This is a genomic window from Bacillus sp. HMSC036E02 (assembly GCF_001836235.1).
Lineage (GTDB): Bacteria > Bacillota > Bacilli > Bacillales > Bacillaceae_G > Bacillus_A > Bacillus_A cereus.
This window is the reverse complement of sequence record NZ_KV827869.1, coordinates 1-57,671: the sequence shown is the minus strand read 5'-3', so window position 1 is coordinate 57,671 and position 57,671 is coordinate 1. Positions and strand designations below refer to the sequence as shown.

The following is a 57,671-nucleotide window of genomic DNA, read 5'->3' as shown; positions in this document are numbered from 1 at the left end:
TGCAGAAATATTAACAGGATCAACACGTTTAAAAGCTGGTACAGCACAAAAATTAGTGTTGAATATGATTTCAACAGCTTCGATGATTGGTGTAGGAAAAGTATATAAAAACTTAATGGTAGATGTTCAATCCACAAATGAAAAGTTAGTAGAACGGTCAAAACGAATTATTGTGGAAGCAACAGGCGCTAGTTATGAAGTAGCGGCAGAGTATTATGAAAAGGCAGAACGTAACGTAAAAGCTGCCATTGTTATGGTGTTGTTGCAGTGCGAATATGGGGAAGCACTGGAGAAACTAAAATGCGCAAAAGGGTTTGTGAAGAAAGCACTATAAAATAATAGGGAGGGGGATTCTATTATGAAGAAAGAAGAGAGAATGGCCAAGGAAATTTCGGAGCAACTTGGAGGAATAAAAAATATTCGTAGTATTGCTCATTGTATGACGAGACTACGATTAACGCTTCATGATGAAAGTAAAGTAAACATGGACCTTTTGAAAAAGGTTGAAGGTGTTATGGGTGTTATAGAAGATGAGACGCTTCAAGTTGTCGTTGGTCCAGGAACAGTAAATAAAGTAGCAGCTGAAATGGAAGGCTTAACAGGACTACGAATTGGTGAGGTAGCAGATCATCACCTTGAAGATATTGGGCAAGAGATGAAATCAGAGATTAAGAAGAAAAATAATACACCGGTGAAAAACTTTTTACGAAAAATAGGAAGTATTTTCATTCCGTTAATTCCAGGACTTGTTGCGTCAGGAATTATAAACGGGGTTGCTAACTTTGCGAAAAATGCTGGTGCTGATCCAAATGCAACGTGGTTACAAATGTTACTACTCATTGGCGGCGGTATCTTTACATTCTTAGGAATTTTAGTTGGTTGGAATACAGCGAAAGAGTTCGGTGGGACACCGGTTCTTGGGGCAATTGCTGGTATTTTAATTTTCAACCCGGCGATGGCAAACGTAAAATTGTTTGGTGAAGCATTAGTGCCTGGACGGGGCGGATTATTCGCAGTTATTTTTGCAGCATGGCTTATGGTTGTAGTGGAAAGACAAGTTCGAAAAGCAGTGCCAAATGCAGTTGATATTATTGTGACACCACTCATTACTGTATTAGTTGTAAGTATCGTAACGATGTTAGCCATTCAGCCATTAGCAGGTTTCTTATCAGATGGTATTACGAGCGGAATTAATGCGATTTTAAATATTGGCGGAGCATTTGCTGGCGCAGTACTTGCGGGAACATTTTTACCTCTCGTTATGGTCGGATTGCATCACGGTTTAACACCAATTCATATGGAATTTATTAATCAAACACACGTAACACCTTTATTACCAGTACTTGCAATGGCTGGTGCTGGCCAAGTGGGCGCAGCAATTGCGATTTATGTGAAAACAAAAAACAAACGACTTCGAAATGTAATTAAAGGTGGATTGCCAGTTGGCTTTTTAGGAATTGGTGAGCCGCTATTATACGGGGTTACATTACCACTTGGGAAACCGTTTATTACTGCTTGTTTAGGAGCGGCTGTCGGTGGTGCATTCCAAGCAGTTATGCAAACGGCTTCACTTGGAATTGGCGTATCAGGGCTATCTTTAATTCCGTTAATTGCTGACAATAAATATTTACTATATTTCTTAGGTTTAGTAATTGCATATGCTTTCGGATTTATCTTTACGTACTTCTTCGGATTTAAAGAAGAAATGGCAGAAAACATATAGAGAAAGGGATTCCTTTCTCTTTTTCTATTAATAGAAAGGGAGATTTATATGATCGGAGTTTCCATTTATCTTTCAAAAGAACGAGTAGAGAAACAAGAAGAGTGGTTAAAAGTAGCGAAGGAAAATGGGTTTACATCTATTTTTACATCACTGCACATTCCAGAAGATGATCCAAATACGTATAAAGAGTTAATTCAAATATTAGGGAGACAAGCTCTTGCACGTGAAATGGAGCTAATGGTTGATGTTTCTCCAAAATCGTTACACCATTTAGGGCTAACATATGAAAATGTGGAAGAGTTATTGAACTGGGGCATTACCGGTTTAAGAATGGATTACGGCATTGCGCCAAAAGAAATTGCAAGCGTATCTCATAAGATGAAAGTAGCTTTAAATGCGAGTACGATTACAAAATCATTTTGGAAAGAATTACTTGCAGAACATATAAGAGTAGAGAATGTAGAAGCATGGCATAATTTTTACCCGCGCCCAGAGACAGGACTAGCAAAGTCTTTCTTACAAAAACAAAATCAATATTTACAGAAGTGCGGAATAAAGACAATGGCATTTATTCCAGGAGATGCGGAAAAACGAGGGCCGTTATATGAAGGGTTACCAACGTTAGAAAAACATCGCAATATGCGCCCACTTGAAGCGTACTTAGAACTTGTTCAAGATTGTGGTGTTGATAAAGTATTGATTGGAGATATAAGCGCAAGTTTAAAAAGTATGCAAGAAGTAGCTAGTGCAAGTAGAGGGATTATTCCATTGCGTTACAAATCATTTATAACTGATAAAGAAGTATTAAAAGTGGTAGAGCAAGTGCATACAAATAGACTAGATCCGGCTCGTGATGTTATTCGATCTGTAGAATCAAGGGAAGGAAATAGAGTGGTGATAAAGCCGATGCATACAATTGTAAGAAAGAAAGGGAGTATTACAATTGATAATGAATTGTATGGTAGATATGCAGGGGAGATGCAAGTTGCCATAAATGATTTATCTGTAGATGAGAAAGTGAATGTTGTTGGAATGGTTGTGGAAGAGGACATTTTTTTGCTGCCTTATATTGGCGCTGGAAAAATGTTTCAACTTTTTCTATCCGATAGAATAAAAGCTTGAATTAGCGCTATTTCGTATGAAAACATTATCCGTAAAACGGATAATGTTTTTGTTTTCTTTAAAAAAGTATTTGACGAATGAAATAAAATACCGTATTGTTTTGACTTGTAAATAAAAGTTCACCATAACAAAACAAAAAGGAGAGTTCAAAATGAATCAATATATTGGGAATTTAATTATTCGTATCGTGTTAGGAGTTACGTTCTTTGCACATGGTTTAGCAAAGTTTCAATCAGGTATCGATAATGTAGCAGGGTGGTTTACAAGCATCGGTTTACCAGGTGGCCTTGCATACGGCGTAGCAACTGTAGAATTAGTTGGTGGTATATTATTAATTATCGGTTTAGGTGTACGATATGTAGGATTGTTATTCGCTCTTATTTTAGCTGGAGCTATCGTAAAGGTAAATGGAGCAGCAGGTTTATTAGGAGATGGAAAGAATCCAGGATATGAATTAGATCTTGCATTATTATCAATGGGTGCGTATTTATTCGTAGTAAAAGCAGAAGGATATGTAGATCGTTTCTTAAAAGAGAAAGTAATGAAAACGAAGTAAATTTTATTTATAAATTGTTGACTTGAAGAATTAATGTAACTATAATGATTACAGCTAATAGATTAAGAGTAAAACAATTTAAATGTTTTTTTACACAAGATGTAACCGTGATGGTTACGTCTTGTGTAAAAATAAATAAACGGGAGGAAGTAATATGCCTAAATCAAATTTAGAAATTATTAAAAGCACGTATGAAGGATCAGCTTCTTCGAATGCAAAGCATTTAGCAGAAGCCCTCTCTGAAAAAGTGGAATGGACAGAGGCAGAAGGTTTTCCGTACGGCGGAACATATAAAGGCGTAGAAGCTATAATGGAAAATGTATTTAGCCGTTTAGGATCAGAATGGGATGATTATAAAGCAAGTGTAAATACATATCATGAAGTAAACGGAAAAGATGTAATTATTGCTGAAGGTATGTATTCTGGAGTTTATAAAGAAACAGGAAAATCATTTGAAGCAGAATTTGTTCATGTATGGCAACTTGAGAACGGAAAAATCGTGAAGTTTAAGCAATATGTAGATAGTCATATTGTTAGGGAAGCGATGAAGAGATAATGCTTTTTAAATGGATCGTAGGTATATGCATTACAATTATAGTAATTTTCTCGTCTATAGTTGGCGGAAAGAAATTGCTTGCATATGTGGAAAAAGAAAATAAAAATATTCAAACCGAGCGAGCGGCAAACGAAAAAGAGAAAAAAGCTGCAGAAGAAGCTCCGCAAATTAGTGAAGGTGAAATTATTTCTACTATGCATAAAATGGTGCACCAAAAGGTAAAATCCTCTGAAAAATGGGGATTTGTAGAGATGACAAAAAAGGAAATTTCTAATGTAAAAAGAGATATTGAAAATAGTACAGGTTTTCAATATAAAATGAAGTTATTTTCTATTATAAATAGGTGGGAAAAAGGAGATTTTTCTCAAACTGTTGAGGAGCATAACTTTTTATGGAGCCTTCAAGGTGGAGATACTGGCAAGGCGACGGAACGTTTATCGCCAGAAGAGGAAAAGCAGTATATAAGAGAAATGAAGAGTAAATAAAAACATCGCCAACCTAGATGACGATGTTTTTTCATTAAGAATGTTTTCGTATTAAAGGTCTAGTTGGCTGAACGGCAACAGTTTTGAAATGAGAAAATAAATAACATCCTGTTACAACGACAACTGTCCCTAAAATTTGTATCCACGTTAATTCTTCTCCGAGGAATATGAATGCTAAAATGGCTGTGAAAATTGGATTGAAGTTTAGAAAAATACCTGATGTAGTTGCGCCTAATTTTTGTACGCCAATATTCCAAAATACCATACAAAGAACTGTCGAAATAAGCCCAGTATATAAAAGTGATGTGATGAAAGAAGTATTTATATTTGAAACAGTGAAGCTACCTATGTTGAACGGTAGTAATAAAATAACGCCGAAAATACCAGAGTACAACGTTGCCATAAGTGGTGTAGTTGTTTTTGTTGCCCATTTACTACAAACAGAATAGATTCCCCAAATACAAACTGCTGCAATCATCCATAAATCACCGCTATTAAAATGTAGTGAAAATAAAAGCGAGAAATCACCTTTTAATAGGACGAGGATGACCCCGAAGAATGAAAGAATCATGGATAGGATTTGAAGTGTATTTATTTTTTCTTTTAGAAATAATACTGAAAATAATGCGATTGAAATTGCATTCAATGTAGAGATAAGACCTACATTCGTAGCGGATGTTTTTTCTAATGCTAAAAATTGAAAGATGTTAAAAAGAGCGACTCCTGAAATTCCCATGAATATTAACGGAAGTATCGCGGTACGTGGTGGAAGGATTTTCTTTTCTTTAAACCATACCATTGGTAATAAACAAACAATCGCAATCAGCCACCTTAAACTTGTCAGTGTCATCGGTGATGCATGATCGACGAGTGATTTTCCAACGACGAAATTTCCTCCCCATAATAAGCTCGTTAGTAATAGTAAAAAGACGTAAAAATAAGGCATGATAAAATCCCCTTTTTTGTAATCAATACTAATTGTAAATAATTTTAGCATTTTTCTTTATTATGTAATATATTCTTTTGTATAATGGTGAAAACTCGATAAAATATTTAGTTTAAAATGATATTTACAGAAAAATATTCAGTTTTATATAAATTATAAGTTGTTTTTTCGAATAATCATCGGTAAGAAAAAAGGAGGAATTGTAATGGAGTCGTCTGTTATTAAAGTGTTGGATGATTTGGATGTACAAATTTTAGATATATTGCAGAAGGATTCACAAGTAAGTAATGCAGAGCTGGCACGTCGCGTTAATTTATCACCGGCTGCGATGCATGCAAGAATAAAAAGGTTAGATGGGGAAGGTTTCATCGATAAGCAAGTTGCGATTTTAAATCAAGAAAAGCTTGGGTTTGATTTATTATGCTTTATTTTTATGAGTACGAATATTCATCAATTTGACAAGTTGGAAGTGTTGGAGAAAGAATTAGAATCAATGCCGGAAGTGTTAGAATGTCACTGTTTAACAGGAGAGTACGATTATTTATTAAAGGTTGCAAATCGTGATCGTAAAGAACTAGAGCAGTTTATTAGAAAGCTGAATAAGCTTGGTATTACACGTATACAGACGAGTTTGGCACTTCGTGAAATTAAATATTCAACAGTATTGCCGATACGAGATGAGGAACCGAGCATCGATTAGATTGCTTGGTTTTTTGTTTGTATAAAGTGATTGACGAGGAGAAAAGAGAGCTGTATTATTATATAAAATTATGAATTAAAATTCATTTAAAGTTATAAATATTAATATCGAGGGCAAGGGGATGTAATATGAAAATCTGTAATGCGGTGACGAGTGATGTGAAAGAAATTTATAGTCTTATTGAGGTTTATGCAAAAGAGGGAGTTGTTTTACCACGTTCTCTTTTGTCTCTTTATCAATATTTGCAATGTTTATATGTTATGAAAGAAGACGAGAGAATTGTTGGAGTTGCTGGATTGCATGTATTGGGGGAAGATCTTGCAGAAATACGATCGTTAGTAGTTTCGCATACATATGCAGGGAAAGGGATAGGGCGTATGCTCGTAAATCATGTAATGGAGGAAGCTACGAAAATAAATGTAAGAAGAGTAATTTCCTTAACATATGAAACAGTATTTTTTCAAAAGTGTGGATTTGATTTTGTAAATAAAGAAACGTTGCCAGAGAAAGTATGGATTGATTGTAGACATTGCCCAAAGGTGGATTATTGTGATGAAGTGGCGATGGTGCGGTATGTTGGATGAAAAATTTATAGGGAAAAAGTTCCCACTATTATTTACATATATAGTGGGAATATATATTTCCATAAGAAATGGACAGGTTATTAAGAATTTGAATTCTTTTGTCTTACGGCAAAATTATAAAGTGGATCTTTAAGTTCATAGTTATACGTTAAACCGTCAACAATTCCTACAACTTTATCATTATCATAAAGATCGAGCATAAATTGTGCCATTTGTTTTGCAGTGTGGAATTTCGGTACAACATTATCGTATTGGAATTCATCAATATCAAATGAACGCTTTGCAAATTCTGTTTCAGTTGCAGCAGGAGCTAAAACTTTTGCTTGCAGTTTTGCGCCTTGTTCTTTCAGTTCGTGAGACAACCCTTCTGTAAATGCACTTACATAGAATTTCGTAGCGCAATACGTAACAGCATCAGCAACAATTGTGTATCCGCCGCCCGATGAAACGTTAATAAGCTGTGTTCCATCAACCATTGAATAATCTCGAACGAAAAGAGAAGAGAGTATTGTTAGTGCTTCTATATTTACATGTAACATCGTTTCGATTTTATTTAAATTTTGTTCAGCAATTGAGGCGAAATTACCAAAACCTGCGTTGTTAATCCATGTTTCAATTTGAAAAGATTGTAGGCTTTCATAAAGTTTATAAACATCTGCAGTAACAGATAAATCAGTTTTTCGAATGACAACATCCAATTCTGGATGCATTTCGTTAATTTTCAATTTTAATTCGTTTAATTCTTCTTGTCTTCGAGCTACAAGTACTAAATTTTTTCCGCGAGATGCAAATGCTAAAGCTGCTTCATAACCAATTCCGGAACTTGCGCCAGTAATAACCGTGTATTTCATATAAAATCCCCCTAAATTCAAATTCATTTATGGTTAGATTGTATTTGTTAGAGTATACTCTAAGTCAAACGTTTTTTATAAATTTGATACGGTTATAAAATATATGAGGGTAAGCATGTGAAGGGAGTTTTAGTATGTACACAATTAGCGAGGTAGCAAAATTATTAGGCGTGAGCACACATACACTACGTTATTATGAAAAGGAAAATATATTAATTGCAAATCGTGATACAAATGGAAATCGACTTTACGAAGAGTCACATATAAAGTGGTTGCAGTTTGTAATGAAATTAAAACAAACGCAAATGCCAATAGCGAAAATAAGAGAATACGCTAGATTATATACAGAAGGGGAGCATACAACAGAAGCTCGTTTACAGCTCCTAGAAGATCATAGGAAATCTATTCAGATTCAAAGAGAAAACTTAGAAGTTACAGAGAAGATGCTTGAGAATAAAATTAGTGCATACAAAAACTCATTGGAAAATAAATAGATGGTTGTTATGTGATGAAAAATGGATTTGATCTATAAGTATTTCATCATAGTGTATGGATAAATAAAAAAGAGCAGCTAGCAAAAGCTAACTGCTCCATTCAAGGGATCTCTCCAAGGGGGAGTGGAGAAAATATTATGTTACTAGCATTATTGACAGATTATTAAAAAATATACAAATAGGATCAAAGAAATTTTAAATAAACTTTCGGCATTGACAATTTTTAAAATGTTCATGTACAATATATATGAATGACATTCAGTCATTTTTGTGTGACAGGATGCAGTTAGCTTAGAAATGGAACAAATACAATGGTAAATGAGGATGATAGTTGTTTTTATATAGTATTGATGAAAGAGTATATTTTTTTAAAATAAAAATGACTGATAGTCAGTCATAAGAGGTGAGAGGTATGAAAAATAGAGCTTGGTTATATGTCATATTAACATGTATCTTTGAAATTTTTTGGGTGTTTGGTTTTAATACGGCTAATACTTGGTGGCATTGGATTATTATTTTAGGAGTTATCGCTGTTGATTTTCACTTCCTTTCTAAAGCGTGTGAACATCTTGCAACAGGAACTGTATATGCTATTTTCGCTGGAGCTGGTACGGTAGGTACTTTCTTAATGGATGTATTTCTTTTCGGTGGAAGTTTCAGCGCAGGCAAACTATTCTTCATTCTTATGGTAGTAGCCGGCGTTATCGGTTTAAAGTTAGCTGACAATAAAGAAGAAACTGTGGAAGGAGTTGCTTAAAAATGGGTTGGTTTTTCGTATTTTGTGCTGCAATTAGTGAAATAGTCGGTGTGATAGGACTTAAAATGTATAGTAAAGATAAGACATTAGCCAATGGTGCGATTTATATAGGTGGGTTTGCTACATCCTTCGCATTTTTGTATACTTCCTTCTTATTTTTACAAGTAAGTGTCGCGTATGCGGTTTGGATTGGTATCGGAACAGCAGGTGCAGTTTTGTTAAACATGTTCTTGTTTGGTGAGTCGAAAAGTAAAGCGCGTATCATTAGTGTGTTTCTTATTGTATGTGGAGTGACAGGATTAAAGGCACTTTCTTAAAGATATATTGTATTTTTATCTCCTAATTGTTTATTAGGAGATTTTATTATAAAAAAATGATTTCCTCTTAGAGTTCACTATCATTGACAGTACAATCGATTATCTTATAAAATGAGTGACAGTCATTCAATATGCGTGTGAAAGGGTTTAGATGATGAATAAAAAAGAGAAAATTGTCTATGCAGCTATTGAAGTGTTTCAGGAAAAGGGCGTCGAAAAAACGAAGATTTCTGATATCGTGAAATTAGCTGGCATTGCGCAAGGAACTTTCTATTTATATTTTCCTTCTAAGTTATCTGTTATGCCTGCAATAGCAGAAGTGATGGTTGAAAAGATGATACTTGCAGTGAAAGAAGAAGTGCAAAACGATGCGCCTTTCTCAAGTAAAGTGACGCAAGTAATAGATGCGGTGTTTCACTTTATAGCTGAATATCGTGAAATACAAGCTTTAATGTATGCTGGTCTTGCATCTACAGAACATATAAAAGAATGGGAAGCTGTGTATGAGCCTCTTTATATGTGGCTAAGTGAATTTTTAAATGAGGCAAAAGAAGCCGGTGAAATTCGTGATTCGGTTCACGCAGAGCGAACAGCGAAGTTATTTATCGCTCTAGTTGAATCAGCAGCGGAACAAGTGTATTTATATGATCATAAAGATGATGAGCAAGTCGATTTGCAAAAGGCAGAAGTACTAGATTTTTTAACACATGCACTACATATAAAGAAATAGTGAGATGAACCTGTCTGAAAAGGTAGGTTCATTTTTGAGGAAAACTGAATGATAGTCATTCACCTGATGCGTATGTATGTGTGGAAGGATAGTGTGAAATTCTAACGAGTAGGGGGCATCTCTACTCATAAATAGAAGGATAAAGAAAAAGCCTCTTGGGCATTATTTTTTGAGAGGAACTTACGGGAAGAGGTGTTAAAAAGTGAAGAAACCGATAAAAGAACAAAAGATGGTATTGGTCATTCTTTTGAGTAATATATTTATCGCTTTTCTAGGGATTGGATTAATCATTCCGGTTATGCCGTCCTTTATGAATGATATGCATTTAACAGGGAAGACGATGGGATATCTCGTTGCAGTGTTTGCAATGGCACAGCTCATTACTTCACCTATTACAGGCCGGTGGGTTGATCTTTACGGTAGAAAGAAAATGATAATCATTGGATTATTTATTTTTGGTGTTTCAGAGCTTCTTTTTGGATTAGGAAAAGATGTATGGATGCTTTATGTAGCAAGGGTATTAGGCGGAATTAGTGCTGCTTTTATTATGCCTGGTGTTACGGCATATGTTGCGGATATTACATCTATTCAGGAACGTCCAAAGGCGATGGGATACTTATCTGCGGCTATTAGTACTGGATTCATTATAGGTCCTGGAATCGGCGGATTTATTGCAGAATACGGTATACGTGTGCCGTTTTTCGTTGCAGCAGTAATTGCTTTTATAGCATGTGTGATTTCGATCTTTATTTTAAAAGAACCGTTAACGAAAGAAGAACTTGCAGAGATTTCTTCTAATACGAAGGAATCAAGTTTTATTGGTGATTTAAAGAAATCATTACATCCAATGTATGCAATTGCATTTATTATCGTATTTGTACTCGCATTCGGATTATCAGCGTATGAAACAGTGTTTAGCTTGTTCTCTGATCATAAATTTGGCTTCTCGCCGAAAGATATCGCAGCAATTATTACAATTAGTTCAATCTTTGGGGTAGTTGTGCAAGTATTTATGTTTGGCAAATTGGTAGACATGTTCGGTGAGAAAGTATTAATTCAAATATGTTTAATTGTAGGTGCAGTATTAGCATTCGTCTCAACTGTAGTCTTTAATTATTGGATTGTACTTCTCGTTACTTGCTTCATTTTCTTAGCATTTGATTTACTTCGTCCAGCTTTAACGACATTTTTATCAAAAGCAGCCGGAAAAGAGCAAGGATTCGTCGCTGGTATGAACTCGACTTATACGAGTTTAGGAAATATCGCAGGACCAGCGATGGGCGGAATATTATTTGATATGAATATTCATTATCCATATGCATTTTCAGGCGTTGTTTTAATAGTTGGTCTCGCTATTACATTTATGTGGAGAGAGAAACAGTTGGCTGAAAGTTTTGCGAAGTAATAAAACCCCTTACGACGTGAGGTAAAGTGACCCCCGACAACGGGACACATATCAAAACACCTAAACCATCTGTTCCCTAAATTCTTTAGGGGATAGGTGGTTTGGTTTTTATTGAATTTTCACATAATTGTAGTGATGAATGTATTCTAGCGCAATCTTTCGAACAGTTTGGATACTTTTGTTATCTTTTGTGAATCGAAAGCTTCACTTTTTAAATGGCGAAAGAAGCTTTCCATGACGGCATTATCATGGCAATTTCTTTTACGGGACATGCTGGTGATGATGCCGTTTTGTTTGGCATACGCTTGAAATTCCTTCGCAGTATAAATACTTCCTTGATATGAGTGAAGGATGATATTTTTTACTTTTCACCCTCTCATTGCTTGTTTCAATGTCTTCGTCGCTAATGTCAGTGTTTGTAATTCGTTGATGACACAACTAATAATTTCGCGATTAAGGGCATCCATGATCGTTGATAAATATAAGGTACGCTCTCCTAATAAGAGATACGTCACATCCGTAAACCTGGATGTATTGAATTGACACTCCAATCGATCAGGGGCTACCATTGGTTCCGCACCATTGATATATTTCTTTTTTTCGACGTCCTTTACTTTCTCTTCTAAATGGGATACCACCCGCATTTTAACGAAAGTATACGCTAAGCAAATTTTGACATAAAAAAAGCCGATTTTTCTACTCTAAGAAATTTTCGATTCTAATTCGTTATAGGTTAGTTGTTACTTTGTGTGCTTCATATTCTTTCACTATTTTATAAAAGTATTTTTCTTCAGTTTTAATAGTTTCATAAACTTAACTCCTATTATTTTACTATTTTTCTACCTTGGATAAATTTCTTGTGTGAATATTTTACATATAAAATTATCTCTTTACATTTTCTACCATAATTATACCTCTACAAACTAATATTGATTTCCCAATAATCTGTTTTAATATTTAAATCTTAAAAGTAATTAATCTTTTATAGGAAGATATTTTTAAGCACATTTATTTTGCTTAAAGGTATCTTTAAATAGCATAAGTGAACAAGGCTTGCTGGAAGTAATGAAATAAGAGCAATATTTAAAATAAGATTGCAAAATGCAGAGAGTTTAAAAATTTAATGAAAATTTTATATTTGCCCTACATTTTATTTAATTAATTTTCTCTATCTTATACATGTTGGAATTCATATAATACCTTTCTGTTAAAGAAGGAATTGTACTGAGCTACGCATTAGATAAAAAAGTGATAATGAAAGGTAAATGTATAATGAAAAAAATAAAAAAGTTAATTGTTCCAATTAGCTTTAGTTTATTGCTAATTGGATGTAGCGGTAAAGAATTGAATGGGAATTGGAGATTAGCGGATAATGACACTACTTGTCCTGTTTCTTACCAGTTTGATAAGAAAATCGAAGTTAATCCAGAAAATAAAAAAAAGAAAACTATATGGTTAATAGAGATGCATACTCAAAAAATAGCAAATGAATATAAAAATGCAGGGACATACACTTGGCTTGATAATGAATGGATAAATATTGATTATGGAAACAATTTTACTCAAAAACAAAAAATGGTACAAGATAAAGACAAATTAACAATTTATTTTCCATGGGTAGAAAAAGTATGTACGTATAAAAAAACAAAGTAGGATGCCTTCAAAATTATAGAAGAAACTATGGATTGATAAAGGAACTTTAGATGTATGGCTAAAAAGCAATCTAGATATTATATATATTTGATATGTATGTAATGGAATACAAGCTGGTTTTGCTTGTTATCTAGTCAATGATACTTTATTCCAAACTTGGCTGTATGCGATAAGTTCTATTCATAATGGAGCTACATTTTTAATGAGGGAAAATATTAGAATGATGCTAGTAAGGTATTTAAAAATATGCTTTATTAGAGACATTCTGCACTTTCCTTCTGAAAATGATAAGATTTCAATGTAGAAACGTGGAATTTTATAGCCATTCAAAAAATACTAAAAGAATTTGTCTTTTTAAGGGAATGATAGGAATTCAAACTATTTTCAAAAAGAATGAATTACACATTAGTAATTTTGCAGATGAAATTAATAGAGTAATCAATTTTTTATTTGAATATAAGGAAGAAAAAGAAGAGGTAGGATAAAATGAAGCCGATTACAATTCTAATAGCTGATGATGACTTGAAGATTGCTGAATTAATTGAAATACATTTAAAAAAAGAAGGATACCAGGTTGTAAAAGCAACTGATGGAGAAGCCGCAATTGAAATTATTCAATCGCAGGCAATTGATTTAGTGGTTTTAGACATCATGATGCCAAAAATGGATGGTTATGAGGTGACGCGTCAAATCCGTACTAAACAAAATATGCCAATTATTTTCTTAAGTGCGAAAACATCTGATTTTGATAAAGTGACGGGTCTTGTACTAGGTGCAGATGATTATATGACGAAACCTTTTACACCAATTGAATTAGTTGCACGTGTGAATGCTCAACTTCGCCGATTTCTTACGTTAAATCAACCGAAAGTAGAAGAAACATCTGTTTTAGAGGCTGGAGGCGTTGTCATTGATTTTGAGAAAAGAACGGTACATGTATACGGAGAACGAATTGATTTGACACCAAAAGAGTTTGATATTTTATATTTATTGGCAAGTCATCCGAAAAAAGTATATAGCCTTGAAAATATTTTTCAGCAGATATGGACAAATGATTATTATGATGATAACAATAATACAGTTACGGTGCATATTCGTACTTTACGAAAGAAACTTGGAGAAGATAAAAGGAAGAACAAGTTAATAAAAACGATATGGGGAGTAGGTTATACTTTCAATGGCTAAAATAGTAAAAAGTTTTAGGTTTAAAATGATTGCCTTGTTTGCACTAAGTATGATGTTAGCAGCTTTCGGAACATATATAATTTATAAAACATTAGGGTTCTCTTTTAGAATGATGGTTAGTCATGAAGACTATGTAGCAAATAGAGTGGTTGGGGGAAGTATTTATTTCTCTTTCCTTTCCTTCACTTTGCTATCTATTTTATTCTTTTTCTTTTTAACGAAACCTTATTTAAGGTATTTTGATGAAATTTCTAATGGCATTCATCATCTCTCTAAAGGAGATTTCACACATAAAGTTTATATTTCATCAAATGATGAATTCAGCGATATTGCACGCGCAATTAATATTGCAAGTGAAAAATTAAAAGAGGCGGTTGAACGAGGAGACTTTGCAGAAAGTAGTAAAGATCAACTTGTTGTTAACTTAGCTCATGATTTAAGAACACCATTAACATCTGTCCTAGGTTATTTAGATTTAATTCTCAATGAGAAAAACTTAACTGCGGAACAAATTAAATATTATTCTACAATTGCATTCGCAAAATCACAACGACTTGAAAGTTTAATTGATGAGTTATTTGAAATTACACGAATGAACTATGGTGTACAACAAATAGATAAAAAAAACATTAATATAAGTGAATTGCTCGTGCAATTAGATTTGGAATTATATCCATTATTAGAGAAAAATCAATTAGAGGCTAGATTACATGTTGCACCAAATTTAACTATCAACGGTGACGGGAATTTGTTAGCACGAGTATTTGAAAATCTTCTAACAAATGCGGTTCGATATGGAAATAATGGGAAGTTTGTTGATATGAATGGATACATTGAAGATGGAGACGTTGTTGTACAGATTATTAATTATGGAGAAAGTATACCAGAAGAAGAGTTACCTTATCTTTTTGATATGTTTTATACAGGTGATAAAGCAAGAACAGTACAGAAAAATAGTACGGGTCTTGGATTATTTATTGCTAAAAATATTGTTGAGAAACATAATGGGAAGATTTCTGCAGAAAGTAATGTAGTGAGAACAATTTTTGAAGTGAGATTACCAAAAGAAGAGAATTGAAAAATTTAATAAATATTTAATTATTACCCCACTTTTTATTTAATTAATTTCTTCTATCCTATTTATAGGTTAGGCCAAAGAGAAATTACTAATAAAAGGTGGGGCTTTTTATATTGCGAAAAGTATACGCCTAGATTTTTATCACAATTTGATTTTAAAAGAGATATGTTAATACTTTGAAATCTAATTTATATATAATTTCTAAAAATGTTAACTAATTATACAAACGGAAATAATGGTCTCCAAAAATAAAGTACAAGAAATAGTGAGGATAATATGAAGACAGTAAATAAGGTAGTCATTGTTGGTGTATTAACAGTTGGTATAGGAGCTGGGGCTTATATGAATTTTGCCGGAAGTTCTGAACCAGTTATGACCTATAAAACATCTGAAGTACTAGAAAAACAAATCGAAAATAAGCAAAAGTTTGCTGGTGAAGTGATTCCAAATGGAATGGAGATCATTTCATTTGATCCAACAAAAGGTACGAATGAACTAGCTGTTAAAAAAGGCGATGAAGTAAAGAAAGGACAGCTTCTGTTTAAATACAATGATCCAACTGTTAAACAAGGTGTAACAGAAGTGGAAATGCAAAAGAAAATTGCACAAAAAGAAGTAACATTACAACAAAAACAAATTGATGCAGCAAAACAAAAGCTACAAAAAGATAAAAATGCTGGTCTTCCTGCAGAAGCAGTAAAAGCGTCAGAGATTGAAATTCAACAATTAGAATCGCAGCTTGAAATGAAGAAGTTTGAAGTAGAAAAAGCGGATGAAATGATTAAAGTAGCAAAAGAGAAAGTAAACACACTTTCTGTTATGAGTCCTGCTGACGGTGTAATTGATGATATTATTACAGCTTCTAATGAAAGAAACGGTATGAGCGGAATTACACTTCGCCATGCAGGTCCATTTAAAGTAGCAGGTCAAATGTCTGAATTTGAACTTGCTAATGTAAAAATTGGACAAGAAATAACAGTTTCATCAAAAACTGTAGCGGGTAAAACATGGACAGGAAAAGTAACAGAAATTGGTTCTACACCATTAAAAAGTATGGATGCAAACAAAACAGTTTCTAGTTATCCATTTACTGTGACGTTAGACAATAGTGAAGGCTTACAAAATGGTTTCCACGTATACGTAGAAACTAAATCAGGCGAAGCAAAGGGTACAGTCATTCCAAAGACCAGTATTTTAAAAAAAGGTGATAAAAACGTTGTCTTTGTTGTAAAAGACGGAAAAGCAAAAGAACAAGTTGTTACGGTTGAATTTGAAACAAGTAATGAAGCAAAAATTTCCGGAGTGAAAAAAGGAGAAAAAATTATCTCTAGACCTACTGTAAATCTAAAAGATGGTATGGAGGTTGCCGCGCAATGATTAATTTACAAGGCATTACAAAATCTTTTCAAAATGGTGAAGAATCCATTCAAATATTGCACGGAATTGATGTAACGCTAAATCAGGGAGATTTCACTTCTATCATGGGGCCTTCTGGTTCTGGTAAATCAACATTAATGAATATTATTGGGTGTTTAGATAAGCCTACGACAGGTTCCTATGAATTAGCTGGACAAAATATTTCAAACATGTCTGAAACCGAGCTTGCGCATGTTCGTAATAAAGAGATTGGATTCGTATTTCAAAACTTCATGTTACTGCCACGACTTACAGCGTTGCAAAACATTGAATTACCACTTATTTATGCGGGAGTCGATAAAAAGGAAAGACAAGAGCGTTCATTAGCAGCCTTAACAAAAGTTGGTTTAGCTGATCGCGCTACCCACTTTCCAAATGAATTGTCAGGTGGACAAAAACAACGCGTTGCAGTTGCACGCGCAATTGTAAATAACCCGAAATTTATTTTGGCAGATGAACCAACAGGTGCACTAGATACGAAAACAAGTGAACAAATTGTAAATCTATTTTATGAATTAAACAAGCAAGGTTCAACGATTATTATGATTACTCACGATCGTGAAATCGGGGAAGCCGCAGCACGTCAAATCGTTATTCGTGACGGAAATATTGTTCAGGATTGGAGAGAATAAAATTGAATATACATGAAAATATACGTATGGCTATCTCTTCTATCTTTGCCCATAAAATGAGATCTATTTTAACGATGCTGGGAATTATTATTGGAATCAGTGCGATTATTACAATTCTCGCAACGGGGGATGGAAATACTGCAAAGATGCAAAAAGAGATTGAAGAGAGCCGCCATATGGATGAAATTAATATAGAGTATATCAACCCAGATTTTCCGCTGGAAATAGCGAAGATTACACCAGATATGGTAAAGCAATTAGAAGTAATACCAGGTGTAAAGGATGTGTACCCACATGTGAATATGGACGTAAAAGCATATGTAGGTTCAAAAGAAGCTTCTCTTAATTTAAATGTGGGAACAGGTAATTTTATGCAGGATCACAAACTACGAATGATACATGGGCGTGAGTTAACAGAGACTGAGCTGGAAAAACCAATTCCTGTTTTGATTATCAGTGAAGCTCTATTTAAAAAACTATATGATACATGGGAAGATGATTTATATATAGATATAAAAGGAAAACCATATAATATTGTCGGGGTGTACAAATATGATAATATATGGCAATCAAATGTGTATGCAGGATATACCTCGGTTGACAATGCACCGTTGATCTCAGGTGTTGAGGAATATAATGCAGTGACCATTAAGTTATCTTCTTCTAGCGAGCGAGAAATTGTAGGGAAACAAGCTGTATCTGTATTAAATGGATTGAAACCACCAGAATTTGAGCATCTATTTACAGTAGAGGATGAGACAAAAAACGATTTGGTCGTAGAAGAATCATTAGATACGATGAAAATGGTATTCACTGGTGTTGCTGGAATCTCTTTAATCGTAGGTGGTATTGGTGTGATGAATATCATGCTTGTATCTGTTACAGAGCGTACACGTGAAATAGGTGTTCGAAAAGCACTTGGTGCAACGAGAAGGGAAATATTAATGCAATTTCTTATTGAAGCTTGTATTTTAACAGCATTAGGTGGAGTAATTGGTTTTGTGTTAGGTATTTTCTTTGCTTGGGTATCGGCAATCGTAGGTGGATGGCCACTTGTTATTTCAGTAAATCTAGGTCTACTATCTGTTGGAATATCTATATTGATTGGCATTGTCTCTGGTATACTTCCAGCAAATAAAGCAGCTAAACTAGACCCAATTGATTGTCTACGATATGAATAATAGTTGTAGGTGAAAGATAAGATATTCTAGAAAAGAGTAAATACCCATATGGGTATTTACTCTTTTTGAAAATAAGGATTTTCATGGTATAAGCAAAAATCTAAACAATCTTAACTCTAATTTTATATAGATTTCTTGGCTGTAAATACTAAGAGGAGAGAGGAATATAAAATGAAAACAGTGCTAGAAGCAAAAAATATTAAAAAAGTATATGACACAGGTGGAAATACATTTGAAGCGTTGAAAGGGATTAACTTACAAGTAAAAGAAGGAGAATTTGTTGGAATTATGGGCCCTTCTGGTTCAGGTAAGACAACTCTATTAAATGTTCTTTCGACAATTGATCATGTGACGAGTGGTGAGATTTTAATAGAGGGAAAAGATATTGTAAAAATGAGTGATGATACGTTGGCATTATTTCGGCGCAATCATTTAGGTTTTATTTTTCAAGATTATAACTTATTAGATACGTTAACGGTCAAAGAAAATATCGCATTGCCTCTCGCTTTATCAAAGGTGAAGGTTAGTGAAATTGATCGGCTTGTTCTTGAAATCTCTAAGAAGTTTGGCATGGATCATATCTTAAGTCAATACCCATATCAAGTATCTGGGGGACAGAAACAACGCTGCGCAGCATCACGTGCCATGGTTACGAATCCGAGTATGATTTTTGGGGATGAGCCAACTGGGGCGCTTGACTCTAAATCAGCAACGGATTTATTAGAAAGTATGAAGTCATTAAATGAATATGATAACTCAACCATATTAATGGTAACGCATGATGCGTTTGCGGCAAGTTATTGTAAACGAGTGATTATGATTAAAGATGGTGAATTATATAAAGAATTACACCGTGGAGAATTAACACGTAAGCAATTCTTCCAACAAGTCATTGATGTAATGTCTTCCATTTCTGAAGATAAGGCTGATGATCTTATCTAATATGGCCATTTATAACATAATGTGTGATTAAAATAATGTATATTTTGTAGAAATAGTTTTTAGGAGGTTAAAATAAATGACTTTAATTGAAATCGTTCAACGAAATATAAGGCGAAATTTTAAGGAGTATATACTTTATTTTATATCTTTAGCTTCGAGTATGCTGATTTATTTTATATTTGCGTCACTTCGATATAGTACGCAAATAAAAAAAGAAATGCTTAATAATGTAATGATTAATAGTGTTCTTCAGTCTTCAAAAGTGATACTCATTATTTTTATAGCCATATTTATTATTTACTCTACTAATTTTTTTATAAGAAAACGTAAAAAAGAGATAGGGTTATATTCTTTACTAGGTATTACTAAAAAACAAATTGGTACGATGTTATTTTGTGAAACATTAATAATGGGGGGCGTAGCTTTAATAGTTGGGATATTGATTGGCAGTATAAGTTTTAAGTTATTTTTAGAACTTCTAATGAGTTTGATGAAATTAAATGTGCCAATTACGTTCGAGTTATCTATAAAGGCCATAATAGACACAATTATTGTTTTTTTATCGATTCTATTATATACAGCTTGGAAAAAATCGCGCTTAATTTATCAATTTCCATTAATTGAAATGTTCCAAGCGAATCATAAAGGAGAGAGTATGCCAAAAGGATCTAAATATTTGGCATATATAGGTCTTATTTTAATTGGCTTTGGTTATGTTTTAGCATTCTTTTTTCGCGAAGTCGTAAAATTTGTGCAGAACCCTGAGGACCCTATGCGTCCGCTAATGGATCCTAAAATAATCCCGTTATGTATTTTGATTGCGATTGTTCTTGCAACCTACTGTCTATTCACGTCTTATACAGTTATTGTATTAAAGAAAATTAAAAGTAAGAGCAATATCTATTTTAACGGTATGAATATACTAAATATTTCACAGTTGTTATATCGAGTAAAAGGAAATGCCAAATTACTTGCGACTATTGCTATCTTAAGTGCCACAGCTTTAACGGCAGTTAGTACAGTTGTATCAGGATATTATGTAGGGCAATCTGAAACAAATGAAGATTTTATGCAACTGTATGGAGTTACATTATTTATTGGAAGCTTTTTAGGAATTATATTTGTACTAGCAACTGGTTCTATTATTTATTATAAACAACTATCTGAAGCACATGCTAATCAGAAATACTATGAGGTTCTTCGTAAGATAGGTGTTACGAAAAAAGAAGTAAGAAAGTCAATTTCTAACCAAGTTAGCTTTAGTTTTATTTCACCTATAATAGTCGGACTTACTCATAGCTTATTTGCTTTACCAATAATAAATAACATGCCTATATACAGTATTATGATTCCTATTTCCATTAGTTCTATTGCATATTGCATAATCTATTTTGGATATTATATATTAACTGTTAATTCGTATTTTAGAATTGTGTATAAATAATAAATTCTTTTGATATTGCGTAATAAAATTAGGAAATACAACCTATCAAGTTCTAAATAATAAAGAATAATGAAATGAACAAAAGCCGATACCCTTAACGTGTAGGGAAGCGGTTTTTTCTATATGGGGTACCGCCACATCGCTATCAAGCTAAGAAAACAAAATTCTCCCTAAAATGAAAAAATGCGCTATTCTTTTTGTAGAATCATAGGAAAGGGTGGTGTTTTTTAAATTTTATAGATACTTTGTGGTAACCTCAAGTAGGAGGATTTAGCACAGTCAAATAATAATATCTTTTGTCTAGAAAGGAGAATGTTTTTTGAAATATAAATTAAGAAAAAAATTAAGTGTGTTTTTTATAGGATTATTAGTACTAGTACTAATCGCTTCTATTTTCGTTTATTATAAGTTTTTAACACCTTCAGCAGATATTCAACAATACAAGGCATATTATGCTCCAAAAACAACACAAAAAGTATTGAATCACGGTGAGGTAAAGGTCACATTCTTAGGAACATCATCTTTACTATTTGATGATGGAAATACGCAATTAATGATTGATGGTTTTATTTCTAGGCCATCCTTACCCAAAATATTGTTCAGCAATATAAAAACAGATGAAGATACTGTGGATAAAATTTTTAATCAAATAGGGGTTGATAATAATAAACTTAAGGGATTATTTATTGCACATACACATTATGATCATGCGTTGGATTTAGCTTACATAGCTAAACGAACTGGAACACATGTATATGGTTCAGAATCAGCAACTAACATAGGTATTGGTGGTGATATAAATAAGAACCAGATGTCTGTATATGAAGTAAATAAGGGTATGAAGTTTGGTGATTTTACTGTTACTGTCCTTCCAGCGAAACATTCACCAACCTTTGATGAAGGAGAAAAAATAAAAAAGCCACTTAAACAACCAGCTAAAGCCCTAGATTATCATGAAGACTCTTCATATGATTACTTGATTACGTATAATAATAAAACTTTCCTTGTTAAACCAAGTGCTAACTATATAGAAGGTGTATTAGATGATATTCGAGCTGATGTCTTGTTTTTAGGAATAGGGGTATTAGGAAAGCAGGAAAGTACTTTCCAAAATACGTATTACGAGCAAACTGTACGAAAAGTACAACCGAAGCTTGTTATTCCAATACATTGGGACGATTTCACCAAACCATTGACAGATACTCTTGAAGCAATGCCTAAATATGCGGACAATACTAAAAATGGATTAGATTTTATAATTCAAAGGACAAAAGCAGATAAAATTGATCTTCAAATACTACAAGGTGTTAGAAGTATTTACTTCTAAAAAAGGATCCACCACACCTCTATCAAGTTAAGAAACATAAAAAAACGATAATAATGAAATTCCGTGCTAAAAAAGCTACAAAATTTTCGTTTAGGGGCAATCTGTTCTGTTAGCTTGATGGCGATGTGTCTGTACCCCTATATCATCTTTCAGATCTTCCGTTCGTTGTAATGAGCGATAAAATATGGAACGGGGTAACTCTAATACGTTACGCAATTCTTTTACTGTTATTTTTGTTTGTACATTTTTCCATAAAGTAACTACAGTTTCTGATTTCAGCCCCTTTCGATTTCCAGATACTTTCCCCATACAAGTAATTTTGTTTTAGGTGTTTATTTTCTATACGTAGCTATTCTAATTCACTGAGCTCTTTTGGTCTTTTTCCATAAGAATATTGTTTTCCTACAGGTTGTGGAAACCGATACGTTTGATCTGTACGATATCATTTCATTTCATCTATGTCTTAATTTGGGAAACATTTTTAATTCCGAGTTTCTCCATAATGGTCCGATTGGAATACCCATCCTTTTTCATTTCAATCACTTTCCACTTTACTTCTTCTGGGTAATGAACTCTTATTTTTTTCATGTACCACTATTCGGGTTCACTTCAACGGTAAGTTTTTTTTGTTTTATAAGCTTAACCCAAACCGTTTTAATTCAATAAAAATCCCCTCTAATTGCTTTCCTTTATCCGTTAATGTGTACTCTACACGAGGCGGAACTTCTGGATATACTTTTCTCGTTATAATGCCTTGAGACTCTAATTCTTTTAATCGAAGCGATAATGTTTTTGGACTAATACCATCCATTGATTTTTGTAAATCACTAAAGCGTAATGTTCCTTCGATAAGAAGATCACGAATGATTAAAAACGTCCATTTTGTACTAATTACATCAAGCGTTTTAGCGATAGGACAAGGTATGCCCGGTAAACCTTTCGTTAATTCAACTGGATTTATATCGTTCATGGAACTAGCCTCCATAAAATTTTTTTGGATGAATTTGCTTTATAGTATCACAAAACTATACTTTTGGTAACTATATGAAAAAAATATCACTACTTCCATAAAGGAAGTTAGTGCATATACAATAGCAATACGAAACAAAAAGGATTTATATAAGGAGGTGGTGATTTCCATGGGGATAAAAAAGTTATTTGGATTTCTTAGTTTGTTTGTTATTTGTATTGTGCTTGTAGCATGTGGTGTGGAACAAAAAACTGAAGTTCAGTTATTAAAAGAAATGCCAAAGCCAAAAGCAATGACAATTGATCCCTCACTAAGTAAAAAAGAAGCGACAGAAATGGTTCATGCGGCGCAGCGTTTTTATGCATTTTGGGATACAGGTAAGGAGGAACTTATTCCGCAGACTGTTACTAAAGATTTCTTCGATAATACATTGCCGAAAGGGCGACCACAAGGCATTGAAGGATTAAAGTTTGCAGCGCAAAATTTTCGTAAAGTTGTGCCTGATATACATTGCGAGATTGAAGACTTATTAGTTGTTGGTGATAAAGTAACAGCCCGTCTTTCTTTTACAGGAACGCATAATGGTAAGAAAATTAATTTTTTTGCAATTGATATTTTACATGTGAAAGACGGAAAGATAACGGAAGATTGGCATTTAGAAGATAATCTTACACTACAGCAGCAACTCGGCTTAATAGCTGAAGAGTAGATCATATAGGGGAGAGAAAAATGATGAAAAATATATTTATTATAAATGGACATGAAAAATACGGTACAAAGGAAGGACGATTAAATAAAACGTTAGTAGATTATATGGTTACTGTATTAGGCGAGAATCATCATGTGAAAACAACAACGATTCAAGATGGTTACAATATTAAAGAAGAACAAGATAAATTTTTATGGGCCGATGTTGTGATTTATCAAACGCCAATTTACTGGTTTAGTGTTCCAGGCTTATTTAAAACGTATATGGATGAAGTATATGAATACGGTTTGTTCTTTAAAGGTGCAGATGAATATGGAACAGGTGGTTTATTAAAAGAGAAAGAGTATATGTTCTCTACAACTTGGAATGCACCTGAAAAAGCATTTGGAGATAAGACGAAGTTCTTTGAAGGAGAAAGTTTAGAATCAGCGCTTAGTCATTTACACCGCGTGCAAAAGTTTCTCAGTATGAGTCCGTTAAAGAGTTTTGCTTGTTATGATGTGGTGAAGAATCCGGATATAGAGAAGTATTTATTGAACTTGAAAGATCACTTAGATGGAGTAATTAAATAATAGTATGTGAAGAAGGTACTGCTAAGGATGTAGTACCTTCTCCTTTTATAATGACTCATATTTTAAGACATGGATGGCTGTATCCATAACTTCGCAAAATTTGCCCAACCGAATGAATCAATTGTTACGTTTTTTAAAGAAGAAGGGTATGTTTTTCTTTTTAGAACGTGATAGTTAAATAAAATGATGTGTTCTGCTTGTAAAAACTCTTCAATCTCATACATGAGTTCATAGCGCTTTTCTTTATTTTCTTCTAGTAAAAATGTATCTAGTAAACAGTTAATTTGTTTTTCGTAGTGCGGGTCCATGAACCGATTTACGAAGCAACTTTTATTTTTAAATACATTTAAGAATGCAATTTCATGATTGGCAGCAAATACTTCTCCCATGAAAATAATATCAGCATGTTTATCAATAGAGCGATTCATATAATCTGAAACGGGAAATGGGTGAAGCTCTACTTGTATACCTAAACTTGCACATCGTTCTTTTAAGAAATATGCATCATTTGCACTATCTTTAAATGCGAAGAAGTAAATATGTATCGTTTCTCCATTATATGTACTCTTTTTCAAATACTCTTTTGCCTTTTCTAAAGAGTAGGATCTTCTTGTTGCAAGGCGGCTTCTATCAGGGAAAAAGCTTGATGCAGCAATTGTCCGTCTACCCTCTATGTTACGAAGTATCATTTCAACATCATATAGTTCTCTCCAAGCTTTTCGAAAGTAAATGTCGTGATGAGGACCAGGTTTTTTAAAGTTGAAGCTAGCATAAATACAACCTATTTCTTCTATTTGTATATCATGCCTTTCATTTTCCTCTTCGTTTGGTAGTTCATAATCAGCATCTATTTGCACATGGTCAGGAATACCCCAAAATTCAATACGGTCTAATAATGCGCGCTCTTTAAAATAATGGGTGAACGCTTCGAGTACGATATTATCTTCAGAGTAATGAGCAAGTTTGAAAGGTCCAGTACCTATATAATGATGATTTTGAATACTCGTATCACGCGGTAAAATTGCGAGCTGCATTGAACTTACATAGTGTAAGAAAAATAAATTTGGTTTTGCTAAATGGAATCGAATTTGCAGTGGTGATGGTGTTTCAATTTGAACAATTTCTTCTGTTAACCATTCGAAAGGGGATTGAACTTGCTTTAGTCTTTCAAATGAAAACTGTACATCTTTAGAAGTTAAAATTGATTCATTGTGAAAATATATATCTTTTCGTAAATAAAAGGTCCACGTAAGTCCATCTTCACTTAATTCCCATGTATGCGCAATGTGAGGCTCCATTTTTTCAGTAACATCGTTATAGACAACTAACGTATCAAAAATTTGACTTGTAAGATGACTCTCTGTAGTTACAGCCACAAAAGCCGGATCTAATGGGAATATCTTTCTCGATATAGGAATCTTTAATACGTCGTACATATCATTTGAAGGTTCGTATCCAAAATGATGATGTAGTTTATTTTCTATCTTTTTTTGAAGTGCAAGGGGTAGGGGTTCTTTTAAAAGAAGAAAGATATCTTTTAATTTTTCTTGTGCTAACAGTTCATCTGTATAGGACTCAATCGCTTCTACGAGATTATGTATAAATAGAATTTCCGTTTTATTTCCGCGGCCTCGCCCTGGAGTCCAGCTAATTAATTGCTCCTCGCTCATTTTCTTTAATAAAATCTTTACGTTTTTCGTACTGCAATATAAAACATCCGCTAATTCTTGTAAGCTATTTCGCATATGTTGTTGATCTTGTGCATGTAGTCTTAGTCTAATGTAATAGTCCATAATTTTCATATATACACTTCCTTCTATCATAAAAGGGGAAACTCTTTAGAATATTCTAACCTTTTTCTTCCTTTTTTTCAAAGTAAAATAAGTAAGCATAAGGAGGGGAAACAATGGGATTTTGGAGTATGCATCGAAATATAAAAATTAGAATTATAACATCGTTTTTAACACGTACTGTGTCCACGATGATTTTTCCATTTATGGCGATTTATTTTTCCGTAAAGTTAGGTAGCGCGATTGCTGGTGCGTTACTACTTATTAATGTCATAGCTTCATTAGTAATTGGTTTATACGGTGGATATGTTGGAGACCGGCTTGGGCGTAAAAAGGTTATGATTATCGGTCAAAGTATACAAGTCATTTCCATTGCTTGTATGGGAGTTGCGAATTCGGATTACGTTGACTCACCGTGGTTAACATTTATCTTTATGCTAGTGAATAGTTTAGGATCGGGACTTATGAATCCTGCGACAGAAGCGATGTTAATTGATGTGAGTACATCTGAAAATCGAAAAGTGATGTATAGCATTAATTACTGGGCTATTAATTTATCGATTGCGATTGGAGCGATATTTGGAGGATTACTATTTGAAAACTATAGACTACAATTGTTTATCGTATTAACGCTTGTTGCCATTATGACTTTATATGTGATGGCTGTGTATATGGAAGAAGTGTATGTAGCACGAAAAACGATGGAGAAGAAAAATGTATTAAAAGATATGGCAGATAGTTATAAAGTCGTGATGAAAGATAAAGCATTTTTAATTTTTTGTGCAGCGAGTATATGTACATTATCGTTAGAGTTTCAAATTAATAATTATTTAGGGGTACGTTTGCAGAAGGAATTTGAAACGGTGCACTTTTTATTCGGGAATGGTTTTACGTTTGATTTAACAGGTATTCGCATGCTAAGCTGGATTTCTGCAGAGAATACAATTTTAGTTGTGTTATGTTCAGCACTTCTTATTAAAATGCTGAAAAGCTTCAACGATTTGAAAATCTTATATGTAGGCTTATTTATTTACACGATTGGATTTACAATACTCGGAACGAGCAATAGCTTATGGATTTTATTAATTGCAGGGCTTTTCCAAACGGTAGGCGAGATGATGTATGTGCCAGTGCGTCAATCTATTATGGCAGATATGGTGCCAAATGAGGCGAGAGGTTCATATATGGCGATTAACGGAATGGTCTTTCAAGTTGCAAAAATGAACGGGGCATTAGGTGTTATGCTAGGTTCATTTATTGCATCTTGGGGCATGAGTGCTCTGTACTTTATCGTTGGTATGAGCAGTATTTTACTATTTATGAAGGCGATAGGGAGAGAGAAGTATGAGGGGGAGGTTTCTCAGATTGGATAAAACGATATGAAAAGCGATGCTAGAAATCGCTTTTCATATGGCTTTTAAAACGGATCAACTTCAGCTAAATCAGGATTGCTATTTGGGTTTGTTAATAAGACTTTCAGCTCACCTACTTCAGAGAGCGCAACGAGGATATAACCACTAATAAGGACGACGAGTCCGATGACCCTTAATGTTTGCAGCGTAATATCACGGCTATTGTTTTCGGAGTTGTCTTGGGGCGTTGAAGGTGGATTGTTATTCATAAATAGGGCTCCCATCTTTTGTATTTATATATGTGCGAAATCATTATTTAACTTATGGATAGGAATTATATAGTCATTTTCACTATATGAGAAATGCCTATGAAAAGTGATAAGGAATTTTTGGGCGAGAAAAGGGGGGAATCCAAAAGATTATTAAAACTGAACTTTTGGATTCCCCTCTTTTTATTTATCTTGCTATTTGTGGTGGTCGGATTTCCTGTAAACGACCAGTTGGTGAGGGCTAATGAATCAGTGGGGGGATGAATAAAACCCCGCTGATTCATTATTTTCATGTAAATAAAAGGAGGTTAGTTAACCAAAGTAGTTATCCTAATATACGCAACGATTCTTCAATAAACGCTGGGATGTCCTCTGGCTGTCTACTTGTTACTAGCTGATTTTGACATACGACAACCTCTTTGTCATGAAAGTTCCCGCCGGCATTTTTTAAATCGACTTCAATAGATTTATATCCAGTTACATCGCGTCCTTCAAGTGTTTGTGCAGTGATGAGTAGCTGAGGTCCGTGACAAATAGCGAAAACAGGTTTTTCCGCATCCATAAATGCTTTACTAAAGCGAACAAAACGTTCATCGGCACGAAGTATATCTGGAGAAAATCCACCCGGTATGAAGAGGGCATCAAAGTTCTCTGGAGAAACATCATCAATACTTTTATCAATCACGACTTCACTTTTTCCTTGCTTACCGTGTACCGTTTTCCCTTTTTCCATTTCAATAGTTGTGAATTCATATCCCTTTTGTTTAAAAGCTTCTACTGGCTCTGTGTATTCTGTATCCTCGAAATAATCCGTTATTAAAATAGCAATTTTTTTACTCATTCTAATCCGCTCCTTATATTATATTATCGGCTCCAGAATCTTCCTTGGGCAATGCCTTCTATAAATGATTCAATTGAAGTATTTGTTAAGTTGTAAACTCCTGCTCCATCCAGTTTAATCTTACTATGGTCCAAAGCATGAGGATTACTAAGGACATGAGCTATCGGTTTAAAATGTTTAAAAGTAGTTTCTGCAAATTCTAAAACAGGGGGTTGAATGACAGACTCACTACTAAACACTAATACTGCATCAAAAAGGGAGGAGTCTGTTGTTGTATAAGTGTCAGTTACTTTAATGGAATCATTGAACTGATAAATTTTATTATCTATGATACTATAGTTAATTCGGTGTTGTACAAAAGCTTGAATCCATTCGGACAGAAGTGAGACGCTTGGGTCACCATTTAATAGAATTGCAACATTTTTGGAATCAGATTTAAAAATAGTATTGGACATACTTAGTGCAGGTGATTTTGCATCTGAATTTACTTCGTGATTTTCCTTAGGTAAAGGAGCTCCAATAATGTTAGCGACTTCTTGTGCTAATTGACGATCGACGTGGTTTAAGAGAGCAATTACATTTGCCTTCACCATGTCTGATTTACACTTCCCAACTTCAAAGCAAAAAGCTTCTTTTATGTGCTGCTTTTCAATAGGGCTCATACTATTGTAGAAAAGTTTAGCCTGAGAATAAAAGTTAAGAAAGCTTTTACTGCGACCTCTAATTTTATGCCCATCAATCTTTTCTTGATAATGTTCATATCCTCCTTGTTCGGCTTGGACGGTTGCAGGTTGATTGTTATTTAATCCATTAGGATGATAGCTTGTTTGACCGCGATGAATCTGCATTTGATGCATACCATCACGTTGATTATTATGAAAAGGACATACAGGCTGATTAATAGGAATTTGATGGAAATTAGGGCCCCCTAAACGAGATAATTGTGTATCTGTATAGGAGAATAATCTTCCTTGCAGAAGAGGGTCATTTGAAAAATCAATACCTGGTACGACATGACCAGGGTGAAAAGCTACCTGCTCTGTTTCAGCAAAGAAGTTATCAACATTTTTGTTCAGTGTCATTTTACCAACTAATTTTACGGGAACTTCTTCTTCTGGCCATAATGTCGTTGGATCTAAAATATCAAAATCAAATTTATGTTCATCTTCTTCTGGAATTAGCTGTAATCCAAGCTCCCATTCAGGATAATCCCCTTTTTCAATTGCTTCGTATAAATCTTGACGATGAAAATCAGGATTTTTCCCGGCAATCTTTTGAGCTTCATCCCATACTAATGAATGAACCCCGAGGGTAGGTTTCCAGTGAAACTTTACGAAATGGGCTTTTCCTTCTGCGTTAATGAGTCGAAATGTGTGAACTCCAAAACCTTCCATCATTCGTAAACTACGCGGAATAGCTCGGTCGCTCATTTGCCACATGACCATATGAGTGGACTCAGGATTATGCGCAACAAAGTCCCAAAAGGTATCATGAGCGCTAGCTCCTTGAGGAATATCATTATGTGGTTCTGGTTTAACTGCATGGACAAAATCAGGAAATTTAATAGCATCTTGGATAAAGAATACTGGCATATTATTACCCACTAAATCATAGTTTCCTTCATCTGTATAAAATTTTGTGGCGAATCCGCGTACATCTCTTACTGTGTCGTTGGATCCTTTAGAACCTTGAACGGTTGAGAACCGTACAAATACAGGTGTTTTCTTTGAAGGATTAGTAAGAAAATCTGCTTTCGTATATGTTTCTAAAGATTCATAAAGCTGAAAATAACCATGAGCGCCAACCCCGCGTGCATGAACAATCCTTTCGGGAATTCGTTCGTGATCAAAATGGGTCATTTTCTCACGAAAGTGAAAATCCTCCATTAAGGTTGGGCCTCTTAAGCCCATCTTTAAAGAAAATTCATCTTCAGCTATTTTTACCCCTTGATTTGTTGTTAAAGCATGTTTGCATTGATTGTCAGTAACGTGATGCTTCAATTGTTCCGTTTTTTTATTCACAATATAGGCCCCTCCTTTACTCTGTTAATTAATAGATACCCTTTTTATTAGGTCGTAAACATGTATTATCGTTTTTGTATGTAAAATCATAAAATATCGGTTGTTTCAGTAATTCTTGTTTGAGGAAGCAAAATAAAAAAGCCAAGGAGAAAATTTATTTTCTCCTTGGCTTTTAAGATAATTCTTTTCGTTAAAATGCGGAAATTCTTTGCTTCGTTTTTGGTACAATAATAAATTTGATCCAGAGTAACCCGACAATCATAATGATAAGGCTATGTAAAAATTGACCTGTAGCAATGAGTATAACACTCGAAAATACAATGAGTTGAATACTTAGCAATATAAAGATTAAGCTAAGAAATTGTTTCATTCTTTCTTCAGTATGGATTGGATATAATGCTGCAATAATATTTCCCGAAAAATATTTCCATAGTGAACGAAGCTGCATAGAGATCATATATAGAACGATGTAAGTGATAGCACCTTTTACGTATATATTTGGTATGAAATATAAGGCGAAAGCACCGATCAATCCTAAGCGAATATATATACCGAAATAATCATTTCCACGTAAAAATGCTAGTGTATGTAAGTAGAAGAAAGTTGCTCGTTTTTTATGTAATAAAGGTTCAATCCAATTTGTAAGCCATTTTCTTTTATTTACTTGTTTATTCAGTTGCGGAACATCGGTGAAAATGCTAGCAAATTGATAAAAACGAACGTTCATTTTTTCTTCTTGCTCGATTATGTAATCCCACGGTATTCGTTTTGTAGGCTGTTTTTTCGTATATAGAAGTAGGAAAGCAAGTAGTAAGAGTAGTCCGCCCAATATGAGAACATTTGCGGAATAAAACAGCATGTAAATGATTAGGGCGTTACAAGTAATACGAATGATCAGCCATATATTTTTTTCGTGACTATCACGCCACATCCAATGTATGTACATGTTCCAGGCTTTCGTAATCATTAACACGATAAAGATTGTACATAAAAAAGGTACAGTTAATTGTAATGATTGCATAGCAAGTGGAACGAGAATAAGGAACGTAAATAACAATGGGAAAAGCTGCATGATGTAATTGTATAGAAGAGATTTTTTGAAATAGGATGTTAGTTTCTCTTCTAATACAAGCAAATAGACAGCATCAGGTTTTTGAATAAATGTACGGATAGGGCATCTCGTTATAATGAACGTAAGTACAATCGTTATAATTATTAAAGATATTCCTTTAGAAGGAGATGCTTTTAGAAACTGAGCATAATAATATGCACCAACGCATGAAATAAAGATAAAGCTATATAGTAAACCGTTAATCATACGTGCAAAGTATGTAATGATATTTTGAATATGTTGTTGGAAGCGACTGCTCCATAGCGATTCGATTGACATGTTTTTCACCTCTTTGTTCTATTATATATGTTTTACAAAAGAAAAAACGAGCAAATTGCGTTATGCAACTTGCCCGTTTTTCTTTTCGTTATTTTTTTTCTGATCACGATTCATTAATGGATAGAAAGCAAATCCAATTACGAATAAACCAATTCCGAGAAGGAACGTTTTTATATCGGATGCGCCAGTTTTAATAACCCATAGTGCGTAGCAAAGTGCGATAACTGCGACTATGCCATCTGTAATTCTTGCCCGCATTTCATTTTTATATGTTTCACCAGTTGCGACTAGTTTTAACTGGAAGATTGGTGAAACGAGATATGGAATGAGGTAGGCCAGTGTTGATACGGTAATAACGAATGTATAAGCTTCCGCAATGGTTCCTGATAATGTTGAGAATAGGAATACTTGCGACATAATGTTTGTTAATCGTAATGAGTAAATTGGACTTCCTTTTTTATTTGTTTTCGTGAAGAAGGAAGGGAAGAAACCTTCTTTTGCTGCTTGATAAGGTACTTCTGAGCTTAATAAAATCCAGCCTAAGATAGAACCGAACAGGGAAGTAAGAGCAAGTAATGCCATCAGTTTCCCGCCGCCGTGACCCATTGCAGCATTTAGTGCATCTGCTAATGGACGTTCAGAAGCTTGTAATTTATCAACGTGAAGTACACCCATTGTTAAAATTGTAATTCCTAAGTAAATCGCAACTGTAATAAGTAATCCCGCAACTGTTGCACGTTTTACCGTTTTTGGAGAAACAGCACGGTTTGATAAAAGAACGGCTGATTCAATTCCGATAAACGCCCAAAGCGTTGTAAGAGCAGCTAAATTTACTTGTGAAAGAAGACCATGTGATGCACCTGATTTATCAATCATCGGTGTGTACCATTGTCCAAACTTAGAAGCTTCGAATGCAAATAACGTAACGACGATGAATAAAAGGAATCCAGTTACTTTCGTTGTTGTTGCTAAGAAGTTTAGTTTTCCAGCTCCGCTTACACCATTTGTTAATATAATATGAGTTCCCCAAAGTAAGATGGAACAAATCGTAAATGTAATTAGTTTTCCGACTTCTACGTTAAACGAGCCGATTGAAAATAGTAGTCGCGTATCTTTCATAATTGGGAAGAAGAGTGATAAATATCCCGCAAATGATGTAATGATGGCAACGTTACTTGCCCAGTTTGCAACCCAATATCCCCATACCATACTGAAGCCAGCCATTTTTTTCTTTTTTGGTGTTGAGAATAAAGCATATGCATGACTTTGTGGCCCTGTCGTTAAATCAGGACGACGAATTGCTAAATTACCGAAAACAAGAGCTAGCATTAAAACACCAAACCCTGTGGTTAACCAAGCTAAAGTGACACCGAGTGGGCTTGCTGTTTGTGCCAACGTACTTGGTACCATGAAAATACCAGCGCCAACCATGTTACCGACAACGAAAGCTGTTAGTACCCAAAAGCCCCATTTTTTTTGTTGCATAGAAAAATACCTCCAAAGTTAGTATAACCAAGTCAAGCGAGGAGATATGTATGTCTTCCTGAATCAGGAAGAGAAGTCCCAAACAAAACAAAAAAAGCACGTAATTTGCCGCTACATGCTTTCTATCTTATAAGAAACCCACGACATACCTCTCGATAGCTCTCCACAAACGAAACGTTTGTGACAGTTCTGCACTTATTAAATGCAGACCCAGCAAGCGTGCATGGTGGACACGACTTACTTCGGCAACCATTCCTTTCTCATTCCTTCATCAATGCCACTACATCTCCTGAAATGATACTCTTAATGATTGCAACCTCTACCTCACCGAGATACGAATGAGGATTTAAATATTAAATTAACGTCTTTAAGAGTAACAAATGAATTTTTATACGTCAATGGATATAGTAATAATCAGATTATAGAGAACAGTTTGTGATTAAAAGTAAGAGGGATTGTTATGTGATATTTGAATTTTCGTAATATAATACATGTTATTAGCGCTAGATGATTGAAAAGGGGATGAAGTATATGTCTGTATGTCATAAACATTCAGTAATAGGTGTGCTAGATTCGGGTGTTGGGGGATTAACAGTTGCGAGCGAAATTATAAGACAATTGCCTAAAGAAAGCATTTATTATATTGGTGATAATAAGCGTTGTCCGTATGGGCCAAGAAGTGTAGAGGAGGTGCAATCTTTCGTATTTGAAATGGTTGAGTTCCTCAAACAGTTTCCATTAAAAGCGCTAGTCGTAGCATGTAATACTGCTGCAGCTGCTGCATTGAATGCGCTACAAGAAGCACTTTCCATTCCAGTTATTGGCGTTATACATCCAGGAGCAAGAGCGGCAATTAAAGTTACAAAGAAAGGGGAAATCGGGGTAATTGGAACTGTAGGTACGATAAAATCTAATATGTATGAAAAAGCATTACACGAGCTGGATACATATTTGGAAGTGCATAGCTATGCTTGCCCGACTTTAGCCACAGTTGTAGAAAATCAATTAGAAGATACAGCATATGTCACGCAGCAAGTGAAACAAGCTTTACTTCCATTAATGAAAGAAGATATAGATACGTTAATTCTTGGATGTACGCATTATCCACTTTTAGAGTCCTATATAAAAAAGGAACTAGGAGAAGACATAACGATTATTAGTTCTGCAGAAGAAACAGCGATAGAGTTAAGTACCATTTTACAGCACAAAGGAATTTTGTCTGACAATCTGAATCCGAAGCATCGCTTTTTTACAACGGGATCTGTTTTATCATTTGAACATATTGCTGAGCGATGGCTAGGGTATCAAATTTCTGTAGAATGTGTACATTTGCCTATGAAAAATGCGTGTATACATAATTAAGATTTAGTAAATTACTTTTTTAAATAAATGAGGTTCGTTTCATAAGAAGGAAAGAATAAGCTTTTAATTGAAGTGTTTAAGGGCAGTTCAATTAAAGGGGAGATTGGATTATGGAATTATTAAGATCTCAATTATTTGCTTTAGAGTATATTTCAAAATATGCAGAGAACGAAAAACGTGGGGCTAAAGCAACGATTAATCATATACTTAAAATGTCTAATATTACAGATGAAATATTTGAAGAAGCTGTCGCTAATTTAAAATCTCATGCAAGGATTGCTTTACACTTTCATCCAGACAGACTAGATTCGAATATGAAAAGTGTTGCTGAAGCACTGTTTGAGCAAGGAGTATATAAAAGTCAGTTTGAAACATTGCTATCTAATGGAAGCGTATCTGCTTATCCTGGTGGTGAACGTGACCTTTGGGAAAAGAGAATATTTGGAGGGGCATATCAATTAGAAGGCGTAACGAATGATCAACGGCCAAAATACGGAGCGCTAAATTTAATGTTACATCCAGATGGGCCGGCTCCGCGTTTTGGTTCATGTTATTTTCTCTTATCTCCAAAAGTTTCTTCGCGCTCTACATATACATATTTAGATTCGCATCAAGATCCGAAAGAAAAGGGGACTTATGAGGAGTTTGATATGATTTTAGCTGCTCTTTTGGAAGAGACATTCGTAAGAGATTTTGCAATTGGTGAAGGGAATTTGACTCCAACAAGACTCATTCATCATTTGCTGGATAACCTGGAAAGACCGTTTATAGATTTCGCAGATAAAGAGCCAGCCCGTAATCTTAATCATTATATCGAAGCGCAAATTCATGGAGAGATTTCTCTTAAAGAAGACGTAGAGGTGCTTGTTGCAGATCCTTCATTTAAGGGTACGGATGTAGGGAAAGTTTTAGAAGGAATTTGCCTGAAGTATGCGATTGATTTGTATTGGCACATCGGTTTTGTACTTATGGTAGACGAAGTTCCGATGGATTTTAGAGGTTCAAAAATGCCATCTTTAGCAAGACGCATTGCACGGAATCATTGCATCGATGCAAATATAATTGGCTCTGCTGTAGTGGATTTGAAACGCAATCCATTATCTTGGAGTGATCGTGGAACTTATGAAGAAGTGCTTCAGGAATTAAAATTATTATGGCATGTTTTAGTTCGATTTGGAAAACCAAATCGGAAGTAGAACGAAATACTCCGTTTTTCGGAAGTATTTATATAGAAAAGAAGCTGATCTATTTATAGATCAGCTTCTTTTTATAAGATTAAACTAAGTTTAATACAGTTACTTTTTCACGTGTCATAGACTCAAGGCTCTTACGAATACCTTGTGCGCCCATACCTGAACCTTTTACACCGATGAATGGGAAGTGGTCAGGGCCGCGCTCTGTGCGTCCGTTAATTTGTACAGAACCAGTTTCGATTTTGTTAGCAATTGCAAATGCTTTGTTAATGTCTTTAGTGAAGACACTTGCTTGCAGACCGAACTCTGATTTGTTAGCAATTTCAATTGCTTGTTCATCTGAAGAAACACGGATGATTGGAAGGATTGGGCCGAATGGCTCTTCCCAAGCAACTTTCATCTCTTCTGTTACGTGATCGATTAATGTTGGGTAAATTAAGTTACGCTCACGTTTGTTACCGATAACGATTGTAGCACCTTTTTCTACAGCGTCGTCAACTAAACCTTGAACGAAGTCAGCAGACTTGTCGTCAATTAATGGAACGATTGTGCTGTCTTGTTCTGGAGATCCAACTGATAGTTCAGCTACTTGCGCTTTTAATAAGCTAACAAGCTCGTCCGCTACGTTTTCGTGTACAAGTACACGTTTAATAGCTGTACAACGTTGACCAGAGTAAGAGAATGCACCGCTTACGATATGGTTTGCAGCATCTTGTAAGTCAGCATCTTCACGAACGATACCAGGATCTTTACCACCAAGTTCTAATACAAGTGGAATCATTGAAGCTTTTTTCGCTAAATGTTTACCTGTGTTTGTACCACCTGTGAACGATACCATATTGATGCCTTCGTGCTCTACTAAGTAGTCACCAATTACAGAACCGCGTCCTGTAGCTACGTTTACAAGACCTTTTGGAAGGCCAGCTTTGTGAAGTGCTTCAACCATTTTAATACCACTAATTGCACCTTGAGTTGCTGGTTTGAAAATAACAGCGTTACCCATAATTAATGCTGGTGCAAGTTTTGCAGCAGATAAGTTTACTGGGTAGTTAAATGGTGCGATTGCTAATACAACACCAAGTGGTGCGCGTTGGATAATCGCAAGTTTCGATTTTGTACCGCCCGGGAAGCTATCGCCCATCATGCTTTCTCCGTGCATATGTAAAGCTTCTTCGATCGTGTAACGAATGAAGTCAGCTGTACGAACAACTTCTTTCTTCGCATCTTTATATCCTTTACCGACTTCTTTCATAATGATATCGGCAATTTCATCCTGCATATTTACGAGCTCATCAGCCCATTTATATAAGTATTTTGCGCGATCTTGTAGGGAAGCTTCAGCCCATGATTTTTGAGCTTCTTTTGCAGATGCAATTGCTTCATCCACTTCTCCGCGAGTAATTGCTTGTACTTGTCCAATTACTTCGTGTAAGTATGGAGATGGAATTTCGATTGTTTCTCCTGAAGAGCTTTCTCTCCATTCTCCGTTTAAATAAAATTTGTACGTATTGCTAGTTGTCATGATTAGTCCTCCTAAAATAGCAACTTGTAAGAGTGAGTATAAGGTGATTGTAGGGGGTTTGATAACATTTTTCAAATGAAATGTTTGTGAAAACGATTTCTTATTCTTTTTTTATTTTGTATGCCCTTTCTTACAGAACATTCCCTTATTTCAAAATGGTGTATCATATATTTTTATTTGAAGTGTGAAAAAATAATTGACAGAATACTCAATAAAGTTGTAAGATTATAAATGGAAAATAAATGAAGGGGGTGTGCGTAATGATTGTAATCGTAAATGTAATGGGCTTAGCTCTGTTAAATGGCAGAAAACATTCATATCATTACGCAACCCGTACGGATATATAGGGCATCTTTGTCTTATAAAAAGCGTACGTTGCGTATATCGTAACGTACGCTTTTTATGCATTCCTGTGCATATCGTCAAGCGGCGGTATGCTTTTTTTTGTTTATTTTCCCTTGTTTAGTTCCGATAAAAAACTTTGGAAGGTGGAAAAATGTGATGAGATTGTATGGGTTACGAAATGTAAATGTGATGGGTCTGGATAGTGGATAAAGAAATGAGAGGTAAACGAGAACGAGAAGGGAGAGGTTACATTGTTATCAGTATTACTAAAGTTAAAATGGTTTTTTAGGGAGCACTGGAAGAGATATAGTATTGCTATTGGAGCTCTTTTAATTGTGAATATAGTTGAAGTTATTCCCCCGAAAGTGTTAGGGGTTACGATAGATAATATAAAAACAGGAACGTTATCGAACGAAGCAATTATGCAATCTATTCTTATTTTAATAGGGGTTACAATCGTTGGGTATGGTCTTACTTTCGTATGGCAACATCAATTGTTTGGAGGTGCATTTGTACTTGAGAAAACGATGCGCTCTAAATTTATGGGGCATTTACTTAAGATGACGCCGACTTTTTATCAAAAAAATCGTACTGGCGACTTAATGGCGCGGGCAACGAATGATTTAAAAGCAATCGCTATGACAGCTGGTTTTGGTATATTAACGCTTGTGGATTCTAGTTTATACATGCTTACGATCGTTTTTATGATGGGATTTACAATTAGTTGGGAGCTTACATTTGCAGCGCTTATTCCGCTTCCAATTATGGCGTATGCGATGAATATATATGGAAAGAAATTGCATGAAAGATTTACCGTTGCGCAAGATGCGTTTGGTGATATGAACGATAAAGTGCTTGAATCAATCGCTGGTGTGCGTGTTATTCGTGCATACGTACAAGAGAATGCAGATGAGGAAAGATTTCATCACTTAGGAGATGACGTCTACGAAAAAAATATGAAAGTAGCGAGAATTGACGCATTATTCCAACCAACTGTGAAAATGCTTGTTGGCCTTAGTTATTTAATCGGTTTAGTGTACGGGGCATATCTTGTATTTCAATCAAAGGTAACACTTGGTGAACTTGTTTCATTTAACGTGTATTTAGGGATGATGATTTGGCCGATGTTTGCAATTGGTGAATTAATTAATGTTATGCAAAGAGGAAATGCTTCGCTTGACCGTGTGAATGAAACGTTAGCGTATGAACCAGATGTAAAGGATCCGAAACATCCAAAGCTTGTGCAAGAGCCGGATTATATTCAGTTTGATGACGTTACCTTTTCATATCCTTCATCAACTGAAACAAATTTAAAAAAGGTTTCGTTTACCTTAAAACAAGGGGAGACGCTTGGGGTTGTCGGAAAAACAGGAAGCGGGAAAACGACGCTTGTACGTCAGCTTCTTCGTCAATATCCACTTGGAGATGGAGATATTGCAGTTTCTGATGTGACATTAGATAAAATGACGAATGAAAATGTACTCGGCTGGATTGGTTATGTACCGCAGGAGCATATTTTGTTCTCAAAAACAGCGCGAGAAAATATTTTATTCGGAAATAGGGAAGCGACTGAAGAAGAACTAGAGAAAGCAATTGAAATTGCTGCGTTTAAAAAGGATTTAGAGTTTTTACCAGAAGGGTTAGAAACGCTCGTTGGAGAGAAAGGTGTTTCTTTATCAGGAGGGCAAAAACAAAGGATCTCGATTGCAAGAGCTGTTATTCAAAATCCAGAAATTTTAATTTTGGACGATTCTTTATCAGCTGTAGATGCTCGTACGGAAGCAGCGATCATTGAAAATATAAGAACGGAAAGAAGCGGAAAGACGACGATTATTACGACGCATCGTTTATCAGCAGTGCAACATGCGGATTGGATTCTCGTTATGGATGAAGGCGCAGTTATAGAAGAAGGTACGCATGCTCAGCTTATCCAAAAGGGAGGCTGGTATGCTGAACAGTTTGAAAGACAACAAGGTGAAAGTGAAAGTGCGGATAGTGGGGTGAAAATATGAGCGTTTCAAAACGATTGTTTCAATACGCGATGAAAGTGAAAGGGACGATTTTTGCTGCGATGTTAATGTTATTTATTTTCGTCATGGCAGAGCTTGCTGGTCCTTTCGTCGCTAAAACGATGATTGACGATCATATCGTCGGGATAGAGAAACCTTGGTATGAAACAGAACAGAGTGAAGATGCTGTTTCGTATAATGGGGCTTTTTATAAGCGAAGTGATCACTTTGAACAAGGCGAGAAAAAAGGAAAAGAAGTACGCGTGATGCAAGTCGGTTTTCAATATTATTTTGTACCGAATAAGGTAAATGTGGAAGGGTCACGTACTGTAAAAGGGGATATGATTACCGTTCAAAATGGTAAGGCGGTGCAAGTGTATAAAGCGAAAGCATTAACAAAGGAAGAAGTATTTGCATTTTATAAGCCAGAAATAAACCGTCTATTATTACTTGGTGGTGGCTATTTCGCTTTATTAGTAGTCGTGTCATTATTTGCATACGGAAAGCAGTTCTTCTTGCAAAAGGCAGCGAACAAAATTATTCAAATTATGAGGGAAGATGTGTTTTCTCATATTCAAACGTTGCCAATTCGTTACTTTGATCATTTACCGGCGGGGAAAATTGTTTCGCGTGTGACGAATGATACAGAGGCCATTCGTGATTTATATGTAACGGTGTTGGCAACATTCGTTTCTAGTATCATCTATATTATTGGGATATTTGCTGCGCTATTTTTATTAGATGTGAAGCTCGCTTCATTATGTTTATTAATTATCCCAATTTTAATTGTTTGGGCGATTCTTTATAGAAAATACGCGTCTGTATACAATCATAAAATGCGCTCTCGTTTATCTGATATTAACGGAACAGTAAATGAATCCATTCAAGGGATGCCAATTATTCAAGCGTTCCGTCAAGAGCGTGAAACGAAAAAAGAATTTGAAGAATTAAATGGCGATTATTTTAAGTATCAAAATAAAATTTTGAATTTAAATGCAGCAACTTCTCATAATTTAGTATCCGTATTAAGAAATATCGCTTTCACAGGTGTGATTTGGTATTTCGGTGGCGCTTCATTAAGTGCTACAGGCGTCATTTCTCTAGGGATACTGTATGCGTTCGTTGATTATTTAACACGATTGTTCTCACCGATTACAAATATGGTGAATCAGCTTGCTAACTTAGAACAATCGCGTGTTGCATCAGAGCGTGTTTTTGAATTGTTAGAGGAAAAAGGAGAAGCAGTAGAAGAAGAGCGTATGCCTCGCTTACAAGGAAATGTGAAGTTTGATAATGTATCGTTTTCTTATAATGGGAAAGATGAAGTGTTAAAAAATATTTCTTTTGAAGCGAAACAAGGGGAGACCGTGGCACTTGTCGGTCATACTGGATCAGGAAAAAGTTCTATTATGAACGTACTCTTTCAGTTTTACGAGTTTGAAAAAGGAAAGCTTACGATTGATGGTCATGATGTAAAAGAGATGCCGAAACAAGCAACTCGTGAACATATGGGAATTGTACTGCAAGATCCTTTTTTATTTAGCGGAACAGTAGCATCTAATGTAAGTTTAGAAAATGAAAAAATTTCAAAAGAGCGCATCGTAAAAGCATTGCGTGATGTTGGTGCTGAAAGATTTGCGAACAATATAAATGAAGAAATTACAGAAAAGGGAAGTACGCTTTCCACTGGAGAACGTCAGCTTATTTCGTTTGCTAGGGCGCTCGCTTTTGACCCAGCCATTTTAATTTTAGATGAAGCGACATCTAGTATCGATACAGAAACAGAGGCGATGATTCAACAAGCGCTAGAAGTTGTGAAAAAAGGAAGAACGACATTTATTATCGCTCACCGACTTTCAACAATTAAAAGCGCAGATCAAATTATTGTGCTTGATAGAGGAACCATTTTAGAAAAAGGGTCTCATGATGAGCTAATGAAAAAGCGCGGGCGTTATTATGATATGTACAAAACGCAAATGGAAGGGAATCAGAGCGCTTAATAGGTATGGGAGAGAACTTGTGATTTTCACAAGTTCTTTTTTTAGTGAATCAGGGCAGTTAAATAAGAAGTATTATTTTACCTTTCGTACAATAAATGCTATATTAAAAAATGTTACTTATTTTTTGTATGTAGCGTTATTTTTCCCTTTTGTTTGATTATGAAGAAAAAGGATAAACTAAATAAGAACATTTTCATTGAAAAATTGTTCAAGATTGCATACAATCAATATAGTTTTTAAATTCCTATCAGAATACTTGGAGGATTACTATCATGAAGAAATTATTTTCAGTGCTTGCAGTAACTACATTAGCGATCGGGATTGTAGCCGGCTGCGGTAAAGAAGAGAAAAAAGATACAGCTAGTCAAGACGCGTTACAAAAGATAAAACAAAGCGGTGAACTTGTAATTGGAACAGAAGGTACATACGCACCGTTCACATTCCATGATTCAAGCAATAAATTAACTGGATTTGACGTTGAACTATCAGAAGAAGTTGCAAAACGTTTAGGTGTAAAACCTGTATTTAAAGAAACACAATGGGATAGCTTACTTGCTGGCCTTGATGCAAAACGTTTCGATATGGTTGCAAACGAAGTTGGTATTCGTGAAGACCGTCAAAAGAAATATGATTTCTCTAAACCGTACGTTTCATCTTCAGCGGCATTAGTTATTGCAAAAGATAAAGATAAGCCTGCTACATTTGCTGATGTAAAAGGATTAAAAGGAGCACAATCTTTAACGAGTAACTATGCAGATATCGCTAAGAAAAATGGTGCGGAAATTATTGGTGTAGAAGGATTTAGCCAAGCGGCAGAATTATTAGCTTCAGGACGCGTTGATTTTACAATTAATGATAAGTTATCAGTATTAAATTATTTAGAAACGAAAAAAGATGCGAAAATTAAAATTGTAGATACTGAAAAAGAAGCTTCAGAAAGTGGATTCTTATTCCGTAAAGGTAGCGATAAGCTTGTACAAGAAGTAGATAAAGCGTTAGAAGATATGAAAAAAGACGGTACGTATGACAAAATAACGAAAAAATGGTTCGGTGAAAATGTATCTAAGTAGTGCATTGGTTTCAGATCGATTGTCTACTTGGATAGATATTATGCAGACTTCCTTCATGCCTATGCTGAAGGAAGCTGTTTTTACAACAATTCCATTAACGCTTATTACATTTATTATCGGGATTATACTGGCAACGTTAACAGCGCTCGCACGTATTTCTGGTAGTCGTATTTTACAATGGATTGCTCGTATCTATGTATCTATCATTCGCGGAACGCCACTTCTTGTACAATTATTTATTATTTTCTATGGTCTTCCAACTCTTAATATTGAAGTTGAGCCATATACAGCAGCAGTTGTTGGATTTTCATTAAATGTCGGTGCATATGCATCTGAAATTATTCGTGCTTCTATCCTTTCCATTCCGAAAGGGCAGTGGGAAGCAGCTTATACAATTGGGATGACATATCCACAAGCATTAAAACGTGTTATTTTACCACAAGCAACGCGCGTATCAATCCCGCCGCTTTCGAATACATTTATTAGCTTAGTGAAAGATACTTCGTTAGCATCGTTAATTTTAGTAACAGAAATGTTCCGAAAAGCGCAGGAAATTGCGGCGATGAACTACGAGTTTTTAATTGTTTATTTTGAAGCAGGTCTTATTTATTGGGTTATTTGTTTCTTATTATCAATCGTACAACAGATGTTAGAAAAGCGTTCAGAACGCTACACATTAAAATAATCCTTTTACAAAAGGAGTTTTTGTTTTTATGATTTCAATTCAGCACTTACAAAAAAGTTTCGGAGATAATACCGTACTAAAGCATATAGATTTAACAGTTGAGAAGGGGGAGGTTGTTGTTATTATTGGTCCGTCTGGATCTGGTAAAACGACATTCTTACGTTGTCTCAATGTATTAGAAACGCCAAACGCTGGTAATATTCGTATCGGTAATAAAGAGCTTAACTTCTCTCAAAAAGTAACGAAGAAAGATATTGTTAATCTTCGTACGCAAACAGGTATGGTATTCCAGCACCATAATTTATTCCCGCATTTAACAGCACTTCAAAATGTAATGGAAGGGCTCGTTACAGTGAAAAAGATGGGGAAAGAAGAAGCAAAGAAAAAAGCACACTATTTCCTTGAAAAAGTTGGTTTAGCAGATAAAGTGGATTTATATCCGTTCCAATTATCAGGCGGACAGCAACAGCGCGTTGGAATTGCGCGCGCGCTTGCGATGGAGCCGGAAGTGTTACTATTTGATGAGCCGACGTCAGCGCTTGATCCTGAACTCGTTCAAGAAGTTCTGAAAGTAATGAAAGAACTTGCTAAAGAAGGCATGACAATGGTTATTGTAACGCACGAAATGCGTTTTGCACATCAAATTGCGAACCGTGTTATTTTCATGGATGGTGGTGTCGTTGTCGAACAAGGTACACCAGAAGAAGTATTTACAAATCCAAAAGAAGAACGTACGAAGAAGTTTTTACAAATGTTGCAATAAATTAAGGAAGGTCTCAAGGCATATGCCTTGAGACCTTTTTGCCATATATATTTATTTGTGGAATCCGCCAAGGCTTTGCTCAGCCATTGCAACTAGACGTTTTGTGATTTCTCCACCAACTGAACCGTTAGCGCGAGCCGTAGAATCTGCTCCTAATTGTACACCAAATTCTTGAGCGATTTCGTACTTCATTTGATCGATTGCAGCTGTTGCACCTGGTACTACTAATTGATTTGAAGAATTTTGGTTTGCCATAGGAATATATCCTCCTTAGAGTTATAAAAGTTTTTTTGGTTGGACTAGCTGGAGTTGAACCAGATTATCGCCCCGATTGGCGCTAATCCATCGGTAATTAAGTTTGTACTCATAGTATGGATGTTACCTAGAAAGATATACAAAATAATAATTTGTAAATTTTGTCAAAAAAACTTATTGATTTCGTAAATTATGAAATAAGAGTAATCGTTGTATTTTTAAGAAAACAGGCCAAACTAAGGAGGATATTAAATATAATTTTCTCATTGTAGCCTGCTACTTGTAGGCTAATTATTAGCTTCTTATATAGGATTTATTGAAATAAAAATGAAATCGGTAGCAACTTTATAGTTCTATTTTTAAGTAGGGATGGAGTGGGCACTCCTATGTCTGGATAGGTTGCTCTCTTCACTCTAAAAAAGAGAGGCTTTAAACGATAACGTATGGAGGAATCATGATGGGGATTTGCCCGCTTTGCAACGCATTAGAATCACAAACATATTCTTGTCAAAATTGCCAAAGTATACTCCAAGATTATGGGAAGTCTGTAGATTACATAGACGATTATAGTGCCTATATGGATCAAGAATTATTAAGTGCAGTAGATGGTTTAACGCATAATAATTCAAATGAATATTGCAATCATATTTTTTATTGCGGAGTATGTAGCGTGGAAACTGAGGTTGTAGTAAAACTTGTGTAAATAGAAAACTTCCACCTTATTATCTAGGTGGAAGTTTTTGTTTTTGTATTTGTGAGTGAATCATAGGAGAAGGGATATGTTCGGTGTTTGATGAAGCCCCTGATTTTATTTGAGACATTTTTTCCTTTGTATCACGTAAAGAATGTTCAGTTAAGTAGACGGCATATTCGTAAAATAATTGGCGTGTCAGTTCACTTTGTTCTTTTAATTTGGCATCTTGGAATACAGTTCGCCCAGGTTTAGAGTTGGCTTCAAATAACCACGGATTTTCCTTTGTGTCTAAACCGATATCGAAACCAATCTCACCGATGTTTCCAGTTACTTGCTCGTCGAGTGCATAACTTATTTGCAGAGCTGTTTGTTTTAATTTATTTTCAATTTGAACTTGCTTCGTTGAATCTGGAAAAAGCTCTTGTAGCAATTTTGTATTACCGCCGCTATTTACATGCGTTGTTAAACTGCCTTTGCCGGCGATTTTGGCGACGATTGCACTAACTATCCAATTACCGAAATGATTTTTATTTGTATGAATGCGGAAATCAACAGGTTGACCATCAAAGCGAAGTAACGAAATACCTTGCTGTACGATAAACTTTTTTAAATCATGCCCTTTTAATACGTGGTTTAGAAGAGTTTCTAATGATTGATACTTTCTTAGTTTATTTTCTTCATTTTCGCGATAACGACAGTAGTAGCAATTCTCTGTTTGAGAATAAAATATTTGATGAATATTTCTACCGAAGCTCCCGTGTATTGGTTTCATGTACACAGATTTATACGTGCCAAGAAACCGTTCTACTTGTTCAAAATGCTGAAATGCTTCTGTGTTTGGTAATAAGGGTCTAATTGATTCGTCTTTCATAAGAAGTTGATGAACTTCCCATTTGTTGAAAAAACCTGGGTTAAACCATGGAATGGAGTAGTCTTGTTCTAACTTTCTTTTTGCTCTGACGATTGGTTTATAATTTTCCGCTTGTCGATTCGGTAATCGATCGTAAATGACGTTTGGTAAAGGGACCTTTTTCTTTATCCATTGTTTCTCTTGAAAGAAATATCCTTCAATCGTTTCTTCTTCCCAGTTTATATGTTGAACGCCAAAGACGAATACGAACGGTCGTAATGAGAATGGTGGTGTTAACAACTCACTGAGAGCAATTGAACGATTTCCTAAAGGATTAGAAGAATCATCGTTAAAGCCAGTTGTGAAAATGCCGATTAATGGTCCGAAAATAATTGTTTGGTTTTGTGTGAATGCATGAATAGTAGTTGATTGAGGTAGTAAAAGTTTATCGGCAATATGTTTTCCAATAATAATTTCGCGAGTAAAGGAATAATGAATTTTTACTTCTTCACTTGCTATATGACGTATGCCGAAGGAGAGGGATGTAATAGGTGGCGTAATAGAAAAAACGTAAGGTAAAGTAATACTATTTGGATGTTCATCTGAAATGTTTAATGTATATATATGTTCTTTCAAAATAGGTTTACCTCCTTTCATTATGGTGTAAAGCGACTGAATTTAAGTGGTCCGTGAAATATCTTTTCAGCTAATGAATCACTATGACGAATGTATTGTTCGTAAGGAGGGATCGTGTTGACATACATAAGCCAGATTGCACCTTTTTGATCCATAATTGTGGAAAGTTCTAGTTCAAATAACGAAGAATAAGACTGATCTAGTGTTTGGAATACTTCATTTATAATGTCGTGTAAAGCGTCGTGTAATAGTTGCACACCTGTACTAGATAGTACGTATTTAATTTTTGAAAATGAATGTAATGAATCATCGTCCGTTGTTGAGGGTAAAAGCTGATTAGGAAATGAGCTTTTTTGTATAAATTGACCGATAACATTCCAAGTTTGTTCTTTGTTTTTTTGCAAAATGGTTCGAATGTGCAGTGGATATGTTAATTGATTTGGTGGTTGTAGCATAGTGTGCGCTATGTAACGTGATGAACGTATGTTAGATTTACACCAAGATATAAATTCGTCTGTGCGTTTGATTGGAATAGAAGTATGGTATTTTTCATTTACCGTATCGATCTGAAACGTTTTATTTTTGTAAGCGACTCGATATAAGTTATCTTTAGAATGTATATTAGTGGGGCGTATAATAATATCTTTAGTTTTTAACAACAGTTTGAAAATGTTTTGTATCGTCGCAATTTCAAATTTTGGTATATAAGGAGACAGTTTTTTATTAGTGAGAAATAAATCATGTAGTTCACTTGAATTAATAAGTGTGTTATTTAAAAAGGTAGTGGAAGGACGATTGTGCAAAGAGTGAATAATTGATTTTACTTTTTCAAAGTCTGTTTCCTCTTGAAAAGAATAACGATCATATATATAAGAAGGAATAGGGAATGTTTGCTTTTTCCATTTTCCTGTATCTGTATCGTAAATAAGACCAGAAACAAGGTCTGTTTTAGGATCAATACAAAATGGCGTAAACTGGGCAACGACATTATGATAAAGCCGAGCGCGTTTAGCGATTTCGGTGTAATACGTTTGCTCATAATGAAGTTTAGAAGTTAAAAGGCCGAGAACCAACGAAATCACTCCTTTACTACTATTTGCATAATAGGCGAAGCTATATATTGCAAATACGTTTTTATACCATTATACTTTTGTCCGTATGATGATATGCTATAGTTTTGGAGTAGTGAAAGGTTGATTGTAATGAATATATGGTTAAATATGTTAACGACGACAGGACTCGGAGCAATTATTGGAGGATATACGAATCATTTAGCGATAAAAATGTTATTTCGTCCTCATCGTCCTATTTATATCGGAAAGTTTCAAGTTCCATTTACACCAGGGTTAATTCCGAAGCGGCGTGATGAACTTGCTGTTCAATTAGGAAAAATGGTTGTAGAACATTTGTTAACACCAGAAGGAATCGGAAAAAAGCTAACAAATGAAGAGTTTCAAAAAGGTTTAATTCACTGGGCGCAAGTGGAAGTGGATAAAGTAATTACGAATGAACAATCACTGCGATATATGTTAGAAAAATGGAATGTAGCACATGTAGAAGAAGAAGCAACTCGAAAAATCGAACATGTGATTACAGAAAAAATTCATGCATTTTTAGCAGAGTATTATACATATACATGGGAACAGGCTTTACCTCATTCTGTACATGAAAAGATAGAGAATGCGATTCCGAATGCCTCGGCGTTTATTTTAGAGCGAGGAATTAGCTTTTTTGAAAGTGAAGAAGGGAAAGCGCGTCTTTCAAAAATGATTGATGATTTCTTTGCTTCTCGTGGAACGCTACTTAACTTAGTTGGGATGTTTTTAGGAAATGTGAGTCTAGTGGATCGTGTGCAGCCAGAAGTTATTAAGTTTTTAGGGCAAGATGCTACAAAGCAGCTTTTAACTGACGTACTGCAAAAGGAGTGGGAAAAGTTAAAAGGAAGAGATGTAAAAGAATTAGAAGCATTTGTAGAGAAAGAAATGATTGTAAGCTCCGTGCTGTCAGCAGTTAAAGTAGAGGAAACAGTGAGTAAGTTTTTTAATCAATCGGTTCAGCAAGTATGTGAACCAGTTCGAGAAACAATTATTGAAAAAGTGGTTCCAAGTGCAGTAACGAAAGGCTTAAAGTGGGGAACAGAAAACGTAGAGAGTATACTAAACAATCTACACCTTGCGGAAATTGTCCAGCAAGAAGTGTCTACATTCTCAACAGAAAGATTAGAAGACTTAGTTCTGTCTATTACGAAAAACGAATTAAAAATGATTACGTATTTAGGAGCGTTATTAGGCGGAATGATCGGGCTCGTACAAGGATTGTTACTATTGTTTCTTAGATAATAAGGTGAGTACATAGAAATAAAAGTGAAATTTCTTCACATCTCTTGCATAGTTTGATATGGTAAGAAGAGGTGCGTATGTAAATGCACTGAAAAGGCAGTGCGTATGAAAAGCGCTAGCCTTCTAAAGGAGGAAAAATAAAATGACAAAGAACATTCATGATGTTGCATATGAATTACAAAAAGCAATCGCTGAAAACGATGACTTCAAAACTTTAAAAGAGAGCTACGCAGCAGTTCAAGCTGACACAGCTTCAAAGAACTTATTCGATGAGTTCCGTACAATGCAACTTAGCCTACAACAAAAAATGATGCAAGGCCAAGAAATCACTGAAGAAGACAACCAACAAGCACAAGAAGTTGTAGCTCGCATTCAACAAGATGCTAAAATTACAAAATTAATGGAAACTGAGCAACGCCTAAACGTTGTAATCGGTGACGTTAACAAAATTATCATGAAGCCACTTGAAGAATTATATAGCGCGCAACAACAAGCGTAATAGTGGAAGACGCTCCTAGTTTAGGAGCGTCTTTTTTGTTTAGGGAATTTAATAGTTATATCACAAAAACTCTCTTTCAAAATAGCCATTTCTTATTGATTATTTTGAAAGGGATATGTAACACATCGGTTAATTTTTTTTATTGCTGTTAATTGAAGTTTTAATATTTTTTTCGTTCAAAAACTTTTCAATCTCTTTTTGTTTCCTCCCATTTATTTTCTCAAGGCGTTTCGTAAAAGAAAAATTCGCCTTGAATAAGTTACCATCTTGGGCGAGTTTGTCTAACTCTTGATCTAGTTCTACTGAAAGTGCTGTAGACGATGAAATAAATTCATATATTTCTTTTGAAGGCTTTTTGTAATCATCAGGGATTGTATTGTTACTAATAAAATTATGGAAGTTTGCATCATTTTGCTTCGCTAACTCTATTAGTTTTTGTAATTTTTCTCGGTCAGATTCAGTGAAATTCTTATCAGAATTTGTTGAAGCGAGAGGAATTATATTTTCAGCTAACTCCCAACTATAATCTATATAATTTTTTATATTTTGTTTCATTTCGTCTTCACTAATAGTTTCATTTTTCTTTGAGGAACTAAATATATTTTCTGGAACTTTAATAGCAACATCTTTAATAGATTGTACATCATTTTTTTCCTTAGGCTGTACACTGTTTGAACAAGCTGATAGAAATAACATTGTAAGTAACATGAATGGGTATAAAATATAATTTTTCATCTTAATCTCCTTTTGCATTAGTGTCGTTGCAAAATAGCTACATTCCATTTCAAATACTTAACTAAAGCTACGTATAGATGTTTTATTATTTGATAACATATGACTGATATTAGTAAGCCGATGCAAAAAGCTATGAATACATTGTAAACATCGGAATAACTGATTTGGTGAAACCCTTTAAAGAATCCTAATCCTATTAATAAAATAGGCGAAATAATTAATACTGGCGTGGCAATGATAAGTGCTAGAAGAATCGGTAATAAAAAGAGTAGTACGAAAAAGGCGATAATGATACATATAAAGTTTAAAATACTTAAGCTCATAACAGAAAACAGTGCTGTCATAATATTTTTTAGGCTGCGCCTATTGTCAGCGTTACTTATTACATATGAAATATTAAGTTCTTTAGCGATAGTTTTAGGGTTTCCTAGCTTTTTAGAAATTTCCTCTTCAGATATTCCATCTTGTTTACCACTAATAAAATGAGTTTCGTACTCCGAGATAATATCCTCTTTTTCTAAATTAGGCATATTCCGTAGGGAAGAACTAAGTTGCTCTAAAAATTCATTTTTGTTCATAACAATCACTTTCCTTTATAAAATGATGAATTATGGCTGAAAATCCTATCTTTTTTCTAAACAGCACACTCAATCTATATCTACTTTTTGAAAGGAGATATACTAATTGTGAATAAAATTCCAAATGATGGGTATTCCATTATTTACAAATATATCACTTACTATTATTCTTTGCAAGGTACTATAAATTTGTTAATAATGTGAATAGGTGGAAGTATTTTTGTACATTTTTAGAAGAGATATAAAAATGTTATTTTAAGATAAACAAAAGGTTGTAAGCGTATTCTTTAAATCTTGTCAAAATAATGTCGAATTCATATTGTTGGAAAAATAATGCATTTGTAATATAATGATAAATGATACTTCACCAGCTTAATTAACTAGGTGAAATTAAAATCTTTATTACACACATTATGAAATAAAGGGATGATTAGTTTTGAGTACAGGTGTAAAAGCAAACGACGTGAAGACAAAAACAAAAGGAGCAGATCTTGTTGTTGATTGTTTAATTAAACAAGGTGTTACACATGTTTTCGGTATTCCAGGAGCAAAGATTGACTCTGTATTTGATGTATTGCAAGAAAGAGGACCAGAGTTAATCGTTTGTCGTCATGAACAAAATGCAGCATTTATGGCAGCTGCTATTGGTAGATTAACAGGGAAACCGGGCGTATGTCTTGTAACTTCAGGACCAGGGACATCAAATTTAGCGACAGGTCTTGTTACTGCGAATGCGGAGAGTGATCCCGTTGTTGCTTTAGCTGGTGCAGTACCGCGTACGGATCGATTAAAACGTACGCATCAATCTATGGATAATGCTGCACTATTCGAACCAATCACAAAATATAGCGTAGAAGTAGAGCATCCTGATAATGTGCCAGAAGCACTTAGTAATGCATTTCGAAGTGCGACTTCCACAAATCCGGGAGCTACTTTAGTAAGTCTTCCGCAAGACGTTATGACTGCGGAAACAACTGTAGAGTCTATCGGTGCGCTTTCTAAGCCACAGCTTGGAATCGCTCCCACACATGATATTACATATGTAGTAGAAAAAATAAAATCAGCGAAATTACCAGTTATTCTACTTGGTATGAGAGCGAGCACAAATGAAGTGACGAAAGCTGTTCGTAAATTAATTGCGGATACAGAACTTCCTGTTGTTGAAACATATCAAGCAGCTGGTGCGATTTCACGTGAGTTAGAAGATCATTTCTTCGGCCGCGTTGGATTATTCCGTAACCAACCAGGTGATATTTTACTAGAAGAAGCAGACCTTGTTATTTCTATCGGTTATGATCCAATCGAGTATGATCCAAAATTCTGGAATAAACTTGGCGACAGAACGATTATTCATCTTGACGACCATCAAGCAGATATCGACCATGATTACCAACCAGAGCGTGAATTAATTGGTGATATTGCCTTAACGGTAAATAGCATCGCGGAGAAATTACCGAAACTTGTATTAAGTACGAAATCAGAAGCGGTATTAGAACGATTACGCGCGAAATTATCAGAACAAGCAGAAGTTCCGAACCGTGCTTCGGAGGGTGTTACGCATCCACTTCAAGTGATTCGTACACTTCGTTCTTTAATTAGTGACGATACAACTGTTACATGTGACATCGGTTCCCATTCTATTTGGATGGCGAGATGTTTCCGTTCTTATGAACCACGTAGATTATTATTTAGTAACGGTATGCAGACGTTAGGTGTTGCACTTCCTTGGGCAATTGCTGCTACTTTAGTAGAACCAGGTAAAAAAGTAGTTTCCGTATCAGGTGACGGTGGTTTCTTATTCTCAGCGATGGAGTTAGAAACGGCGGTACGTTTAAATTCTCCAATCGTCCATCTTGTTTGGAGAGACGGCACATATGATATGGTTGCATTCCAACAAATGATGAAATACGGCAGAACATCAGCTACAGAGTTTGGTGATGTTGATCTTGTTAAATATGCGGAAAGTTTCGGGGCGTTAGGTCTTCGTGTTAACACGCCTGATGAATTAGAAGGGGTATTGAAAGAAGCACTAGCAGCAGACGGCCCTGTCATTATTGATATTCCAATTGACTATCGTGACAACATTAAATTAAGCGAAAAATTATTACCAAACCAATTAAACTAATGGAGGCAGATTTGAGATGACTGTTGCGCAATTAATTGATATTGATGCAAAAAAAACGAAAACGAGTAATGAAGTATATCAAACATCTACAATGCTTGCGCTATTAGATGGTATATATGATGGTGTAATTAGCTTTGAAGATTTGAAAAAACATGGTGATTTCGGCATCGGCACATTTGATCAATTAGACGGTGAAATGATTGCATTTGATAATGGATTTTATCATTTACGTTCAGACGGTTCAGCGGAAAAAGTAGAGCCAGAAGAAACAACGCCATTTGCAACTGTAACGTTTTTTGAAAAAGAAATGAGTTATACGGTAGAGCGTTCGATGAATCGTGAAGAAGTTGAAGCGTTATTACATGAATTAATGCCAAGTAAAAACTTATTTTACGCTATTCGAATGGACGGTACGTTCCGTGAAGTAAGAACGAGAACTGTTCCAAGACAAGAAAAACCGTATACACCACTCGTTGAAGTGACGAAATCGCAACCAATCTTTTCGTTTGAAAATACAGAAGGTACGCTTGCTGGATTTTGGACACCAGATTACGCACAAGGTATTGGGGTAGCTGGATTCCACTTACATTACATTGATGATGAAAGAAGCGGAGGCGGACATGTTTTCGACTATGTTGTAGAAAACTGCACGATCCAAATTTGTCAAAAAGCTCATATGCATTTAGCACTTCCAGAAACAGCAGATTTTATGGCGGCTGAATTATCAAGAGAAAACTTAGAGGATAATATTGCAACTGCGGAAGGTGCGGAGTAAAAGGAGAAGACTGTTCCACTTTGGAACAGTCTTCTTTTATTTGTCGGTAAGTCGATATCGTTTATTTCTTTGAAACAAACGGATGTCCCTCATAATAAAAACGCCACGGATAATGTACAGCTTCTTCTGCATAGTCGATATTAATACGAGGTCCTGCTGTTATTTTATATTGTAATGATATGTGTTCTTCTTTTGGAACTAATTCAATATGTAACGTATCACTTTGTAACGATACACCGCGTTCTTTTAAAGTGATGCCAAGTGCACGGCATAGTTTGCCAGGACCGTTCGTTAAATTTTTGTACTGCGCTTTTGTAATTTCTGTCTTATTGTAGCGCGCTAGTTTTATTTCTTCTATTCCATCTACCGGCTCAAGAGCTCGAATGAGAACACCTTGCGGGGTGCCCACTGGCGCTGTAATAACGTTAAAGCAATGATACATACCGTAAATTAAATATACGTAAGCATGCCCTGGTGCACCAAACATAACTTCTGTGCGATCTGTTCGTCTGCCTCCGTAACTATGTGCGGCCTTATCATCTGGGCCTTTATATGCTTCTACTTCTACAATGATTCCGCTTCGCTTTATTCCGTCTACAATATGAACAAGTTTTTGCCCGAGTAATTTTTTTGCGACTTCTAACGTATCGCCTTCATAAAAGGAAGGAGGTGCCTGCATTGTACTATCTCCTTTACTAAGTGTATATGTATATAGTAAACCAAATTTTCAGTAGTAATTCTAACTCGTTCTATTTATCGGGTTTATTTCATAAATTATGGATAGAGTACAACAGCGAAGAGGGGGAGTGCGACATGATTTATCGCTTACTAGCTCTTAATATAGATGGGACACTACTATACAACAATGGAAAAATTGCAAAAGGATTAAGAGAAACAATTGAATTTGTGAAAAGAAAAGATGTATACGTTACGTTATTTACGAGTCGTAATTTTCAATCCGCTCATAAAGTAGCAAAGGCGTTAAAATTAGATTCTATATTAGTGACACATGGTGGTGCTTTCGTTTCAGCAACGTTAGATAAGCCGTACGTTCAAAGAAGATTATCTGAAGAGAAGACTTTTAACATTGTGCAAGTGTTAGAGCACTTTGATTGTAACGTACGTATTTCTCATGAACGGTTTTCAATAGGAAATCGTGAGAGAAATACACCAAACTTAATTGCGCGCACTGTATTATCAAGCGCAGATCCGTTATTTTATCCAGTTCAATTTGTAGATTCGTTAGGTGACGCGCTTCGTGACCATCCGGTAGCAGCGCCAAAAATTGATGTTCTTTTCCAAAGTAAAGGTGAAAAAGAAAGAGGACTGAACACATTAAGAAAAGCATTTCAAGATGTAGAGTATGTTGAATGTGATTCAAAACGAATAGAAATTTTACCGCAAAATGTATCAAAGTTACGTGGATTACAATTGCTTGGAGAGCATTTAAATATTTCGCTAAATGAAATGGTTGCGATTGGAGATAGTATGGAAGATTTAGAGATTATTGAAAACGTGGGACTTGGGGTAGCAATGGGGAACTCGCCTGTAGAATTAAAGCAAGCAGCAGATTGGATTACACGTTCAAATAGCGAAAACGGTGTAGAGTATATGATTAAAGAGCATTTCCGTAAGCAATTCCCGCTTCCGTTTTTGAAGAATCATAAAAATACACCGAAACGATGACAGAAAAACGTAGCTTTTTGGCTACGTTTTTTTGTTTATCTTATTAAAAACAGTGAAAGCGTTTTAAAATATGAATTGTGTATGAAATCTATACAATTCACTTGAATCCTTTAGAAAACTAATGTAAAGTGAATGATGTTGCCAAAATAGTTACACCACATGAAATATTCTTCAGATTAATTTTATTGGGCTCCCATACGTAAAAGTATTTCCGCATGACAGTTTAGTTCAAGTATTATTTCAAAAATGAATTGTAGCAATCTTATTAAGTAGTTGTAGTGTTTCTTTGTTTTATTTAAATGGATTATTTTAAGTTAATGTGAGTAAGGTTTGGTACATATGATATGTACTTCTTTTTGTGGTTTTAGGAAGTTTAAAAGGGGGAATGAATTTCTTGAGGAAATCATTTAATCAAAAAATTAAAAAGTTAAGTAGTAGTTTAATAGTTGTATTACTAATATGTATGAATTTTTTAATCCACTTACCATTTAAAGCAGAGGCAGCTACAACAGAATTAAAAGGTTTAGGTGATGTATCTTATTACAATGCCATCATTTTTGGAGATCATAGTGCAACGAGTGCGGATATTGAAGGTGCGATGGCTGTTCAGAAAAATATGAACGCATCAAGTTATACAGTCGTAGCGGCTGCAACTGGAGCAAATAACTTAGCTGGAGCAACTTGGGTAGATGAAGGATATCCATCATTATTACTAGGCGGTCAATTTACGAAAGCGGGAGCAGGACAAGTAATTATTCAAGATGGAACAGTGGCGATGACAAAAGACGGTGACCCAGATGGCGCAATGAAAACATCATATGACCGTATCTCTTATAAAGAGCAAGCGGAGATTGATGCTAAGTTTAAAGAATTTAGAAAAGACGTTGATGGTGTAATCGGGGATGCAAGTAAACTACAGACTGATAAGCCAAAACCTAATATGAGCTTTGGCATCGGTGAAGATTTAAATAACCCTAATATTTATGTCTCTTCAGGCCAAACTGGAAAGAAAACATTTGATGTAAAAGACGTTTTTCTTCCGAATGTAGAGAATAAAGACTTTATTGTTATTTATTCAGATGCAGAAGAAGTGAGTTTTGGTGGCGGTGCAATTTTGTATGATACAAGAAATACTGGGATGGCGACGGATTTAATTAATACATCTCAAGCATACGATCCTAATTCATCTTTTACTGAGTTAGCTAGTAAGGTAATTTGGGTATTTCCTAATGCTACAAAGATAACAACTAAAGGTTATGGTGTAGTAGGTAGTGTGTTTGCACCTAATGCAGTTGTAGAAACAAAAGGTGGTTCTATTAATGGACAAGCCTATGTTGGAGGATTACACCAAAGAGATGGTTTTGAGGTTCATAACTTTAAATTTAACTGGCCAAAGTGGAATAAACCAGCAGTTGAAAAAGGACATCTACAAATTAAAAAAGTTGATGAAAAAGATGAAAATATTGTTTTAAAAGACGCAAAATTTGATGTTATAGACAAAGATAATAACGTTGTGGCTACTGTTACAACAAACGAAAAGGGTATTGCGGAAGTTAAAGATTTACCACTTGGTGACTATTTTGTAAAAGAAATAAATGCACCAGAAGGATATATAAAAGTTGATACACCAGTCAAAGTAACAATTGATAATACAAACGTAATTGAACTTGTTATGAAGAATACGAAAAAAGTAGAGAATGGCCAATTTAAATTATTGAAAAAAGATAGTGAATCTGGTCAACTTCTACCAGGTGCAAAATTTGATGTTATCGATAAAGATGGGAAAGTTGTGGAAACGATTGTTACAGATGATAAAGGTGAAGCCTTATCGAAACAACTTCCAGTTGGAAGCTATATATTAAAAGAAGTAGAAGCACCGAAAGGATATGAATTATCATCTAGTTCAGTTTCTGTTGATGTAGAGGCTAATAAAATAGTGACTGTAGATGTGGTGAATAAAAAGATCCCCGAAAAAGTAACGGGTCAATTTGAAATCGTGAAAGTAGATGCGGAAGATAAAACGAAAGTATTATCAGATGCAGAATTCGAAGTGTATAAAGATGGTAA

The 57,671-nt window shown here is 35.0% G+C and carries 56 protein-coding genes, 2 pseudogenes and 1 riboswitch (1 of these 59 running past the window's edge); of the genes and pseudogenes, 40 read left to right on the top strand and 18 right to left on the bottom strand.

Translation table 11 applies throughout. The features are described from left to right. The 6 genes from murQ to HMPREF2590_RS24520 all read left to right on the top strand — a co-directional run. A protein-coding gene (murQ, locus tag HMPREF2590_RS24545) for an N-acetylmuramic acid 6-phosphate etherase (protein ID WP_000892344.1) crosses the window boundary here: on the top strand, positions 1-334 show its final stretch. Its footprint begins 551 nt before the window's first position; 334 of the gene's 885 nt are visible here — the last part of the coding sequence; its start codon lies beyond the left edge, outside the window; it ends in the stop codon at positions 332-334. 24 nt (positions 335-358) lie between these two features. Continuing rightward, entirely contained in the window at positions 359-1,723 is a 1,365-nt protein-coding gene (locus tag HMPREF2590_RS24540) for a PTS transporter subunit EIIC (RefSeq protein WP_000711293.1), read from the top strand. A gap of 48 nt (positions 1,724-1,771) precedes the next feature. Further along, positions 1,772-2,845, top strand: coding sequence for a DUF871 domain-containing protein (locus tag HMPREF2590_RS24535; protein WP_050821661.1), 1,074 nt, complete (start codon positions 1,772-1,774; stop codon positions 2,843-2,845). A 151-nt stretch (positions 2,846-2,996) separates the two neighbouring features. Further along, positions 2,997-3,401: a DoxX family protein gene (locus HMPREF2590_RS24530; RefSeq protein WP_001077751.1), complete on the top strand. Its 405-nt coding sequence runs from the start codon at positions 2,997-2,999 to the stop codon at positions 3,399-3,401. 154 nt (positions 3,402-3,555) lie between these two features. Beyond that, complete coding sequence (locus HMPREF2590_RS24525) at positions 3,556-3,957, top strand: nuclear transport factor 2 family protein (RefSeq protein WP_001126689.1); 402 nt, start codon at positions 3,556-3,558, stop codon at positions 3,955-3,957. Next, positions 3,957-4,442: a PRK06770 family protein gene (locus tag HMPREF2590_RS24520; protein ID WP_000897980.1), complete on the top strand. Its 486-nt coding sequence runs from the start codon at positions 3,957-3,959 to the stop codon at positions 4,440-4,442. Before HMPREF2590_RS24525 ends, HMPREF2590_RS24520 begins: the two co-directional genes overlap by 1 nt. Before the next feature lie 34 nt (positions 4,443-4,476). On the opposite strand, the gene HMPREF2590_RS24515 is transcribed toward HMPREF2590_RS24520, so the two are convergent. Beyond that, on the bottom strand, positions 4,477-5,388 hold the full coding sequence (locus HMPREF2590_RS24515) for a DMT family transporter (protein ID WP_001146264.1): 912 nt from the start codon (positions 5,386-5,388) through the stop codon (positions 4,477-4,479). A gap of 205 nt (positions 5,389-5,593) precedes the next feature. On the opposite strand from HMPREF2590_RS24515, the gene HMPREF2590_RS24510 reads away from it, so the two are divergent. Further along, positions 5,594-6,088 (top strand): Lrp/AsnC family transcriptional regulator, encoded by a 495-nt coding sequence (locus tag HMPREF2590_RS24510; protein WP_000446088.1) that lies wholly within the window; start codon positions 5,594-5,596, stop codon positions 6,086-6,088. 128 nt (positions 6,089-6,216) lie between these two features. After that, a complete protein-coding gene (locus tag HMPREF2590_RS24505; RefSeq protein ID WP_000686667.1) occupies positions 6,217-6,672 on the top strand; it encodes an N-acetyltransferase in 456 nt (151 codons plus the stop codon). 80 nt (positions 6,673-6,752) lie between these two features. On the opposite strand, the gene HMPREF2590_RS24500 is transcribed toward HMPREF2590_RS24505, so the two are convergent. Beyond that, on the bottom strand, positions 6,753-7,523 hold the full coding sequence (locus HMPREF2590_RS24500) for an SDR family NAD(P)-dependent oxidoreductase (RefSeq protein WP_000878075.1): 771 nt from the start codon (positions 7,521-7,523) through the stop codon (positions 6,753-6,755). A 134-nt stretch (positions 7,524-7,657) separates the two neighbouring features. Between HMPREF2590_RS24500 and HMPREF2590_RS24495 the strand changes: the two genes are divergently transcribed. From HMPREF2590_RS24495 to HMPREF2590_RS24475, 5 genes are all read left to right on the top strand, one after another. After that, positions 7,658-8,017, top strand: coding sequence for a MerR family transcriptional regulator (locus HMPREF2590_RS24495; RefSeq protein WP_000288069.1), 360 nt, complete (start codon positions 7,658-7,660; stop codon positions 8,015-8,017). Positions 8,018-8,429: 412 nt separating this feature from the next. Further along, a complete protein-coding gene (locus HMPREF2590_RS24490; RefSeq protein WP_000796019.1) occupies positions 8,430-8,774 on the top strand; it encodes a DMT family transporter in 345 nt (114 codons plus the stop codon). Between the two features lie 2 nt (positions 8,775-8,776). After that, on the top strand, positions 8,777-9,091 hold the full coding sequence (locus HMPREF2590_RS24485; protein ID WP_000539671.1) for a DMT family transporter: 315 nt from the start codon (positions 8,777-8,779) through the stop codon (positions 9,089-9,091). 151 nt (positions 9,092-9,242) lie between these two features. Beyond that, positions 9,243-9,821, top strand: coding sequence for a TetR/AcrR family transcriptional regulator (locus HMPREF2590_RS24480; RefSeq protein WP_002004485.1), 579 nt, complete (start codon positions 9,243-9,245; stop codon positions 9,819-9,821). A 202-nt stretch (positions 9,822-10,023) separates the two neighbouring features. Beyond that, complete coding sequence (locus tag HMPREF2590_RS24475) at positions 10,024-11,226, top strand: MFS transporter (RefSeq protein WP_000742955.1); 1,203 nt, start codon at positions 10,024-10,026, stop codon at positions 11,224-11,226. Positions 11,227-11,334: 108 nt separating this feature from the next. Here HMPREF2590_RS24475 and HMPREF2590_RS29645 read toward each other — a convergent pair. After that, positions 11,335-11,828: pseudogene (locus tag HMPREF2590_RS29645) on the bottom strand (DDE-type integrase/transposase/recombinase); the annotation flags it as partial. Positions 11,829-12,498: 670 nt separating this feature from the next. On the opposite strand from HMPREF2590_RS29645, the gene HMPREF2590_RS24470 reads away from it, so the two are divergent. The 10 genes from HMPREF2590_RS24470 to HMPREF2590_RS24430 all read left to right on the top strand — a co-directional run bounded on the left by HMPREF2590_RS24470 (position 12,499) and on the right by HMPREF2590_RS24430 (position 22,084). Beyond that, positions 12,499-12,879 carry a hypothetical protein gene (locus HMPREF2590_RS24470; RefSeq protein WP_000721367.1) on the top strand — a complete coding sequence of 127 codons (381 nt, stop codon included), beginning with the start codon at positions 12,499-12,501 and terminating at the stop codon, positions 12,877-12,879. Between the two features lie 362 nt (positions 12,880-13,241). Beyond that, positions 13,242-13,364: a hypothetical protein gene (locus HMPREF2590_RS30975; protein ID WP_000579408.1), complete on the top strand. Its 123-nt coding sequence runs from the start codon at positions 13,242-13,244 to the stop codon at positions 13,362-13,364. Between the two features lies 1 nt (position 13,365). Then, positions 13,366-14,064 carry a response regulator transcription factor gene (locus tag HMPREF2590_RS24465; protein ID WP_000802755.1) on the top strand — a complete coding sequence of 233 codons (699 nt, stop codon included), beginning with the start codon at positions 13,366-13,368 and terminating at the stop codon, positions 14,062-14,064. Next, positions 14,057-15,142 (top strand): HAMP domain-containing sensor histidine kinase, encoded by a 1,086-nt coding sequence (locus HMPREF2590_RS24460; RefSeq protein WP_001074332.1) that lies wholly within the window; start codon positions 14,057-14,059, stop codon positions 15,140-15,142. Before HMPREF2590_RS24465 ends, HMPREF2590_RS24460 begins: the two co-directional genes overlap by 8 nt. Positions 15,143-15,418: 276 nt before the next feature. Next, positions 15,419-16,519 carry an efflux RND transporter periplasmic adaptor subunit gene (locus HMPREF2590_RS24455; RefSeq protein ID WP_050821663.1) on the top strand — a complete coding sequence of 367 codons (1,101 nt, stop codon included), beginning with the start codon at positions 15,419-15,421 and terminating at the stop codon, positions 16,517-16,519. Beyond that, complete coding sequence (locus HMPREF2590_RS24450; RefSeq protein ID WP_000609180.1) at positions 16,516-17,190, top strand: ABC transporter ATP-binding protein; 675 nt, start codon at positions 16,516-16,518, stop codon at positions 17,188-17,190. Before HMPREF2590_RS24455 ends, HMPREF2590_RS24450 begins: the two co-directional genes overlap by 4 nt. 2 nt (positions 17,191-17,192) lie before the next feature. After that, positions 17,193-18,371, top strand: coding sequence for an ABC transporter permease (locus HMPREF2590_RS24445; RefSeq protein ID WP_050821665.1), 1,179 nt, complete (start codon positions 17,193-17,195; stop codon positions 18,369-18,371). Positions 18,372-18,542: 171 nt separating this feature from the next. After that, a complete protein-coding gene (locus HMPREF2590_RS24440; RefSeq protein WP_070861603.1) occupies positions 18,543-19,313 on the top strand; it encodes an ABC transporter ATP-binding protein in 771 nt (256 codons plus the stop codon). A gap of 76 nt (positions 19,314-19,389) precedes the next feature. Then, positions 19,390-20,757, top strand: a complete 1,368-nt coding sequence (locus tag HMPREF2590_RS24435; protein WP_000172530.1) for an FtsX-like permease family protein — start codon at positions 19,390-19,392, stop codon at positions 20,755-20,757. A 319-nt stretch (positions 20,758-21,076) separates the two neighbouring features. Further along, the gene (locus tag HMPREF2590_RS24430; protein WP_000875676.1) at positions 21,077-22,084 is read left to right on the top strand and encodes an MBL fold metallo-hydrolase; all 1,008 of its coding nucleotides are present in this window, start codon (positions 21,077-21,079) and stop codon (positions 22,082-22,084) included. A 138-nt stretch (positions 22,085-22,222) separates the two neighbouring features. Here the strand turns inward: HMPREF2590_RS24430 and HMPREF2590_RS30145 are convergent. After that, positions 22,223-22,672, bottom strand: a pseudogene (locus tag HMPREF2590_RS30145) (IS3-like element ISBt2 family transposase); the annotation flags it as partial. A 43-nt stretch (positions 22,673-22,715) separates the two neighbouring features. Beyond that, complete coding sequence (locus HMPREF2590_RS24420) at positions 22,716-23,054, bottom strand: winged helix-turn-helix transcriptional regulator (RefSeq protein ID WP_000997917.1); 339 nt, start codon at positions 23,052-23,054, stop codon at positions 22,716-22,718. A 169-nt stretch (positions 23,055-23,223) separates the two neighbouring features. Here HMPREF2590_RS24420 and HMPREF2590_RS24415 point away from each other — a divergent pair, with 169 nt between their 5' ends. Together HMPREF2590_RS24415 and HMPREF2590_RS24410 are read left to right on the top strand one after the other, a co-directional pair. Beyond that, on the top strand, positions 23,224-23,763 hold the full coding sequence (locus tag HMPREF2590_RS24415; protein WP_000511560.1) for an ester cyclase: 540 nt from the start codon (positions 23,224-23,226) through the stop codon (positions 23,761-23,763). A 23-nt stretch (positions 23,764-23,786) separates the two neighbouring features. After that, positions 23,787-24,335: an NAD(P)H-dependent oxidoreductase gene (locus HMPREF2590_RS24410; RefSeq protein ID WP_002098791.1), complete on the top strand. Its 549-nt coding sequence runs from the start codon at positions 23,787-23,789 to the stop codon at positions 24,333-24,335. A gap of 62 nt (positions 24,336-24,397) precedes the next feature. Here HMPREF2590_RS24410 and HMPREF2590_RS24405 read toward each other — a convergent pair whose 3' ends face one another. Beyond that, positions 24,398-26,158, bottom strand: coding sequence for an SgrR family transcriptional regulator (locus HMPREF2590_RS24405; RefSeq protein WP_000569525.1), 1,761 nt, complete (start codon positions 26,156-26,158; stop codon positions 24,398-24,400). Positions 26,159-26,241: 83 nt separating this feature from the next. Here HMPREF2590_RS24405 and HMPREF2590_RS24400 point away from each other — a divergent pair, with 83 nt between their 5' ends. Continuing rightward, positions 26,242-27,498 (top strand): MDR family MFS transporter, encoded by a 1,257-nt coding sequence (locus tag HMPREF2590_RS24400; RefSeq protein WP_000508236.1) that lies wholly within the window; start codon positions 26,242-26,244, stop codon positions 27,496-27,498. A gap of 44 nt (positions 27,499-27,542) precedes the next feature. Here HMPREF2590_RS24400 and HMPREF2590_RS24395 read toward each other — a convergent pair whose 3' ends face one another. From HMPREF2590_RS24395 to HMPREF2590_RS24375, 5 genes are all read right to left on the bottom strand, one after another. Continuing rightward, on the bottom strand, positions 27,543-27,746 hold the full coding sequence (locus HMPREF2590_RS24395; protein WP_001063872.1) for a hypothetical protein: 204 nt from the start codon (positions 27,744-27,746) through the stop codon (positions 27,543-27,545). Positions 27,747-28,071: 325 nt separating this feature from the next. Beyond that, positions 28,072-28,587, bottom strand: a complete 516-nt coding sequence (locus HMPREF2590_RS24390) for a type 1 glutamine amidotransferase domain-containing protein (protein ID WP_000037532.1) — start codon at positions 28,585-28,587, stop codon at positions 28,072-28,074. A gap of 23 nt (positions 28,588-28,610) precedes the next feature. Then, entirely contained in the window at positions 28,611-30,608 is a 1,998-nt protein-coding gene (locus HMPREF2590_RS24385; protein WP_050821667.1) for a catalase, read from the bottom strand. A 190-nt stretch (positions 30,609-30,798) separates the two neighbouring features. Next, the gene (locus HMPREF2590_RS24380; RefSeq protein WP_000021374.1) at positions 30,799-31,998 is read right to left on the bottom strand and encodes an ABC transporter permease; all 1,200 of its coding nucleotides are present in this window, start codon (positions 31,996-31,998) and stop codon (positions 30,799-30,801) included. A gap of 60 nt (positions 31,999-32,058) precedes the next feature. Next, positions 32,059-33,483 (bottom strand): amino acid permease, encoded by a 1,425-nt coding sequence (locus HMPREF2590_RS24375; RefSeq protein WP_001186301.1) that lies wholly within the window; start codon positions 33,481-33,483, stop codon positions 32,059-32,061. 148 nt (positions 33,484-33,631) lie between these two features. After that, positions 33,632-33,813, bottom strand: a riboswitch (Lysine riboswitch). Between the two features lie 201 nt (positions 33,814-34,014). Between HMPREF2590_RS24375 and racE the strand changes: the two genes are divergently transcribed. Together racE and HMPREF2590_RS24365 are read left to right on the top strand one after the other, a co-directional pair. Then, a complete protein-coding gene (gene racE / locus HMPREF2590_RS24370; RefSeq protein ID WP_000109667.1) occupies positions 34,015-34,845 on the top strand; it encodes a glutamate racemase in 831 nt (276 codons plus the stop codon). A 110-nt stretch (positions 34,846-34,955) separates the two neighbouring features. Further along, positions 34,956-36,041, top strand: a complete 1,086-nt coding sequence (locus HMPREF2590_RS24365; RefSeq protein ID WP_000422024.1) for a DUF3626 domain-containing protein — start codon at positions 34,956-34,958, stop codon at positions 36,039-36,041. Positions 36,042-36,120: 79 nt separating this feature from the next. Here HMPREF2590_RS24365 and gapN read toward each other — a convergent pair whose 3' ends face one another. Next, positions 36,121-37,560, bottom strand: a complete 1,440-nt coding sequence (gene gapN / locus HMPREF2590_RS24360; protein WP_000213634.1) for an NADP-dependent glyceraldehyde-3-phosphate dehydrogenase — start codon at positions 37,558-37,560, stop codon at positions 36,121-36,123. A gap of 596 nt (positions 37,561-38,156) precedes the next feature. On the opposite strand from gapN, the gene HMPREF2590_RS24350 reads away from it, so the two are divergent. The 5 genes from HMPREF2590_RS24350 to HMPREF2590_RS24330 all read left to right on the top strand — a co-directional run bounded on the left by HMPREF2590_RS24350 (position 38,157) and on the right by HMPREF2590_RS24330 (position 44,432). Beyond that, positions 38,157-39,917 (top strand): ABC transporter ATP-binding protein, encoded by a 1,761-nt coding sequence (locus HMPREF2590_RS24350; protein WP_000953785.1) that lies wholly within the window; start codon positions 38,157-38,159, stop codon positions 39,915-39,917. Continuing rightward, positions 39,914-41,914 carry an ABC transporter ATP-binding protein gene (locus HMPREF2590_RS24345; RefSeq protein ID WP_050821673.1) on the top strand — a complete coding sequence of 667 codons (2,001 nt, stop codon included), beginning with the start codon at positions 39,914-39,916 and terminating at the stop codon, positions 41,912-41,914. The genes HMPREF2590_RS24350 and HMPREF2590_RS24345 overlap by 4 nt, the downstream gene beginning before the upstream one ends. Positions 41,915-42,186: 272 nt before the next feature. Further along, a complete protein-coding gene (locus HMPREF2590_RS24340) occupies positions 42,187-42,984 on the top strand; it encodes an amino acid ABC transporter substrate-binding protein (protein WP_003311772.1) in 798 nt (265 codons plus the stop codon). Then, positions 42,971-43,669, top strand: a complete 699-nt coding sequence (locus HMPREF2590_RS24335) for an amino acid ABC transporter permease (RefSeq protein WP_000281499.1) — start codon at positions 42,971-42,973, stop codon at positions 43,667-43,669. Before HMPREF2590_RS24340 ends, HMPREF2590_RS24335 begins: the two co-directional genes overlap by 14 nt. A gap of 28 nt (positions 43,670-43,697) precedes the next feature. Beyond that, the gene (locus HMPREF2590_RS24330; RefSeq protein ID WP_000623608.1) at positions 43,698-44,432 is read left to right on the top strand and encodes an amino acid ABC transporter ATP-binding protein; all 735 of its coding nucleotides are present in this window, start codon (positions 43,698-43,700) and stop codon (positions 44,430-44,432) included. Positions 44,433-44,483: 51 nt separating this feature from the next. Here the strand turns inward: HMPREF2590_RS24330 and sasP are convergent, their stop codons facing one another. Beyond that, the gene (gene sasP / locus HMPREF2590_RS24325) at positions 44,484-44,687 is read right to left on the bottom strand and encodes a small acid-soluble spore protein, SasP family (protein WP_000013338.1); all 204 of its coding nucleotides are present in this window, start codon (positions 44,685-44,687) and stop codon (positions 44,484-44,486) included. A 457-nt stretch (positions 44,688-45,144) separates the two neighbouring features. Here sasP and HMPREF2590_RS24320 point away from each other — a divergent pair, with 457 nt between their 5' ends. Next, positions 45,145-45,390, top strand: a complete 246-nt coding sequence (locus HMPREF2590_RS24320; RefSeq protein ID WP_000510475.1) for a hypothetical protein — start codon at positions 45,145-45,147, stop codon at positions 45,388-45,390. Positions 45,391-45,409: 19 nt separating this feature from the next. Here the strand turns inward: HMPREF2590_RS24320 and HMPREF2590_RS24315 are convergent, their stop codons facing one another. Both HMPREF2590_RS24315 and HMPREF2590_RS24310 read right to left on the bottom strand, forming a co-directional pair. Next, positions 45,410-46,867, bottom strand: a complete 1,458-nt coding sequence (locus tag HMPREF2590_RS24315; protein ID WP_000658091.1) for a YheC/YheD family endospore coat-associated protein — start codon at positions 46,865-46,867, stop codon at positions 45,410-45,412. A gap of 20 nt (positions 46,868-46,887) precedes the next feature. Continuing rightward, the gene (locus tag HMPREF2590_RS24310; protein WP_000242813.1) at positions 46,888-47,940 is read right to left on the bottom strand and encodes a YheC/YheD family endospore coat-associated protein; all 1,053 of its coding nucleotides are present in this window, start codon (positions 47,938-47,940) and stop codon (positions 46,888-46,890) included. 129 nt (positions 47,941-48,069) lie between these two features. On the opposite strand from HMPREF2590_RS24310, the gene HMPREF2590_RS24305 reads away from it, so the two are divergent. Together HMPREF2590_RS24305 and HMPREF2590_RS24300 are read left to right on the top strand one after the other, a co-directional pair. Beyond that, the gene (locus HMPREF2590_RS24305; RefSeq protein WP_061139776.1) at positions 48,070-49,206 is read left to right on the top strand and encodes a DUF445 domain-containing protein; all 1,137 of its coding nucleotides are present in this window, start codon (positions 48,070-48,072) and stop codon (positions 49,204-49,206) included. Positions 49,207-49,348: 142 nt separating this feature from the next. Beyond that, positions 49,349-49,705: a YlbF/YmcA family competence regulator gene (locus tag HMPREF2590_RS24300; protein ID WP_000164610.1), complete on the top strand. Its 357-nt coding sequence runs from the start codon at positions 49,349-49,351 to the stop codon at positions 49,703-49,705. A 129-nt stretch (positions 49,706-49,834) separates the two neighbouring features. Here HMPREF2590_RS24300 and HMPREF2590_RS24295 read toward each other — a convergent pair whose 3' ends face one another. After that, the gene (locus tag HMPREF2590_RS24295) at positions 49,835-50,440 is read right to left on the bottom strand and encodes an NDxxF motif lipoprotein (RefSeq protein ID WP_003311776.1); all 606 of its coding nucleotides are present in this window, start codon (positions 50,438-50,440) and stop codon (positions 49,835-49,837) included. A 17-nt stretch (positions 50,441-50,457) separates the two neighbouring features. After that, positions 50,458-51,018 carry an HAAS signaling domain-containing protein gene (locus HMPREF2590_RS24290; protein WP_030023509.1) on the bottom strand — a complete coding sequence of 187 codons (561 nt, stop codon included), beginning with the start codon at positions 51,016-51,018 and terminating at the stop codon, positions 50,458-50,460. Positions 51,019-51,454: 436 nt separating this feature from the next. On the opposite strand from HMPREF2590_RS24290, the gene alsS reads away from it, so the two are divergent. Both alsS and alsD read left to right on the top strand, forming a co-directional pair. Further along, positions 51,455-53,143 carry an acetolactate synthase AlsS gene (gene alsS, locus HMPREF2590_RS24285; protein ID WP_000103523.1) on the top strand — a complete coding sequence of 563 codons (1,689 nt, stop codon included), beginning with the start codon at positions 51,455-51,457 and terminating at the stop codon, positions 53,141-53,143. Between the two features lie 16 nt (positions 53,144-53,159). Then, positions 53,160-53,918, top strand: a complete 759-nt coding sequence (gene alsD / locus HMPREF2590_RS24280) for an alpha-acetolactate decarboxylase (protein WP_000215027.1) — start codon at positions 53,160-53,162, stop codon at positions 53,916-53,918. A 61-nt stretch (positions 53,919-53,979) separates the two neighbouring features. Here alsD and HMPREF2590_RS24275 read toward each other — a convergent pair whose 3' ends face one another. Further along, positions 53,980-54,597, bottom strand: coding sequence for a DNA-3-methyladenine glycosylase (locus HMPREF2590_RS24275; protein ID WP_001148796.1), 618 nt, complete (start codon positions 54,595-54,597; stop codon positions 53,980-53,982). A 134-nt stretch (positions 54,598-54,731) separates the two neighbouring features. Here HMPREF2590_RS24275 and HMPREF2590_RS24270 point away from each other — a divergent pair, with 134 nt between their 5' ends. Both HMPREF2590_RS24270 and HMPREF2590_RS24265 read left to right on the top strand, forming a co-directional pair. Beyond that, positions 54,732-55,604: a Cof-type HAD-IIB family hydrolase gene (locus tag HMPREF2590_RS24270; protein ID WP_000640418.1), complete on the top strand. Its 873-nt coding sequence runs from the start codon at positions 54,732-54,734 to the stop codon at positions 55,602-55,604. A gap of 385 nt (positions 55,605-55,989) precedes the next feature. Further along, on the top strand, positions 55,990-57,671 hold a 1,682-nt coding region (locus tag HMPREF2590_RS24265), incomplete at its 3' end, for an MSCRAMM family protein (protein WP_176748665.1).

What these genes read in the sequence shown, in the direction of transcription:
- alsD (WP_000215027.1), top strand. Translation starts at nt 53,160, where the DNA reads ATGACTGTTGCGCAATTAATTGATATTGATGCAAAAAAAACGAAAACG.
- HMPREF2590_RS24390 (WP_000037532.1), bottom strand. Translation starts at nt 28,587, where the DNA reads ATGAGTAAAAAAATTGCTATTTTAATAACGGATTATTTCGAGGATACA.
- HMPREF2590_RS24270 (WP_000640418.1), top strand. Translation starts at nt 54,732, where the DNA reads ATGATTTATCGCTTACTAGCTCTTAATATAGATGGGACACTACTATAC.
- HMPREF2590_RS24455 (WP_050821663.1), top strand. Translation starts at nt 15,419, where the DNA reads ATGAAGACAGTAAATAAGGTAGTCATTGTTGGTGTATTAACAGTTGGT.
- HMPREF2590_RS24365 (WP_000422024.1), top strand. Translation starts at nt 34,956, where the DNA reads ATGGAATTATTAAGATCTCAATTATTTGCTTTAGAGTATATTTCAAAA.
- HMPREF2590_RS24525 (WP_001126689.1), top strand. Translation starts at nt 3,556, where the DNA reads ATGCCTAAATCAAATTTAGAAATTATTAAAAGCACGTATGAAGGATCA.
- HMPREF2590_RS24395 (WP_001063872.1), bottom strand. Translation starts at nt 27,746, where the DNA reads ATGAATAACAATCCACCTTCAACGCCCCAAGACAACTCCGAAAACAAT.
- HMPREF2590_RS30975 (WP_000579408.1), top strand. Translation starts at nt 13,242, where the DNA reads ATGATAGGAATTCAAACTATTTTCAAAAAGAATGAATTACACATTAGT.
- HMPREF2590_RS24530 (WP_001077751.1), top strand. Translation starts at nt 2,997, where the DNA reads ATGAATCAATATATTGGGAATTTAATTATTCGTATCGTGTTAGGAGTT.
- HMPREF2590_RS24340 (WP_003311772.1), top strand. Translation starts at nt 42,187, where the DNA reads ATGAAGAAATTATTTTCAGTGCTTGCAGTAACTACATTAGCGATCGGG.
- HMPREF2590_RS24465 (WP_000802755.1), top strand. Translation starts at nt 13,366, where the DNA reads ATGAAGCCGATTACAATTCTAATAGCTGATGATGACTTGAAGATTGCT.
- HMPREF2590_RS24380 (WP_000021374.1), bottom strand. Translation starts at nt 31,998, where the DNA reads ATGTCAATCGAATCGCTATGGAGCAGTCGCTTCCAACAACATATTCAA.
- HMPREF2590_RS24495 (WP_000288069.1), top strand. Translation starts at nt 7,658, where the DNA reads ATGTACACAATTAGCGAGGTAGCAAAATTATTAGGCGTGAGCACACAT.
- HMPREF2590_RS24515 (WP_001146264.1), bottom strand. Translation starts at nt 5,388, where the DNA reads ATGCCTTATTTTTACGTCTTTTTACTATTACTAACGAGCTTATTATGG.
- HMPREF2590_RS24480 (WP_002004485.1), top strand. Translation starts at nt 9,243, where the DNA reads ATGATGAATAAAAAAGAGAAAATTGTCTATGCAGCTATTGAAGTGTTT.
- HMPREF2590_RS24510 (WP_000446088.1), top strand. Translation starts at nt 5,594, where the DNA reads ATGGAGTCGTCTGTTATTAAAGTGTTGGATGATTTGGATGTACAAATT.
- HMPREF2590_RS24275 (WP_001148796.1), bottom strand. Translation starts at nt 54,597, where the DNA reads ATGCAGGCACCTCCTTCCTTTTATGAAGGCGATACGTTAGAAGTCGCA.
- HMPREF2590_RS24345 (WP_050821673.1), top strand. Translation starts at nt 39,914, where the DNA reads ATGAGCGTTTCAAAACGATTGTTTCAATACGCGATGAAAGTGAAAGGG.
- HMPREF2590_RS24290 (WP_030023509.1), bottom strand. Translation starts at nt 51,018, where the DNA reads ATGAACAAAAATGAATTTTTAGAGCAACTTAGTTCTTCCCTACGGAAT.
- HMPREF2590_RS24405 (WP_000569525.1), bottom strand. Translation starts at nt 26,158, where the DNA reads ATGATAGAAGGAAGTGTATATATGAAAATTATGGACTATTACATTAGA.
- HMPREF2590_RS24410 (WP_002098791.1), top strand. Translation starts at nt 23,787, where the DNA reads ATGAAAAATATATTTATTATAAATGGACATGAAAAATACGGTACAAAG.
- HMPREF2590_RS24305 (WP_061139776.1), top strand. Translation starts at nt 48,070, where the DNA reads ATGAATATATGGTTAAATATGTTAACGACGACAGGACTCGGAGCAATT.
- HMPREF2590_RS24375 (WP_001186301.1), bottom strand. Translation starts at nt 33,483, where the DNA reads ATGCAACAAAAAAAATGGGGCTTTTGGGTACTAACAGCTTTCGTTGTC.
- HMPREF2590_RS24320 (WP_000510475.1), top strand. Translation starts at nt 45,145, where the DNA reads ATGGGGATTTGCCCGCTTTGCAACGCATTAGAATCACAAACATATTCT.
- HMPREF2590_RS24400 (WP_000508236.1), top strand. Translation starts at nt 26,242, where the DNA reads ATGGGATTTTGGAGTATGCATCGAAATATAAAAATTAGAATTATAACA.
- sasP (WP_000013338.1), bottom strand. Translation starts at nt 44,687, where the DNA reads ATGGCAAACCAAAATTCTTCAAATCAATTAGTAGTACCAGGTGCAACA.
- HMPREF2590_RS24330 (WP_000623608.1), top strand. Translation starts at nt 43,698, where the DNA reads ATGATTTCAATTCAGCACTTACAAAAAAGTTTCGGAGATAATACCGTA.
- HMPREF2590_RS24520 (WP_000897980.1), top strand. Translation starts at nt 3,957, where the DNA reads ATGCTTTTTAAATGGATCGTAGGTATATGCATTACAATTATAGTAATT.
- HMPREF2590_RS24540 (WP_000711293.1), top strand. Translation starts at nt 359, where the DNA reads ATGAAGAAAGAAGAGAGAATGGCCAAGGAAATTTCGGAGCAACTTGGA.
- HMPREF2590_RS24490 (WP_000796019.1), top strand. Translation starts at nt 8,430, where the DNA reads ATGAAAAATAGAGCTTGGTTATATGTCATATTAACATGTATCTTTGAA.
- HMPREF2590_RS24335 (WP_000281499.1), top strand. Translation starts at nt 42,971, where the DNA reads ATGTATCTAAGTAGTGCATTGGTTTCAGATCGATTGTCTACTTGGATA.
- HMPREF2590_RS24500 (WP_000878075.1), bottom strand. Translation starts at nt 7,523, where the DNA reads ATGAAATACACGGTTATTACTGGCGCAAGTTCCGGAATTGGTTATGAA.
- HMPREF2590_RS24300 (WP_000164610.1), top strand. Translation starts at nt 49,349, where the DNA reads ATGACAAAGAACATTCATGATGTTGCATATGAATTACAAAAAGCAATC.
- HMPREF2590_RS24460 (WP_001074332.1), top strand. Translation starts at nt 14,057, where the DNA reads ATGGCTAAAATAGTAAAAAGTTTTAGGTTTAAAATGATTGCCTTGTTT.
- HMPREF2590_RS24295 (WP_003311776.1), bottom strand. Translation starts at nt 50,440, where the DNA reads ATGAAAAATTATATTTTATACCCATTCATGTTACTTACAATGTTATTT.
- HMPREF2590_RS24420 (WP_000997917.1), bottom strand. Translation starts at nt 23,054, where the DNA reads ATGAACGATATAAATCCAGTTGAATTAACGAAAGGTTTACCGGGCATA.
- racE (WP_000109667.1), top strand. Translation starts at nt 34,015, where the DNA reads ATGTCTGTATGTCATAAACATTCAGTAATAGGTGTGCTAGATTCGGGT.
- HMPREF2590_RS24535 (WP_050821661.1), top strand. Translation starts at nt 1,772, where the DNA reads ATGATCGGAGTTTCCATTTATCTTTCAAAAGAACGAGTAGAGAAACAA.
- HMPREF2590_RS24450 (WP_000609180.1), top strand. Translation starts at nt 16,516, where the DNA reads ATGATTAATTTACAAGGCATTACAAAATCTTTTCAAAATGGTGAAGAA.
- HMPREF2590_RS24485 (WP_000539671.1), top strand. Translation starts at nt 8,777, where the DNA reads ATGGGTTGGTTTTTCGTATTTTGTGCTGCAATTAGTGAAATAGTCGGT.
- HMPREF2590_RS24415 (WP_000511560.1), top strand. Translation starts at nt 23,224, where the DNA reads ATGGGGATAAAAAAGTTATTTGGATTTCTTAGTTTGTTTGTTATTTGT.
- gapN (WP_000213634.1), bottom strand. Translation starts at nt 37,560, where the DNA reads ATGACAACTAGCAATACGTACAAATTTTATTTAAACGGAGAATGGAGA.
- HMPREF2590_RS24435 (WP_000172530.1), top strand. Translation starts at nt 19,390, where the DNA reads ATGACTTTAATTGAAATCGTTCAACGAAATATAAGGCGAAATTTTAAG.
- HMPREF2590_RS24440 (WP_070861603.1), top strand. Translation starts at nt 18,543, where the DNA reads ATGAAAACAGTGCTAGAAGCAAAAAATATTAAAAAAGTATATGACACA.
- HMPREF2590_RS24470 (WP_000721367.1), top strand. Translation starts at nt 12,499, where the DNA reads ATGAAAAAAATAAAAAAGTTAATTGTTCCAATTAGCTTTAGTTTATTG.
- HMPREF2590_RS24505 (WP_000686667.1), top strand. Translation starts at nt 6,217, where the DNA reads ATGAAAATCTGTAATGCGGTGACGAGTGATGTGAAAGAAATTTATAGT.